49 protein-coding genes and 3 tRNA genes (2 of these 52 cut by a window edge) are annotated in these 57,671 nt (G+C 68.0%); 30 read left to right on the plus strand and 22 right to left on the minus strand.

Going from position 1 to position 57,671, the window contains the following annotated elements; genetic code table 11:
• A protein-coding gene (locus tag ACJEIK_RS07775) for a VOC family protein (protein ID WP_409431282.1) crosses the window boundary here: on the plus strand, positions 1-758 show its 3' portion. It extends 226 nt beyond the left edge of the window; the window shows 758 of its 984 coding nt (coding positions 227-984); the start codon falls outside the window, past its left edge; the stop codon is at positions 756-758.
• Positions 759-831: 73 nt separating this feature from the next.
• The gene (locus ACJEIK_RS07780; RefSeq protein ID WP_409431283.1) at positions 832-1,860 is read left to right on the plus strand and encodes an amidohydrolase family protein; all 1,029 of its coding nucleotides are present in this window, start codon (positions 832-834) and stop codon (positions 1,858-1,860) included.
• 6 nt (positions 1,861-1,866) lie between these two features.
• On the opposite strand, the gene ACJEIK_RS07785 is transcribed toward ACJEIK_RS07780, so the two are convergent.
• Positions 1,867-3,168, minus strand: a complete 1,302-nt coding sequence (locus tag ACJEIK_RS07785; protein WP_409431284.1) for an acyl-CoA dehydrogenase family protein — start codon at positions 3,166-3,168, stop codon at positions 1,867-1,869.
• Positions 3,169-3,259: 91 nt separating this feature from the next.
• On the minus strand, positions 3,260-3,877 hold the full coding sequence (locus ACJEIK_RS07790) for a hypothetical protein (RefSeq protein ID WP_409431285.1): 618 nt from the start codon (positions 3,875-3,877) through the stop codon (positions 3,260-3,262).
• Positions 3,878-4,071: 194 nt separating this feature from the next.
• On the opposite strand from ACJEIK_RS07790, the gene ACJEIK_RS07795 reads away from it, so the two are divergent.
• Positions 4,072-6,924 carry an RND family transporter gene (locus ACJEIK_RS07795; protein WP_409431286.1) on the plus strand — a complete coding sequence of 951 codons (2,853 nt, stop codon included), beginning with the start codon at positions 4,072-4,074 and terminating at the stop codon, positions 6,922-6,924.
• Positions 6,925-7,198: 274 nt separating this feature from the next.
• On the opposite strand, the gene ACJEIK_RS07800 is transcribed toward ACJEIK_RS07795, so the two are convergent.
• On the minus strand, positions 7,199-7,801 hold the full coding sequence (locus ACJEIK_RS07800) for a TetR/AcrR family transcriptional regulator (RefSeq protein WP_409431287.1): 603 nt from the start codon (positions 7,799-7,801) through the stop codon (positions 7,199-7,201).
• A 93-nt stretch (positions 7,802-7,894) separates the two neighbouring features.
• On the opposite strand from ACJEIK_RS07800, the gene ACJEIK_RS07805 reads away from it, so the two are divergent.
• Genes ACJEIK_RS07805 through ACJEIK_RS07830 form a run of 6 tightly spaced genes read left to right on the plus strand, consistent with a single transcriptional unit; the run spans position 7,895 to position 12,690 of the window.
• On the plus strand, positions 7,895-8,419 hold the full coding sequence (locus ACJEIK_RS07805; protein WP_133427348.1) for a DUF4242 domain-containing protein: 525 nt from the start codon (positions 7,895-7,897) through the stop codon (positions 8,417-8,419).
• Positions 8,416-9,438, plus strand: a complete 1,023-nt coding sequence (locus ACJEIK_RS07810) for an acyl-CoA dehydrogenase family protein (RefSeq protein ID WP_133427327.1) — start codon at positions 8,416-8,418, stop codon at positions 9,436-9,438. The genes ACJEIK_RS07805 and ACJEIK_RS07810 overlap by 4 nt, the downstream gene beginning before the upstream one ends.
• Positions 9,414-10,133: an ABC transporter ATP-binding protein gene (locus tag ACJEIK_RS07815; RefSeq protein ID WP_135356557.1), complete on the plus strand. Its 720-nt coding sequence runs from the start codon at positions 9,414-9,416 to the stop codon at positions 10,131-10,133. Before ACJEIK_RS07810 ends, ACJEIK_RS07815 begins: the two co-directional genes overlap by 25 nt.
• Positions 10,130-11,284: an ABC transporter substrate-binding protein gene (locus tag ACJEIK_RS07820; protein WP_133427325.1), complete on the plus strand. Its 1,155-nt coding sequence runs from the start codon at positions 10,130-10,132 to the stop codon at positions 11,282-11,284. Before ACJEIK_RS07815 ends, ACJEIK_RS07820 begins: the two co-directional genes overlap by 4 nt.
• Entirely contained in the window at positions 11,281-12,087 is an 807-nt protein-coding gene (locus ACJEIK_RS07825; RefSeq protein ID WP_409431288.1) for an ABC transporter permease, read from the plus strand. The genes ACJEIK_RS07820 and ACJEIK_RS07825 overlap by 4 nt, the downstream gene beginning before the upstream one ends.
• 9 nt (positions 12,088-12,096) lie before the next feature.
• Positions 12,097-12,690, plus strand: a complete 594-nt coding sequence (locus tag ACJEIK_RS07830; protein WP_409431289.1) for a 2-C-methyl-D-erythritol 4-phosphate cytidylyltransferase — start codon at positions 12,097-12,099, stop codon at positions 12,688-12,690.
• A gap of 137 nt (positions 12,691-12,827) precedes the next feature.
• On the opposite strand, the gene ACJEIK_RS07835 is transcribed toward ACJEIK_RS07830, so the two are convergent.
• A complete protein-coding gene (locus ACJEIK_RS07835) occupies positions 12,828-13,529 on the minus strand; it encodes a 2-C-methyl-D-erythritol 4-phosphate cytidylyltransferase (protein ID WP_082934566.1) in 702 nt (233 codons plus the stop codon).
• Positions 13,530-13,688: 159 nt separating this feature from the next.
• On the opposite strand from ACJEIK_RS07835, the gene ACJEIK_RS07840 reads away from it, so the two are divergent.
• From ACJEIK_RS07840 to ACJEIK_RS07855, 4 genes are all read left to right on the plus strand, one after another.
• Positions 13,689-14,891, plus strand: a complete 1,203-nt coding sequence (locus ACJEIK_RS07840) for a low temperature requirement protein A (RefSeq protein WP_133427347.1) — start codon at positions 13,689-13,691, stop codon at positions 14,889-14,891.
• A 101-nt stretch (positions 14,892-14,992) separates the two neighbouring features.
• Positions 14,993-15,718 carry a DUF1906 domain-containing protein gene (locus ACJEIK_RS07845; RefSeq protein ID WP_061003430.1) on the plus strand — a complete coding sequence of 242 codons (726 nt, stop codon included), beginning with the start codon at positions 14,993-14,995 and terminating at the stop codon, positions 15,716-15,718.
• Between the two features lie 536 nt (positions 15,719-16,254).
• Positions 16,255-25,476, plus strand: coding sequence for a fatty acid synthase subunit beta domain-containing protein (locus ACJEIK_RS07850; RefSeq protein ID WP_409431290.1), 9,222 nt, complete (start codon positions 16,255-16,257; stop codon positions 25,474-25,476).
• A gap of 43 nt (positions 25,477-25,519) precedes the next feature.
• Positions 25,520-25,912, plus strand: coding sequence for a holo-ACP synthase (locus ACJEIK_RS07855; protein ID WP_020102278.1), 393 nt, complete (start codon positions 25,520-25,522; stop codon positions 25,910-25,912).
• A 54-nt stretch (positions 25,913-25,966) separates the two neighbouring features.
• Here ACJEIK_RS07855 and ACJEIK_RS07860 read toward each other — a convergent pair whose 3' ends face one another.
• Positions 25,967-26,605 (minus strand): LysE family translocator, encoded by a 639-nt coding sequence (locus ACJEIK_RS07860; RefSeq protein ID WP_409431291.1) that lies wholly within the window; start codon positions 26,603-26,605, stop codon positions 25,967-25,969.
• A 48-nt stretch (positions 26,606-26,653) separates the two neighbouring features.
• On the opposite strand from ACJEIK_RS07860, the gene ACJEIK_RS07865 reads away from it, so the two are divergent.
• Positions 26,654-28,000, plus strand: coding sequence for a dipeptidase (locus ACJEIK_RS07865; protein ID WP_409431292.1), 1,347 nt, complete (start codon positions 26,654-26,656; stop codon positions 27,998-28,000).
• On the opposite strand, the gene ACJEIK_RS07870 is transcribed toward ACJEIK_RS07865, so the two are convergent.
• The 6 genes from ACJEIK_RS07870 to bcp form a co-directional block, all read right to left on the minus strand.
• The gene (locus tag ACJEIK_RS07870) at positions 27,976-29,244 is read right to left on the minus strand and encodes an amidohydrolase family protein (RefSeq protein ID WP_133427320.1); all 1,269 of its coding nucleotides are present in this window, start codon (positions 29,242-29,244) and stop codon (positions 27,976-27,978) included. The genes ACJEIK_RS07865 and ACJEIK_RS07870 overlap by 25 nt on opposite strands.
• Positions 29,245-29,259: 15 nt before the next feature.
• Positions 29,260-30,036, minus strand: coding sequence for a class II aldolase/adducin family protein (locus ACJEIK_RS07875; protein WP_409431293.1), 777 nt, complete (start codon positions 30,034-30,036; stop codon positions 29,260-29,262).
• Entirely contained in the window at positions 30,023-31,642 is a 1,620-nt protein-coding gene (locus tag ACJEIK_RS07880; RefSeq protein WP_204158259.1) for a class I adenylate-forming enzyme family protein, read from the minus strand. The genes ACJEIK_RS07875 and ACJEIK_RS07880 overlap by 14 nt, the downstream gene beginning before the upstream one ends.
• A gap of 41 nt (positions 31,643-31,683) precedes the next feature.
• A complete protein-coding gene (locus ACJEIK_RS07885) occupies positions 31,684-32,454 on the minus strand; it encodes a FadR/GntR family transcriptional regulator (RefSeq protein ID WP_060999542.1) in 771 nt (256 codons plus the stop codon).
• 104 nt (positions 32,455-32,558) lie between these two features.
• The gene (locus ACJEIK_RS07890) at positions 32,559-32,780 is read right to left on the minus strand and encodes a hypothetical protein (protein ID WP_133427318.1); all 222 of its coding nucleotides are present in this window, start codon (positions 32,778-32,780) and stop codon (positions 32,559-32,561) included.
• 164 nt (positions 32,781-32,944) lie between these two features.
• Positions 32,945-33,418, minus strand: a complete 474-nt coding sequence (gene bcp / locus ACJEIK_RS07895; RefSeq protein WP_029119327.1) for a thioredoxin-dependent thiol peroxidase — start codon at positions 33,416-33,418, stop codon at positions 32,945-32,947.
• Between the two features lie 91 nt (positions 33,419-33,509).
• On the opposite strand from bcp, the gene ACJEIK_RS07900 reads away from it, so the two are divergent.
• Positions 33,510-33,734: a DUF3618 domain-containing protein gene (locus ACJEIK_RS07900; RefSeq protein ID WP_020102269.1), complete on the plus strand. Its 225-nt coding sequence runs from the start codon at positions 33,510-33,512 to the stop codon at positions 33,732-33,734.
• Between the two features lie 9 nt (positions 33,735-33,743).
• On the opposite strand, the gene ACJEIK_RS07905 is transcribed toward ACJEIK_RS07900, so the two are convergent.
• Positions 33,744-33,908: a hypothetical protein gene (locus ACJEIK_RS07905; RefSeq protein WP_165605581.1), complete on the minus strand. Its 165-nt coding sequence runs from the start codon at positions 33,906-33,908 to the stop codon at positions 33,744-33,746.
• A gap of 396 nt (positions 33,909-34,304) precedes the next feature.
• Here ACJEIK_RS07905 and ACJEIK_RS07910 point away from each other — a divergent pair.
• Both ACJEIK_RS07910 and ACJEIK_RS07915 read left to right on the plus strand, forming a co-directional pair.
• Positions 34,305-34,377, plus strand: a tRNA-Lys gene (locus ACJEIK_RS07910).
• Positions 34,378-34,839: 462 nt separating this feature from the next.
• Positions 34,840-35,193, plus strand: a complete 354-nt coding sequence (locus ACJEIK_RS07915) for a nuclear transport factor 2 family protein (RefSeq protein WP_409431294.1) — start codon at positions 34,840-34,842, stop codon at positions 35,191-35,193.
• A gap of 2 nt (positions 35,194-35,195) precedes the next feature.
• Here ACJEIK_RS07915 and ACJEIK_RS07920 read toward each other — a convergent pair whose 3' ends face one another.
• From ACJEIK_RS07920 to orn, 3 genes are all read right to left on the minus strand, one after another.
• Positions 35,196-35,765, minus strand: a complete 570-nt coding sequence (locus tag ACJEIK_RS07920; protein WP_409431295.1) for a GNAT family N-acetyltransferase — start codon at positions 35,763-35,765, stop codon at positions 35,196-35,198.
• 88 nt (positions 35,766-35,853) lie between these two features.
• Positions 35,854-35,926: transfer RNA gene (locus ACJEIK_RS07925), tRNA-His, on the minus strand.
• Positions 35,927-35,976: 50 nt separating this feature from the next.
• Positions 35,977-36,606, minus strand: coding sequence for an oligoribonuclease (gene orn, locus ACJEIK_RS07930; protein ID WP_226521192.1), 630 nt, complete (start codon positions 36,604-36,606; stop codon positions 35,977-35,979).
• A gap of 80 nt (positions 36,607-36,686) precedes the next feature.
• Between orn and ACJEIK_RS07935 the strand changes: the two genes are divergently transcribed.
• Positions 36,687-38,270 carry a helicase HerA-like domain-containing protein gene (locus tag ACJEIK_RS07935; RefSeq protein WP_135356549.1) on the plus strand — a complete coding sequence of 528 codons (1,584 nt, stop codon included), beginning with the start codon at positions 36,687-36,689 and terminating at the stop codon, positions 38,268-38,270.
• A gap of 19 nt (positions 38,271-38,289) precedes the next feature.
• Here the strand turns inward: ACJEIK_RS07935 and cmrA are convergent, their stop codons facing one another.
• Positions 38,290-39,096, minus strand: a complete 807-nt coding sequence (gene cmrA, locus ACJEIK_RS07940) for a mycolate reductase (protein WP_409431296.1) — start codon at positions 39,094-39,096, stop codon at positions 38,290-38,292.
• A gap of 33 nt (positions 39,097-39,129) precedes the next feature.
• Here cmrA and ACJEIK_RS07945 point away from each other — a divergent pair, with 33 nt between their 5' ends.
• The gene (locus ACJEIK_RS07945) at positions 39,130-40,431 is read left to right on the plus strand and encodes an MFS transporter (RefSeq protein WP_409431297.1); all 1,302 of its coding nucleotides are present in this window, start codon (positions 39,130-39,132) and stop codon (positions 40,429-40,431) included.
• Here the strand turns inward: ACJEIK_RS07945 and ACJEIK_RS07950 are convergent.
• Together ACJEIK_RS07950 and ACJEIK_RS07955 are read right to left on the minus strand one after the other, a co-directional pair.
• Positions 40,428-41,090 (minus strand): MmpS family transport accessory protein, encoded by a 663-nt coding sequence (locus tag ACJEIK_RS07950; RefSeq protein WP_064860260.1) that lies wholly within the window; start codon positions 41,088-41,090, stop codon positions 40,428-40,430. The genes ACJEIK_RS07945 and ACJEIK_RS07950 overlap by 4 nt on opposite strands.
• Before the next feature lie 66 nt (positions 41,091-41,156).
• A complete protein-coding gene (locus tag ACJEIK_RS07955; protein WP_073696763.1) occupies positions 41,157-41,771 on the minus strand; it encodes a TetR/AcrR family transcriptional regulator in 615 nt (204 codons plus the stop codon).
• Between the two features lie 92 nt (positions 41,772-41,863).
• On the opposite strand from ACJEIK_RS07955, the gene ACJEIK_RS07960 reads away from it, so the two are divergent.
• The 5 genes from ACJEIK_RS07960 to ACJEIK_RS07980 are packed head-to-tail and all read left to right on the plus strand — an operon-like array spanning position 41,864 to position 47,858.
• Positions 41,864-43,426: a carboxyl transferase domain-containing protein gene (locus tag ACJEIK_RS07960; protein WP_064860258.1), complete on the plus strand. Its 1,563-nt coding sequence runs from the start codon at positions 41,864-41,866 to the stop codon at positions 43,424-43,426.
• A 1-nt stretch (position 43,427) separates the two neighbouring features.
• Positions 43,428-45,407: an acetyl/propionyl/methylcrotonyl-CoA carboxylase subunit alpha gene (locus ACJEIK_RS07965; protein ID WP_138248353.1), complete on the plus strand. Its 1,980-nt coding sequence runs from the start codon at positions 43,428-43,430 to the stop codon at positions 45,405-45,407.
• Entirely contained in the window at positions 45,404-46,567 is a 1,164-nt protein-coding gene (locus ACJEIK_RS07970) for an acyl-CoA dehydrogenase family protein (protein ID WP_409431298.1), read from the plus strand. The genes ACJEIK_RS07965 and ACJEIK_RS07970 overlap by 4 nt, the downstream gene beginning before the upstream one ends.
• A complete protein-coding gene (locus ACJEIK_RS07975; RefSeq protein ID WP_061006775.1) occupies positions 46,564-47,052 on the plus strand; it encodes a MaoC family dehydratase in 489 nt (162 codons plus the stop codon). Before ACJEIK_RS07970 ends, ACJEIK_RS07975 begins: the two co-directional genes overlap by 4 nt.
• Entirely contained in the window at positions 47,052-47,858 is an 807-nt protein-coding gene (locus ACJEIK_RS07980) for an HpcH/HpaI aldolase/citrate lyase family protein (RefSeq protein ID WP_138248355.1), read from the plus strand. Before ACJEIK_RS07975 ends, ACJEIK_RS07980 begins: the two co-directional genes overlap by 1 nt.
• 6 nt (positions 47,859-47,864) lie before the next feature.
• Here ACJEIK_RS07980 and ACJEIK_RS07985 read toward each other — a convergent pair whose 3' ends face one another.
• Together ACJEIK_RS07985 and ACJEIK_RS07990 are read right to left on the minus strand one after the other, a co-directional pair.
• Positions 47,865-48,542, minus strand: a complete 678-nt coding sequence (locus ACJEIK_RS07985; RefSeq protein ID WP_409431299.1) for a LuxR C-terminal-related transcriptional regulator — start codon at positions 48,540-48,542, stop codon at positions 47,865-47,867.
• Positions 48,517-50,763, minus strand: coding sequence for a sensor histidine kinase (locus ACJEIK_RS07990; protein ID WP_409431300.1), 2,247 nt, complete (start codon positions 50,761-50,763; stop codon positions 48,517-48,519). Before ACJEIK_RS07990 ends, ACJEIK_RS07985 begins: the two co-directional genes overlap by 26 nt.
• Before the next feature lie 475 nt (positions 50,764-51,238).
• Here ACJEIK_RS07990 and pdhA point away from each other — a divergent pair, with 475 nt between their 5' ends.
• Genes pdhA through ACJEIK_RS08005 form a run of 3 tightly spaced genes read left to right on the plus strand, consistent with a single transcriptional unit; the run spans position 51,239 to position 54,589 of the window.
• A complete protein-coding gene (gene pdhA / locus ACJEIK_RS07995; RefSeq protein ID WP_409431301.1) occupies positions 51,239-52,336 on the plus strand; it encodes a pyruvate dehydrogenase (acetyl-transferring) E1 component subunit alpha in 1,098 nt (365 codons plus the stop codon).
• A 1-nt stretch (position 52,337) separates the two neighbouring features.
• Positions 52,338-53,393, plus strand: coding sequence for an alpha-ketoacid dehydrogenase subunit beta (locus tag ACJEIK_RS08000; RefSeq protein ID WP_409431302.1), 1,056 nt, complete (start codon positions 52,338-52,340; stop codon positions 53,391-53,393).
• A complete protein-coding gene (locus ACJEIK_RS08005; RefSeq protein ID WP_409431303.1) occupies positions 53,390-54,589 on the plus strand; it encodes a dihydrolipoamide acetyltransferase family protein in 1,200 nt (399 codons plus the stop codon). The genes ACJEIK_RS08000 and ACJEIK_RS08005 overlap by 4 nt, the downstream gene beginning before the upstream one ends.
• Here the strand turns inward: ACJEIK_RS08005 and ACJEIK_RS08010 are convergent, their stop codons facing one another.
• The gene (locus ACJEIK_RS08010; RefSeq protein ID WP_409431304.1) at positions 54,590-55,342 is read right to left on the minus strand and encodes an enoyl-CoA hydratase; all 753 of its coding nucleotides are present in this window, start codon (positions 55,340-55,342) and stop codon (positions 54,590-54,592) included.
• A gap of 150 nt (positions 55,343-55,492) precedes the next feature.
• Between ACJEIK_RS08010 and ACJEIK_RS08015 the strand changes: the two genes are divergently transcribed.
• Both ACJEIK_RS08015 and ACJEIK_RS08020 read left to right on the plus strand, forming a co-directional pair.
• Positions 55,493-56,143: an MspA family porin gene (locus ACJEIK_RS08015; RefSeq protein ID WP_409431669.1), complete on the plus strand. Its 651-nt coding sequence runs from the start codon at positions 55,493-55,495 to the stop codon at positions 56,141-56,143.
• A 75-nt stretch (positions 56,144-56,218) separates the two neighbouring features.
• Positions 56,219-56,671: a hypothetical protein gene (locus tag ACJEIK_RS08020; protein ID WP_409431305.1), complete on the plus strand. Its 453-nt coding sequence runs from the start codon at positions 56,219-56,221 to the stop codon at positions 56,669-56,671.
• Positions 56,672-57,090: 419 nt separating this feature from the next.
• Here ACJEIK_RS08020 and ACJEIK_RS08025 read toward each other — a convergent pair.
• Positions 57,091-57,163 (minus strand) — tRNA-Arg (locus tag ACJEIK_RS08025).
• A gap of 130 nt (positions 57,164-57,293) precedes the next feature.
• Between ACJEIK_RS08025 and ACJEIK_RS08030 the strand changes: the two genes are divergently transcribed.
• Positions 57,294-57,671, plus strand: the beginning of a protein-coding gene (locus tag ACJEIK_RS08030) for a wax ester/triacylglycerol synthase family O-acyltransferase (protein WP_409431306.1). 1,104 nt of this gene lie beyond the right edge of the window; only the first 378 of its 1,482 coding nucleotides appear in the window; it begins with the start codon at positions 57,294-57,296; its stop codon lies beyond the right edge, outside the window.

The following is a 57,671-nucleotide window of genomic DNA, read 5'->3' on the forward strand; positions in this document are numbered from 1 at the left end:
TTGAGGAAATCCTCGCCCGCGTGCACCGGTGCGGCGTGCCCGTCACCATCGGCACCGACGATGAGGCCGCGCTGCGCGGCGTCGAACGCCTGGTGCGGATTCCCGGCCCCAACGGGCTGGCGCAGGAGCTGTACACCCGGGCACACATCGACGGACAATTGTCTGTGGCTGGAAAGGGCTTTGTCACCGGCGAGTTCGGACTGGGACACGTCGCCGTCACCAGCACCCGGCCACACCAGATGCGCGGTTACTACAACACCTTGCTCGACGCCCGGCTCAGCGACTTCATCGACGAGAACATGAGCGGCGTCAAGGTCAAGATCCGGTTCCTGCGAGTCAATCGGCGCCACCACTCCGTGGCGATCGCCGCGGTGAATCGGTTGCCGATCAACCCGATTCGGACCCGCGTGCAGCACCTCAACATTCAGGTCGCCGAGTTGGACGATCTGACGGACAGCTACCAACGCGTGCGAGCACTGGGGTTCGACATGGCCCTGGGAGTCGGCCAGCACACCAACGACCGCGAGCTGTCGTACTACGCCGTCACACCGTCGGGTTTCGAGTGGGAGGTCGGATGGAACCCGCTGGTGGTCGACGAATCGACCTGGAAACCGACGACCCACCAGGGCATCAGTATCTGGGGCCACGAGATGCAGGCCAGCGTCGACAAGCTCGGGCAGTTCAGGACTGCGGCCAGGTCATTGCTGCACCGCGAAGACACCGTCCCCGCGCTCGCCGGGGCGGGAATCCCCGACTAATACCGCGATTTGTGCACGATATTCCGCGGTGCGCGCGGAATATCGTGCACAAATCACCGGAGGAGGAAACATCATGAACCGTATTGACACACATCACCACATGGTCCCGCCGGACTATCGAAAAGCGTTGGACAAGGCGGGCATTGCCGACGCCGGCGGGAGAGCGATGCCGGACTGGACTCCGGAAGCGTCCTTGGACGCGATGGGCCGACTGGGCGTCGCCACCGCCATCTTGTCGGTGTCCGCGCCGGGAACGACGATGCTTCCGGCCGCCGCCGACGCGGCCGCGCTGGCTCGCGATGTGAACGACTACAGCGCCGATCTGGTTGCTGCCCAACCGGATCGGTTCGGGTTCTTCGCCACACTGCCGATGCCGCACCTGGATGCCTCCGTCAACGAAGCCGTGCGCGCACTCGACGAATTGAATGCAGACGGTGTGTTCCTGCTCGCCAACAGCGTTGGGACCTATGTCGGTGCGCAGGGTCAGGACGCGTTGTTCGCGGAGCTCGACAGGCGATCGGCCGTGGTGTTCATCCACCCGGCCGAGTTGCCCGGCCCCGTCATCGACGGCGTACTGCCGTTCGCAGCCGACTTCCTGCTCGACACCAGCCGTGCGGCGTATCTACTGGTACGCAACGGCATTCGCCGCCGCTATCCCAACATCCGGTTCATCCTGAGCCATGCCGGCGGCTTCGTCCCATACGCGTCCTACCGGATGGCCATGGGCATCACGAGTGACGTCGGCGGCAGCCCGGCCGATCATCTCGACGACCTCGCGAGCTTCTACTTCGACACCGCGCTGTCGTCCACGGCGGCCGCGCTGCCGTCGCTGCTGGCCTTCGCCAAGCCGGGGCACGTGACGTTCGGTTCGGACTTCCCGTTCGCGCCGGTCGAGGTGAGCCAGCTGTACGCGGCCGGGCTCGAGACATACGGGGGACTGGACGACGCCGGGCGTCGCGAGATCGACCGCACCAATGCGCTGGCGCTGTTCCCGCGGCTGGGTTCTGTTGTCCCGCCGGCAGCCCCGTCGGTGGTCGAGCAGGCGCAGCATGCCGCGAGCCGCGCGGTGATGCGGGGCGTGACCCGGTTGCTGGCGCGGTAGAGCCGCCTACAGGTTCCCCAATTCCATCTCCAAGTACTCCGCGTATTTCGCCTGTGCCGCTTCGCGTTTGCCGGGCAGCCACTCGGTCGGCCACAGTTCGTCGGTGCCGGTGTAATCCCGCAGCACCTGCTTGGCGACGGTGACCTTGTGCACCTCGGTCGGTCCGTCGGCCAGCCCCATCACGGCGGCGCCGGCGACCATCCCGAGGAACGGAACTTCGTTGGTCACGCCGAGTGCACCGTGCACTTGCATTGCGCGCCAGGCGATGTCGTGCAGTACCGTCGGCATGACGACCTTGACGGCCGCGATGTCCTTGCGGACCTTCTTGTAATCGTTGTACTTGTCGATCTTCCACGCGGTGTGCAGCACGAGCAGCCGGAACTGCTGCAGCTGCGCCCACGAGTCGGCGATGAAGCCCTGGACGGCCTGCTTGTCGGCCAGCAGGCTGCCGGCGGTGTGCCGCGACAGCGCGCGCTCGCACATCATGTCCAACGCCCTCTGCGCGAGCCCGATGGTGCGCATCGCGTGGTGGATCCGGCCACCGCCGAGACGCGTCTGCGCGATGACGAACGCCTGGCCTTCACCGCCGAGAACCGCCGAATTCGGTACGCGCACATTGTCGTAATGGATCAGGGCGTGCGAGCCGTGGCCGTCGGATTCCCCGTAGATCGCCGAGTTGCGGATGATGTTGACGCCCGGCGTGTTGGTCGGTACCAGGAACATCGACATGCCCTGGTAGGGACTGACGTCGGGGTTGGTCACCACCATGACGATCAGGAACGTGGACGTGGAGGCGTTGGACGAGAAGAACTTGTAGCCGTTGATCACCCAGTCGTCGCCGTCACGAACCGCGGACGTCGTGAACTGCGTGGGGTCGGCGCCACCCTGGGGCTCGGTCATCGAGTAGCAGGAGAAGACCTCGCCGTTCAGCAGCGGCCGCAGGTACTGCTCCTTCTGTTCCGGGGTGCCGTAGTGCGCGATGATCTCGGCGTTGCCGGTGTCGGGCGCCTGACAGCCGAAGATGATGGGCGCCCACTGCGACCGGCCCAGGATTTCGTTGAGCAGCGCCAGCTTCAGTTGTCCATAGCCCTGACCGCCGAGCTCGGGGCCAAGATGCGTGGCCCACAAACCTTTTCGTCGCACCTGTTCCTTGAGCGGGTCGACGACCCGGCGCCGGGTCTCGTCGAGCGCGGTGTACTGCAGGTGCGGCCAGATGAGGTCGAGCGGCTCGACTTCGTCGCGCACGAAGGCGTCGGCCCAGTCGAGGAGTTCCTGGAACTCCGGATCGGTTTCGAAATCCCAAGCCATGCGGCCTCCTTCAGTTCAGCGCCGCCGCGACAGAAACGCACCCGCTTCTTGTTGTAACGCACCAGCGTCGGTTTGGGAATGCCTAGCGGGGCTAATCGACGGCGAGAGAGTAGGTGTTGCCGAGGTTGTCCTGCGTGACGTGAGCGTCCGCGGTGGTGGTGTCGATGCGCAGTGGGCTGGTCAGCGTCGACGTCCGGTAGCTCCAGCCGTCCGGCAGCTGCAGCCGCGCGCCGAGCCCCGGCAGGTCCGCCAGCGACAGTGCCGGGTCGACCGTCTGGCTCCACGACTGCATGACCCACCGCTGCCCCTGCGGGTCGAGAAGCTCGAAGACCGGCCGCCCGGCGCCGAACACGAACACCGTGCGGCGGCTGACCTTGTTCACGCTGTAGGGCGCCGGCTTCATCGACGACAATTCGACGGTCGCCTGCTGCCGCATGTCGATGCCGCCGAACGTCTTCATCTCTCCGACGTCCTCGCGGGTTTTCACGATCTCGCTCATCAGCCAGTAGCGCGGGCCGTTGAGCAAAGCGGCCGCCACGCCGTTCTCCGAGGCGAGGGCCTGCGGGTTGAGCGCGGACCAGGCGTCGGGTGGGCAGTCGTTCAGCGGGAAGGTGTTGAACACCGCAACCTGCGGCCCCGTCGGCGTCTGGGAGACCAGCAGAACTTCGCCGTAGCGCTTGCCGAAGGTGTCGGCCGGGGAATTTTCCACAGCGTCAACGCTAAGGTCCGAAGCGGGCGAAAAGATGCCGATTCATCCCATTTCGCGGGAGGTAGAGGGCTTTTTGTGTGGTTGGTATGGCTAAAAGTTTGGTGGGCTAGGTATATTTCGCGCGACAGTGAATGTGTAACGCCGCCGAGCTCCATCTCCATGGACCTACCGGGCCTGATGGAAGGGTGCCCCGAGTGAGTGCCACCAACACCGAGCGATCCAAGATCGGTCACCTGATCTGGGTCCTCGCGGTGCCCATCGTGATCGGCTGGTTTGCCGTCAACGTCGCCACGAACACGCTGGTCCCTCCGCTGGAGAAGGTCGGTGAGGCGCACACCGTCGGGCTGAGCGCCAAGGACGGCCCGGCGATGGTCTCGATGAAGCAGATCGGTGCGAACTTCCAGGAGTTCGACTCGGACAGCAACGCGATGATCGTTCTCGAGAGCGACCAACCGCTCGGCGCCGAGGCACACCACTACTACGACGGTCTCGTCGCCAAGCTGACGGCCAACACCGCGCACGTCGAGCATGTCGCGGACTTCTGGAGTGACCCGCTCACGGCCGTGGGCTCACAGAGCGCCGACGGCAAGGCCGCGTACGTCCAGGTCTACCTCCGCGGCAACCAGGGGGAGACCAAGGCCAACGACTCGGTCGCCTCGGTCCGGCAGATCGTCGCCGACTCCAAGCCGCCGGCCGGCCTCCACGTATACGTCACGGGTGGCGCCCCGCTGGTGTCAGATCAGCACCACGCCGGCGACAAGAGCGTCACCAAGGTCACGATCATCACCCTGGTGGTGATCGCCGTGATGCTGCTGTTCGTCTACCGGTCGATCATGACGATGATCCTGACCCTGCTGATGGTGTTCCTCGAACTCGGCGCCGCCCGCGGCGTCGTCGCGTTTCTGGCCGACACCAACGTCATCGGGCTCTCGACGTTCGCGGTGAACCTGCTGACCCTGATGGTCATCGCGGCGGGTACCGACTACGCCATCTTCGCCATCGGGCGCTATCAGGAAGCGCGCGGCGACGGAGAAGACCGCGTGCTGGCCTACGACACGATGTTCCGCGGGACGGCGCACGTCGTGCTGGGATCGGGTTTGACGATCGCCGGCGCCATGCTCTGCCTGAGCTTCACGCGGCTGCCGTACTTCCAGACCATGGGCGTGCCCTGCGCGATCGGCACCCTCGTCGCCGTCCTCGCGGCGCTCACGCTCGGGCCCGCCGTCATCAAGATCGGCAGCCGCTTCGGGCGCTTCGAACCCAAGCGCGCCATCCACTCCCGCGGGTGGCGCCGGGTCGGCGTCCTGGTGGTGCGTTGGCCGGGACCTGTGCTCGTCGCGACGCTGGCGCTCGCCCTCGTCGGACTGGTGACGCTGCCCGGCTACAAGACGAACTACGACGCCCGCCGCTACGTGCCGGCCGAGCTGACCGCCAACGTCGGATATGCCGCTGCCGAACGGCATTTCAGCGCATCGCGGATGAACCCCGAGCTGCTGATGGTGCAGAGCGACCACGACCTGCGGAACTCGGCCGACTTCCTGGTGATCAACAAGATCGCCCGGGCCATCGTGCACACCCCAGGGGTCGCGCGGGTGCAGACGATCACGCGGCCCGACGGAAAACCCATCAAGCACACGACAATTCCGTTCATCATGGGCATGCAGGCCGTCACGTCGAAGATGACCGAGAAGTACCAGATGGACACGATGGCCAACATGCTGCAGCAGGCCAACGACATGCAGGTCAGCATCGACACGATGACCAAGATGCAGTCCATCACCACGCAGATGGCCGCCACCACGCATGACATGTCGATGAAGACCGCCAACATGGCGCTCGATGTCGCCGACCTGCGGGACCACATCTCCGATTTCGACGACTTCCTGCGGCCCATCCGCAATTACCTGTACTGGGAACCGCACTGCTACGACATCCCGATGTGCTGGTCCACGCGGGCGCTGTTCGACACCCTCGACGGCATCGACGTCATGACCGACGACATCCAGACTCTGGTCCCGGATCTGATGAAGATGGACAAGCTGACGGCCGAGATGGTCACGGTGATGCCGCCTCAGATCGAGGTCATGAAGAACATGAAGCAGTACATGCTGTCCATGTATCAGACCCAGAAGGGTCAGGTGGATCAGCGTGCGGCGTCGTCGGACAACGCGGCGGCGATGGGCGAGGCGTTCGACAACTCGCTGAATGACGATTCCTTCTACCTGCCACCGGAAGCCTTCGACAACAAGGACTTCAAGCGCGGCATGAAGAACTTCATCTCGCCGGACGGCAAGTCGGTCCGCTTCATCATTCAGCACGAAGGCGACCCGGCGACGCCCGACGGCATCGCGCACGTCGACCCGATCAAGCAGGCCGCCAAGGAAGCCATCAAGGGCACCCCGCTGGAGGGCTCCAAGATCTATCTGGCCGGCACCGCCGCCACCTACAAGGACATGCACGACGGCGCGCAGTACGACCTGATGATCGCCGGAATCGCCGCGGTGTCACTGATTTTCGTCATCATGCTGCTCATCACGCGAAGCATGGTCGCGGCGGGCGTGATCGTCGGCACGGTGCTGCTGTCGCTCGGCGCGTCGTTCGGCATGTCAGTTCTGTTGTGGCAGCACCTCCTTGGCCTCGAGCTGCACTGGATGGTGCTGCCCATGTCGGTCATCCTGCTGCTCGCCGTGGGCTCCGACTACAACCTGCTGCTGGTGTCCCGGTTCAAGGAAGAGCTGCCGGGCGGCCTGAAGACGGGCATCATCCGTTCGATGGCGGGCACCGGATCGGTGGTCACCTCAGCGGGTCTGGTGTTCGCGGCCACCATGGCGTCCTTCGCCTTCAGTGACTTGAAGGTCATGGCGCAGGTCGGCACAACCATCGCGCTGGGCCTGCTGTTCGACACCCTGATCGTCCGGTCGTTCATGACACCGGCCATCGCGGCCATCCTGGGTAAGTGGTTCTGGTGGCCCAAGCGCGTTCGCCAGGAGGCCTCCGAGCGCCGACTGGCGGCCATCGGGATTCAGCCGGCGGCGGCCCGTAAGTAGCAGTTCTCTCGCTGACGGGCGGCGGCGCGACTGTTTGAGTGGAGCCTGGACAGCCAGGGAAGTACGTGGTTTCAATCGGAACGTCGTTGCGGCCAACGTGACTGAAGCCAGGTACGTCTTCAGGCCCTCAGAAGTCCCTGAGTTCTACAACCATTGGCAGATCACCGCCGTGATTGAACTCAGGTACTTATCTGTCTCGCCGGCCGCTGGCGCATGGTGACGAGCGGACGGCTCGGACATTCAGCTCGGTGTTCTCGCGCGTGCGGCAGATACCTCAGGCTCGGGAGCAGCCTGCGATCAGCTCGACGGCCATCTGACGGGCCAGGGTGATGGGCGCGGCTGATCGTTCGAGTTTGGACGCGGTGAGGGCGCCGTCGTAGATCAGCTGGATGCGCTGGGCGACCGCGGCGGCGTCGGGCACCTCGGCGTCGCGCAGCAGCTCGGTCAGCAGCCGGCGCATCCATAGTCGGTGTGCGCGCACCGGCTCGAGCGTGTCACCCGGGAACTCGGTGGCCGCGTTGGCGTAGAGGCAACCACGGAACTGGCGCTTGCGTGCCGCGGCGGCCGCGAGGTCGAAGAACGACAGCAGCTTGTCCACCGGGTCGACGATGCCGGAAGTCTTCGATTCCCAGCGGTTGCGATCAGCCTGATCCAATCGGTTCAGGTACGCGATCACCAACGCGTCCTTCGACCCGTACGAGCTGTAGAGGCTGGCCTTGGCGACGCCCGCCTCGCGCAGGATGGTGTCGATGCCGACGGCGCGAATTCCCTGTGCGGCAAAGAGATTCGATGCGGCGTCGAGCAGTCGCTGGGCCGGCCCGGCGGGGTCGGTGCGGGGCGCCGGTCGGTCCGGGCGGCGGGTGCGGGTCGCGCTCATAGCTGCACCATAGCCGAGAAACCTCAATAGACAGACCGGTCTGTTCATGCGAGCGTCGTGATGTCATCGACGCCCGACGAACAGGAACACACCGTGACGCTGTACCTCTACGAAATCGCAGGACTGCCCGGCCGGGCCGAGGTCGACCAGGCCATCAAGACGGTCGACGCGGAAGTGCACCGGGCCGGCGGCGAACTCATCGAGGCTCAGGTGACCGGCCAGCACCGGTTGTTCGTGGTGGCCGAGCTCACCGGCGATCCGCTGCAGCTCGACGCCGCTGCCGTCGGGGCCACCGAAGTCACCGGTCCGCACGAGGTGCGACTGGTCGGTGCGGACCTGGACGAGCTGAAAGCGGTCCGCCCCACGGCCGGCTATCTGGTCGAGTGGGACCTGCCTGCCGACCTGGACATGGACAGCTACCTGAGCCGGAAGAAGGCCAACGCGCCCAAATACGCCGAGGTGCCCGAGGTCAGCTTCCTGCGCACCTACGTGCGGGTCGACATGGACAAGTGCCTCTGTTTCTACGACGCGCCGGATGAGGACGCGGTACGGCGGGCGCGCGTGGCCGTGCAGACCCCGATCGATCGGTTGTACGGACTGGAAAGCGGTGGACAATGACGACTTTGGTATCCGACGACGTCGCAACCCGACTGGCGCACGTCACGGCCGGCGTGGACGCCCGGGCCGGTGACCTGGACGCGGGGCAGACCGACGTCCGTGACGATCTGCGCGCTCTCGGCGCCGCCGGATTGTTCGGCCTGCCGGACCTGCCCGATACCGTGCGGGTGATCGAGCAGGTGTCGGCGGTGAGCCTTGCCGCCGGATTCTCGGCCTGGGCGCACCAGATGGCGATTCACTACCTCGCCGACCGGCCGGACCTGTCGGAGGCGCTGCTCAGCGCCCGCCGTCCCGGTGTGACCGCCATGGCTGCCGGACTCAAGCATGTGGCGGGGCTCGGGCAGCTCCCGATCTTCGCGGGGGAGACGCGCCGCGGTCTGCGGCTCAACGGTCCGATCCGCTGGGCGTCCAACGTCTTCGACGACGCGTTGATCGTGCTACCGGCACGTACGGCCGCGGGCCGGCTGTATGTCGTCGCGGTCGACGTGAGCGCCGTCGGCGTGGTGATCGATCCGGCGCCCGCGCTGATGGCCCTGGGCAGCACCGGTTCGACGTCGCTGCGGCTGGAAGAGGTCGAGGTGCACGCCGACCGCATCATCAGTGCCGACCTCACCGGCTTCGTCCGCGGGATCAAGCCGACGTTCCTGCTGTTGCAGACGGCGTTCTGCGTCGGCGTCACCGGGGCGGCGCTGACGGCGGCCGGCCGGGCGACCGACGGGCTGGCCGCCCAGTTCGATGGCGACCTCGCCGACCTGGTGTCGCAGGCCGAACGCAACCGTCGACGGCTGTACGAGTTCGCGACGGCGCCAGGGGAAGCCGATGTGGCCCAGGTGATCCGGCTGCGCCTGGACGCCGCCAACGCCGCGGTGGGGGCGACCCGACTGGAGTCGGCCCTGGCTGGTGGCCAGGGCTACCGTGCGGGCACCGCGGCCAACCGCCGGTTCCGCGAAGCAGCTTTTCTGCCCGTGCAATCACCGTCGGAAGGACAACTGAGGTGGGAACTGAAGCAGTACGGATAGCCGCGGGCACCAAGCGATTTGGCGACAGCGTCGTGCTCGACGGCATCGATCTTGCCGTCGAATCGGGGGAATTCGTCGCGGTGCTCGGACGCAGCGGCAGCGGGAAATCGACCCTGCTCCGGGTGCTGGCCGGCCTGGAATCGCTGAGCTCGGGAACCGTCAGCTGGCCCGCCGGCGGCAAGCGTCCGCACATTGGCGTGGTTTTCCAGGACGCGCTCCTGCTGCCGTGGTTGACGGTGCAGGGCAACGTCTCCTACGCGAAGCGATTCGCGCACCGGCGCAAGGGATTCGACGCGGACTATGCGGCCGAACTGATGCGGCGCTTCGGCGTCGACGGCCTGGCCGACCGCTATCCCGACCAGCTGTCCGGCGGGCAGGCCCAGCGGGTGGCCATCCTGCGCGCCGTCGCGACCCGGCCCCAGGTGCTTCTGCTCGACGAACCGTTCAGCGCGCTGGACCCCGCGACGCGTGCCGACCTGCAACAGTGGTTGACCACGCTCACCACCGAATTGGGCGTGACGGTGCTGCTGGTCACCCATGACGTCGAGGAGGCGCTGGCCCTGGCGCAGCGTGTCGTACTGCTGGCGGATGGCGGCCGCATTCAGCGTCAATGGCGCCTGAGCGAGGCGGACCGTTCGGGTCTGCGTGACGAAATCCTCAGTCATTACCGGGTTTCCGAACTGTGGGTGGCATGAGCAGACTGCTGATCTCGCGACGGCAGGCCCTGATCGCGGCAGCAGCGGCCGCTGGTGGCGCCTTCGGCCTGGCCGACCTGGCGCACAGTGCCACAACCGATTCGACCGCCGGCGGGCCGCTGCGCGTGGGTTATCTGCCGATCACCGACGCCGCACCGTTGTTGCTGGCGCACTCCGCCGGGTTGTATCCGGCCGGTGTCGGCAAGCCGGTGCTGTTCCGGAGTTGGGCAGCGCTGGGCGAAGCATTCCTCAACCGTCAACTCGACGTCGTGCACCTGCTGATGCCGATGGCGGTGCAGCTGCGCTACGCGCTCGGTGGCGGTGTCCGCGTACTCGGGTGGAACCACACCAACGGCTCGGCACTGACAGTCGCCCCGCATATCCGGGAGTTATCGGACCTGGCCGGCTCGCAGTTGGCGATTCCGTTCTGGTGGTCGATCCACAACATCGTGCTGCAGAAGATGTTGCGGGCCAACGGATTGCAACCGGTGATCCGGAGGTCGGCGTCGCGGACCGACCGCACGGTCGAGCTCGTCGTGATGAGTCCGTCGGACATGGTGCCGGCGCTGGCCACCGGCACCATCGGCGGCTACGTGGTGGCCGACCCCTTCAACGCGATGGCGCAGACCAAGAAGATCGGGCGCATCCACACCTTCCTGGGCGATGTGTGGCGCGACCATGCCTGCTGCGCCCTGGTCACTCGCGACGACGTCATCAGCAGTCGACCGGCGGCAGTGCAGCAGCTCACCGATGCCGTTGTGACGGCGCAACTCGCGCTGTCGAACGACCGGAAGGCGGCGGCGGCGAAACTCGGCGGCGGGCGGTACCTGCCTCAGCCGGTGCCGGCCATCACGCTGGCGCTGACGTATCCCACCGCGCCCTACCCGCTGCATCACCCGGAGTGGCAGCCGCAGCGGCTCGGCTTTCAGCCGTTCCCGTTCCCGAGCTTCACCAGTGAACTGGTGTCGGCCATGCACGACACCGTCATCGACGGCGACCGGCGATTCCTCGACCGGCTGGACCCCACCACCGTGCACGGCGACCTCGTCGACGACACCTTCGTCCGCAATTCCATTCAGGCACATGGCGGTCCGGCCGCCTTCGGCCTCAGCGGTGGCTACACCCGAACCGAGCAATTGGAGCTGACATGACCACGACACCCGTCCGCGCGGTGATCGACCCGCCGGTGGCGATCCGCCGCTGGGCCCCGCCGGCCGGCGCCGTCGTCGTCGCGGTCGGTCTCTGGTGGTTGACGACGACCGTACTGTCCGCCCCGCATTCGCTGCTGCGCCAGGCCGCCCCGCAGCGCGTGGCGCCCGCGGTCGTGGACCTGTTCTCCCGGGGCGTGCTGCTCCCGGATATCGGGATCAGCCTGTGGCGCTTGCTGATTGGCCTCGCGGTGGCTGTCGTCATCGGGATTCCGGCCGGCCTGCTGCTCGGGCTCAGCACCACGGCCGAGCGGGCGGCAGCGCCGCTCGTCCAGTTCGTGCGGATGATCTCGCCGCTGTCCTGGGCGCCCATCGCCGTGGCGGTGTTCGGCATCGGCAATGAACCGGTGATCTTCCTGATCGCGGTGGCCGCCGTGTGGCCCGTGTTGATCAACACCGTCGCCGGCGTGCGCGCTGTCGACCCGGGCTACCTGGATGTGGCGCGGTCGTTCCACGCCACGCGGCGGGAGCTCGTGACCGCCGTCGTGCTGCCGGCCATCCGGGGACAGCTGCAGACCGGTGTGCGCGTGGCACTGGGCATCGCCTGGGTGGTGCTGGTCCCGGCGGAAATGCTCGGTGTGCGTTCGGGACTGGGTTACCAGGTGCTCAATGCCCGTGACCAGCTGGCCTATGACCAGGTGGTGGCCGTGATCGTGGTGATCGGAGCGCTGGGATTCCTGCTGGACGTGATCGCACGTCGGCTGATTTCTCCGGAGCGGCCAGGGGTAGCGCCCAACCGGCGATAGGGTGGCGCGGTGACTCTTTCGGCGATCGTGACGGTGCCCGCAGTGCTCGCGCCGGCAGACTTCACCGCGCCGATCGCCGGTGAGCCGGCCCTGGTGCGGGCCGTGCGTGCGGTCCGCGCCGTGGCGCCGGTGACGGTGGTGGCCGCCAAGGAGTTGGCCGACGCGGCAGCGGAATGCCTTGCCGCGCATGGCCTGAGCGATGTGCGCGTGCACACCGCGCCGGCTCTGCCCTCCGAGGGGGACACGATCCTGGTGCACGACGTCCGCTACCCGCTGGCTCCCGCTGACCTGGCGACACGCGTGGCGGCGGCAGTGCCGAACCACGACGTCGTCATCCCGGTCCTGGCGATGACCGACAGCGTGAAAAGCGTTGCCGCGGGGGGCATCGTGCTGGGCAACGTGGACCGGTCGGAACTCGTCACCGCGCAGTACCCGCGCGGCTACACCGCGGCGGTACTGGCCGGCTTCGTACCTGACGACCTCGCCGCGCTGACCTCGGCAGGCCTGAACGTCGGCACCGTCGACGGCGACCCCAACGCCTTCGCCGTCGACCTCGCCCGCGACCGGCAACTGTTGGACGCGATCGTCACTGATGGAGGCTGAGACCTGGTCAAGGTTCCTCCTGCGTCGAGTGTGACGGTTGCCGTGGAATTCGCACGCGTGTCGCCACCGTCAGTCGTCACGTTCGCCGTAGGGCGCCGGATCGACTGGGACACCTGGTCTGGTTCGGGACTCCCGGGTCAGCGCCGACTGAGCAGGCGCTCGGCAACCTGCACGTCGTGTGCGAACGTCACCTTGAAATTCTGGGCCGAGCCGGCGATCGCGTGGACCTCGACATCGGTGAAGCGCTCCACACACGACGACGTGTCGGTGCCTTCGAAACCGGCGGCGGCCGCGGCGACGTAGGCCTGCCACAAGGGCGCGGCCCGGAATGCCTGCGGCGTCTGCACCCGAACCAGCGCCTGGTCGATGGCGCTGAGGCCGTCCTCCGTCAGGCGCAACACGTCGCCCGACGGCAGCACCGGAATGGCACCGCCCCGCTCCCGCGCCGTGGTGACGGCGGTGTCCATCAAATCGGCACCGGCCAGTGGGCGGGCGGCGTCGTGGATCAGCACCACGTCGACTGCGCCGGCTTCGATGTCCGCCGCGAGGTAGCTCAGCACGTTGTGTTCGGAGCCGTGCCGGGAGTCGCCGCCCTCGACGAATTCGACTGTGGTTCCTGGGAGCTCGTCGGCCATGAGCTTCACGACCTGGTCGCGCTCACCGCGCCGGAACACCAGGATGGTGCGGGCGATCTGGGGACCGGCGGCCACGGCCGCCACCGACCACGCCACCATGCTGCGGCCGGCCAACTGCAGATAGGCCTTGTTGCCGTCGGCCCCGACGCGCGATCCGATACCGGCGGCGAGAACGACGCCGACGGCGATCGGGGGAGCGGACACGTCTTCACGGTAGTGGGACGGGAGCGGGGATCTGCGGCAGGCTTACCGTGACGCGGCCCGGCTGGGGCCCGGATTCGCTGAAGGGACCACGGCATGGATGGGGCCGAACAGAACGCTCCTGACCCACACAGTTCGGTGCGCGCACATCGGTTGACGCCGATGCGGGGTCGCGATCCGCACGAAAGGCACCGCGTCGCGACGCCACTGGAGCTGCTGTTCGACCTGACCTTCGTCGTGGCGTTCGGGGTGGCGGCGTCGGAGCTGTCGCACATGCTGGCGGCAGGCCACGTCGGCGCCGGCATCACGGGCTTCGTGTTCTCCACTTTCGCGATCTGCCTGGCGTGGATCAACTTCACCTGGTTCGCCTCGGCGTATGACACCGATGACTGGGTGTTCCGGTTGATGACGATGGTCGAGATGGTCGGCGTCCTGGTCCTGGCACTCGGCCTGCCCGCGTTCTACGCCTCGATCGAGCACGGCCACCATGTCGACAACGCGGTGCTTGTCGCCGGCTACGTGGTGATGCGAATTGCCTTGGTGGGCCAGTGGTTACGCGCCGCGAAGCAAGATCCGTCACGGCGCGCGGCAGCGATGACGTACGTCTGGATCGTCGCGGTGGTCCAGGTGGGCTGGGTCGGGACCGTGTTCCTGCCGACGAGTGTGCCGGTGACCCTGGGCGCGTGGGTGCTGCTGGCATGTATCGAACTGGGCGGCCCGATGATCGCCGAGACCAAGTGCGGCGGAACCCCGTGGCATGCCCATCACATCGCCGAGCGCTACGGACTGCTGGCCATCATCGCGCTCGGCGAGGGTGTGGTCGGGACGGTGGCCTCGCTGTCTGCGGTCGTCGGCGAGCACGGTTGGTCGTGGGACGCGGTACTGCTGGCCATCGCGGGCACGGCCCTGACCTTCGGCATGTGGTGGGTGTACTTCATGGTGCCGTCGGCCGATGCGCTGCACTTGCACCGCGAGCGGGGATTCTGGTTCGGGTATTCGCACATGCCGGTGTACGGCGCCATCGTCGCGACCGGCGCGGGCCTGCACACCGCCGCGTACTTCATCCAGCACAAATCAGTGTTGGGTTCGGTGGCCACTGTCCTGAGCGTGGTCATCCCGGTCGGCATCTACATCGCGTTGGTCTACGTGCTGTACGCGCTGATGCTGCGCTCGGTGGACGCCCTGCACGTGCTGCTGGTGGTGCTGACCGCCGTCGTCCTGATCGCGACGGTGGTGCTGGCCGGCGTCGGGGTGCCGATGGCGCTCTGCCTGTTGGTGGCCAGCCTGGCGCCGATGGTGAGCGTGGCCGGATTCGAGATCATCGGGCACCGGCACGTCGCCGCGGCGGTTGCGCGCCAGACGTGACGGCGATGCGATCGTCTCGACACCGAGCGGATGCTACTGGGACACGAGCTCACTGGTGTGGCTAACGGGCCGGAAGAGGTAGCTGTCATATCCTGAGACGCGTGGCAATTTCGCGTCGTGACCTGCTGAAATACGCTGCAGCCGCGCCGGCGGCGCTCGGCCTCGGAGCTGGGTTGCAATCGGTGCTCGGCGCGACGACCGCTTCGGCGGCCCCGTACGGAGTGTTGCTGGACTATGCGGCGGGGGTGCTCAGCGCCGCCGATATCCGGTCGGCCGGGGCGCTCGGCGCCATCCGGTATGTCTCGGACCGGCGGCCCGGCGGGGCGTGGATGCTGGGCAAGCCCATCGAGCTGCCGGAAGCGCGCGACCTCTACAAGGGCGGCCTGAAGATCGTCTCCTGTTACCAGTACGGGAAGGAATCCACGGCCGACTGGCTGGGCGGCCACGCCGCCGGCGTGCAGCATGCGCAGCGCGGGTTCGCGTTGCACACCGCGGCGGGTGGTCCGGTCGGGGCGCCGATCTACGCGTCCATCGACGACGATCCGACTCCGGCCCAGTACAAGGCGCAGGTTGCCCCTTATCTGCGCGGCTGGGAATCGGTGCTGGGCCACCAGCGGGTCGGGGTGTACGCCAACTCCAAGACCATCGAGTGGGCGGTGCAGGACGGCTTGGGTTCGTACTTCTGGCAGCACAACTGGGGCTCGCCCGGTGGGGCCGCGCATCCGGCGGCGGCACTGCATCAGGTGGAGATCGACAAGCGGCACGTCGGGGGAGTCGGCGTCGACATCAACCACATCCTCAAGCCGCGCTTCGGGCAGTGGGACTGACGGCCGCGCATATTACTGCTCAGTAGTTAGCTGGCGGCCGGCTCTAAGAAAACGAGATGAAACCGCAGCAAATGGCGGCGCGGTAACTTACCGCCCGTATAGACACACAGACCGTCATTGTCGAGTGTTTTCTGGAACGGGTCTTTTCCTACTCATTAGTAAGGTTCGGCACCGTCACAAGCATGGTCACGATTTGATAACAATACCGCTTTGATCAGCGATGTTGTTACTACTCGACCGTAACCAGCCGCCAACAGGACGTTTGTCCTGTTGGGTACGGGCAGTCCCACGACGCGGTGTTACCCGCGTAGGTGGTTACCGATCCGTAGAACTCGTTGGTAACCATTTCCGGCCGAAAAACGCCGCGAATCTTATGACACTCTTAGTGCAGTCGGCCCGGCTCTCAGGCACCCGAAAAATCGGGAGCCAGACGTAGCACGGGCCTCACGTGATCCGACGTCGCATCGCGTTGCCCCAGGGCCGACTACCAAGACCAAGCACCTGACCGGTTCGCGCGGCAACGACGAGAGGGACGCATGACGATCAACGAGCACCGCAATGTGACCAGTGGCAACACCGAGGCGGTGGCGGCGAGCGCGCATGCTCTCGTAGACCTGCTCAATGCCGGCGAACCCTATGCCGTCGCGTTCGGTGGCCAGGGTGCCTCCTGGCTGGAGAACCTCGAGGAGCTCGTCAGCTCGGCCGGCATCGAATCCGAGCTCAGCGAGATCGTCGGCGAAGCGGCCCTGCTGCTCGAGCCCGTCGCGCGCGAGCTCGTCGTCGTGCGGCCCATCGGCTTCGAGCCCATGCAGTGGGTGCGCGCCCTCGCCGCCGACGAGCCGCTGCCCTCGGCCAAGCAGCTGACCACCGCCGCCATCTCCGGCCCCGGCATCCTGCTGGCCCAGATGGCCGCCATCCGCGCCGTGCAGCGTCAGGGCCTGGACCTGGCCGGCACCCCGCCGGTCGCGGTCGCCGGACACTCGCAGGGCATCATCGCCGCCGAGGCCCTCAAGGCCAACGGCACCCGCGACGCCGAACTCCTCGCCCTCCTGCAGCTCATCGGCGCCGCCGGCTCGCTCGTGTCGCGCCGCCGCGGCATGGTCGGCCGTGGCGACAAGTCGCCGATGGTGTCGGTCACCAACGTCGACCCCGAGCGCATCGCCGAACTGCTCGAAGACTTCTCCAAGGACGTCCGCACCGTCCTGCCGCCGGTCCTGTCGATCCGCAACGGCCGTCGCAGCGTCGTCATCACCGGAACCCCGGAGCAGCTGGCCCGCTTCGAGCTGTACTGCAGCAAGATCACCGAGAAGGACGAGGCCGAGCGCAAGAACAAGCTGCGCGGCGGCGCCGTCTTCAGCCCCGTCTTCCAGGGCGTGCAGGTCGAGGTCGGCTTCCACACCCCGCGCCTGGCCGACGGCATCGAGGTCGTCGACCGCTGGGCCGCCAAGTGCGGTATCGACACCGAGCTGGCCCACGCCATGACCGAAGCCATCTTCGTCAAGCCCATCGACTGGGTCGCCGAGGTCGAGCGCATGCACGACGCCGGTGCCCGCTGGATCATCGACCTCGGCCCGAGTGACACCGTCACCCGCCTGACCTCGCCGATCATCCGCGGCCTCGGCATCGGCATCGTGCCCGCCGCGACCCGCGCCGGCCAGCGTTCGCTGTTCACCGTCGGTGCCGCACCGGTCGTGCAGCCCGCGTGGTCCAGCTTCGCGCCGACCGCTGTCGAGCTGCCCAACGGCGATGTCAAGCTGTCCACCAAGTTCACCCGCCTGACCGGCCGTTCGCCGATCCTGCTGGCCGGTATGACCCCGACGACCGTCGACGCCAAGATCGTCGCCGCGGCCGCCAACGCCGGCCACTGGGCCGAGCTGGCCGGTGGCGGTCAGGTCACCGAGGAGATCTTCGAGAACCGCGTCGCCGAGCTGACGCAGCTGCTCGAGCCGGGCCGCGCCATCCAGTTCAACTCGCTGTTCCTGGACCCGTACCTGTGGAAGCTGCAGCTGGGCGGCAAGCGCATCGTGCAGAAGGCGCGCCAGTCGGGCGCCCCGATCGACGGTGTCATCGTCACCGCTGGTATCCCCGAGCTCGACGAGGCCGTCGCGCTGATCGAGGAACTGCACGAGATCGGCATCACCAACGTGGTGTTCAAGCCGGGCACCGTCGACCAGATCAAGTCGGTCATCAAGATCGCCGAAGAGGTCCCGGACCGCGAGATCATCGTTCACGTCGAGGGCGGCCGCGCCGGTGGCCACCACTCGTGGGAGGACCTCGACGACCTGCTCGTCAGCACCTACTCGGACCTGCGCAAGCAGGCCAACCTGACCATCTGCGTCGGTGGTGGCATCGGCACGCCCGAGCGCGCCGCCGAGTACCTGTCCGGCCGCTGGGCCGAGACCTACGGCTTCCCGCTGATGCCGGTCGACGGCATCCTGGTCGGCACCGCCGCCATGGCCACCCTCGAGGCCACCACCTCGCCTCAGGTCAAGCAGCTCCTGGTCGACACCAAGGGCACCGATCACTGGGTCGGCGCCGGTAAGGCCCAGGGCGGCATGGCTTCCGGCCGTAGCCAGCTGGGCGCGGACATCCACGAGATCGACAACACCGCGTCGCGTTGCGGCCGCCTGCTCGACGAGGTCGCCGGTGACGCCGACGCCGTCGCCGAGCGCCGCGACGAGATCATCGCCGCCATGGCCAACACCGCCAAGCCGTACTTCGGTGACGTCGCGGACATGACCTACCAGCAGTGGCTGCAGCGCTACGTCGAGCTCGCGATCGGCGACGGCAGCAGCACCGCCGACACCAAGCGCGACAACTCGCCGTGGCTCGACGTCACCTGGCGCGACCGCTTCGAAGAGATGCTGCAGCGCGCCGAGGCCCGCCTGAACCCGGCCGACGCCGGCCGCATCGACACGCTGTTCCCGGCCACCGCGGAAGGCGAAGCGCTGCTTGAAGATCCGCAGCGCGCCATCGCCGAGCTGCTGGCCCGGTACCCCGAGGCCGAGACCCTGCGCCTGCACCCGGCGGACGTCCCGTTCTTCATCACCCTGTGCAAGACGCTGGGCAAGCCCGTCAACTTCGTCCCGGTCATCGACAAGGACGTGCGCCGCTGGTGGCGCAGCGACTCGCTGTGGCAGGCCCATGACGCCCGCTATGACGCCGACCAGGTCTGCGTCATCCCCGGCACCGCTGCCGTCGCCGGCATCACCCGCGTCGACGAGCCCGTCGGCGAGCTGCTGGACCGCTTCGAGCAGGCCGCCATCGACGAGGTGCTGGCCGCCGGCGTCAAGCCGGTTCCGGTCGTGTCCCGCCGCCAGGCCCGCGCCGACATCACCGGCCCGCTGGCCGTCGTCCTCGACTCGCCCGACGTGCTGTGGGCCGGCCGCACCGCCATCAACCCGGTGCACCGCATCGGCGCCCCGAGCGAGTGGCAGGTCAACGAAAACCGTTCGGCCACACACCCGTCCACCGGTTCCCGGCTGGAGCTCGACGGTGACGGCGTGGTCCTGAACGTCCCGCTTTCGGACATCTGGATCGCGATCCGCTTCACGCTGCCGACCGCCACCGTCAACGGCGGCATGCCCGTCGTCACCACCGAGGACGCCTCGGCCGCCATGCGCGCCGTGCTCGCCATCGCCGCCGGCGCCGACGGCGTCGACGCCCTGCCGGTCGTCACCGACAACGTCGCCACCGTCACCGCCGACTGGGACCCCGAAGAGGTCGCCGACCACACCGGCGTCACCGCCACCTTCGGCGCCCCGCTGGCGCCGGGCCTGACCCTGGTGCCCGACGCGCTCGTCGGCCGCTGCTGGCCGGCCGTGTTCTCGGTCATCGGCGCGGCCGTCACCGACGACGGCATCCCGGTCGTCGAAGGCCTGCTGAGCCTGGTCCACCTGGACCACGCCGCGCACCTGCTCGCCCCGATGCCGGCCGAGCGTGCCGAATTGACCGTCACCGCAACGGCTTCCGCCGCTGTCGACACCGAGGTCGGCCGTGTCGTCCCGGTTTCGGTGAGCATCACCGACGCCGAGGGCACCGAGCTGGCCCGCCTCGAAGAGCGCTTCGCGATCCGTGGCCGCAGCGGTGCCGCCGAGCTGACCGACCCGGTCCGCGCCGGCGGTGCCATCACCGACAACGCCACCGAGACCCCGCGCCGTCGTCGTCGCGACGTCACCGTCACCGCGCCGGTCGACATGAGCGCCTTCGCCGTGGTGTCGGGTGACCACAACCCGATCCACACCGACCGCGCCGCCGCGCTGCTGGCCGGCCTGAAATCGCCCATCGTGCACGGCATGTGGCTGTCCGCCGCCGCGCAGCACGTGGTCACCGCCACCGACGGCCGCGCCACCCCGCCGGCCCGCCTGGTCGGCTGGACCTCGCGCTTCCTGGGCATGGTGCTGCCGGGCGACGAGATCGAGTTCCGCGTCGACCGCGTCGGCATCGACCGCGGCGCCGAGATCATCGAGGTCACCGCGAAGGTCGGCGGCGACCTGGTGATGGCCGCGACGGCTCAACTGGCCGCGCCCAAGACGGTCTACGCCTTCCCGGGTCAGGGCATCCAGCACAAGGGCATGGGCATGGAGGTCCGGGCCCGCTCCAAGGCCGCCCGCAAGATCTGGGACTCCGCGGACAAGTTCACCCGCGAGACCCTGGGCTTCTCGGTGTTGCACGTGGTCCGGGACAACCCGACCAGCATCATCGCCAGCGGCGTGCACTACCACCACCCGGACGGCGTGCTGTTCCTGACGCAGTTCACCCAGGTGGCCATGGCCACCGTCGCGGCCGCCCAGGTGGCCGAGATGCGCGAGCAGGGTGCGTTCGTCGAGGGCGCCATCGCCTGCGGCCACTCCGTCGGTGAGTACACCGCGCTGGCCTGCGTGTCCGGCGTCTACGAGCTCGAGGCACTGCTCGAGGTCGTGTTCCACCGCGGCAGCAAGATGCACGACATCGTCCCGCGTGACGCCAAGGGCCGGTCCGATTACCGCCTGGCCGCCATCCGGCCGTCGCAGATCGACCTGGACGACAACGACGTCACCGACTTCGTCGCGGGTATCGCCGAGGAGACCGGCGAGTTCCTGCAGATCGTGAACTTCAACCTGCGTGGCTCGCAGTACGCCATCGCCGGCACCGTCCGCGGCCTCGAGGCCCTGGAGGCCGAGATCGAGCGTCGCCGCGAAATCACCGGTGGCAAGCGGTCGTTCATCCTCGTGCCCGGTATCGACGTGCCGTTCCACTCCGAGGTGCTGCGGGTCGGCGTCGCCGACTTCCGCCGCGCGCTGGACCGCGTCATGCCGCACGGGCAGGACCCGGAGCTGCTGGTCGGCAAGTACATCCCGAACCTGGTGCCGCGGCCCTTCACGCTGGACAAGGACTTCATCCAGGAGATCCGCGACCTGGTGCCGGCCGAGCCGCTCGACGAAATCCTCGCCGACTACGACACCTGGCGCCGGGACAACCCGTCCGAGCTGATGCGCAAGACCGTCATCGAGCTGCTGGCCTGGCAGTTCGCCAGCCCGGTCCGCTGGATCGAGACGCAGGACCTGCTGTTCATCGAGGAAGCCGCCGGCGGCCTCGGGGTCGAGCGGTTCGTCGAGGTCGGTGTGAAGACCATGCCGACGGTTGCCGGCCTCGCCACCAACACGTTGAAGCTCCCGGAGTACTCGCACAACACCACTGAGGTGCTCAACGTCGAGCGCGACGCCGCGGTGCTGTTCGCGACCGACACCGACCCGGAGCCCGAGGACGACGCCCCGGCCGCGCCGGCCGCCGCTGCCGAAGCCCCGGCGGAAGCCGTTGCGGCAGCACCGGTTCCGGCCGCCGCTCCCGCGGCGCCCGCCGGTGGTCCGCGTCCGGACGACATCACCTACGACGCCGCTGACGCCACCATGGCGCTCATCGCGCTGTCGGCGAAGATGCGCATCGACCAGATCGAGCCGCTGGACTCCATCGAGTCCATCACCGACGGTGCGTCGTCGCGACGCAACCAGCTGCTCGTCGACCTGGGTTCGGAGCTGAACCTCGGCGCCATCGACGGTGCCGCGGAAGCCGACCTGGCCGGTCTGAAGGGACAGGTCACGAAGCTGGCCCGTACCTACAAGCCGTTCGGTCCCGTCCTCTCCGACGCGATCAACGACCAGCTGCGCACGGTGCTCGGCCCCTCGGGCAAGCGTCCGGCGTACATCGCCGAGCGCGTCAGCAAGGCCTGGGAACTGGGCCCCGGCTGGGCCAAGCACGTCACCGCCGAGGTCGCGCTGGGCACCCGTGAGGGCAGCAGCGTCCGTGGCGGCGAGATGGGCGGCCTGCACTCGGGTGCATTGGCCGACGCCAACGCCGTCGACAAGGTCATCGACGCCGCGGTCACCGCGGTGGGCGCCCGTAAGGGCATCGCGGTGTCGCTGCCGTCCGCCGGCGGTGCCGGTGGCGGTGTGGTCGACTCCGCCGCGCTCAACGAGTTCGCCGAGAAGGTCACCGGCCCCAACGGTGTGCTGGCCGGCGCCGCCCGGTTGATCCTGGGTGAGCTGGGTCTGCAGGCCCCGGTCTCGGTGCCGGACGCCACCGACTCCGAGCTGATCGACCTCGTGACCGCCGAATTGGGTTCGGACTGGCCGCGTTTGGTGGCTCCGTCGTTCGACGGCCGCAAGGCCGTGCTGTTCGACGACCGCTGGGCCAGCGCCCGTGAGGACCTGGCGCGCATCTGGCTGCTCGACGAGGACGACGTCAACGCCGACTGGGCCAAGCTCTCCGAGAGCTTCGAAGGCGCCGGACATGTCGTGGCCACGCAGGCCAGCTGGTGGCAGGGCAAGGCGCTCGCCTCCGGCCGCACCCTCCACGCCGCGCTGTACGGCCGCGCCGCCGCCGGTGCGGAGAACCCGGAGAAGGGCCGCTACGCCAACGAGGTCGCGGTCGTCACGGGTGCCTCCAAGGGCTCGATCGCGTCGGCCGTGGTGGGCCAGCTGCTCGCCGGTGGCGCGTCGGTCATCGCGACCACGTCCAAGCTGGACGACGACCGGTTGGCGTTCTACCGGACGCTGTACCGGGACAACGCCCGCTTCGGCGCCCAGCTGTGGGTCGTGCCCGCAAACATGGCCTCCTACAGCGACATTGACGCGCTGGTCGAGTGGGTCGGCAACGAGCAGGTCGAGAACCTGGGCCCCAAGGCCATTCACCTCAAGGACGCGCAGACCCCGACGCTGCTGTTCCCGTTCGCCGCACCGCGCGTCGCCGGGGACCTGTCCGAGGCCGGCGCCCGCGCCGAGATGGAGATGAAGGTCCTGCTGTGGGCCGTGCAGCGGCTCATCGGTGGGCTCTCGCACATCGGCTCCGAGCGTGACATCGCGTCGCGACTGCACGTCGTGCTGCCCGGTTCCCCGAACCGCGGCATGTTCGGTGGCGACGGCGCCTACGGCGAGTCGAAGGCCGCGCTCGACGCGGTCGTCGCCCGCTGGAAGGCGGAAACCTCGTGGTCGCAACGAGTTTCGCTGGCGCACGCGCTGATCGGCTGGACCAAGGGCACCGGCCTGATGGGTCACAACGACGCCATCGTGGGTGCCGTCGAGGAAGCCGGTGTCATCACGTACACCACCGACGAGATGGCCGCCATGCTGCTGAACCTGTGCAGCATCGACGCCAAGGTGTCGGCCGCCCGTGAGCCCATCCAGGTCGACCTGACCGGTGGCCTCGGCGACATCGAGCTCGACATGGCCGAGCTGGCCGCCAAGGCCCGCGAGGAGATGGTGGCCGAGGCTGCTGTCGACGAGGAAGACCTCGAAGGCACCATCTCGGCGCTGCCGTCGCCGCCGCGGGGCTACCAGGCCGCGCCGGCTCCGGAGTGGGCCGACCTGGACATCGACCCGGCCGACATGGTCGTGCTGGTATCCGGTGCCGAACTCGGCCCGTACGGCTCGTCGCGCACCCGCTTCGAGATGGAGGTTTCCGGCGAGCTGTCGGCCGCGGGCGTCCTCGAGCTGGCCTGGACCACCGGTCTGGTCAAGTGGGAAGACGACCCGAAGCCGGGCTGGTACGACACCAACACCGGTGAACTGGTCGACGAGTCCGAGCTGGTCGAGCGCTACCACGAGACGGTGCTCGAGCGCGTCGGCATCCGCGAGTGGGTGGACGACGGCGCGATCGACCCCGATCACGCTGCGCCGCTGCTGGTTTCGGTGTTCCTCGACAAGGACTTCTCCTTCGTCGTGTCCGCCGAGGCCGACGCCCGGGCGTTCCTCCAGTTCGATCCGGAACACACCGTCATCGCGCCGGTGCCGGACAGCAGCGACTGGCAGGTCACCCGCAAGGCCGGTACCGAGATTCGCGTGCCGCGCAAGGTCAAGCTGTCGCGGACCGTCGGCGCCCAGGTGCCGACCGGCTTCGACCCGCAGGTCTACGGCGTCACGCCGGACATGGCCAGCTCGATCGACCGCCTGGCGCTGTGGAACCTGGTCACCACGGTGGACGCGTTCCTGTCGGCCGGCTTCTCGCCGGAAGAGCTGATGCGCTGGGTGCACCCGAGCCTCGTGGCCTCCACGCAGGGCACCGGTATGGGTGGCATGACCTCGATGCAGACCATGTACCACGGCAACCTGCTGGGCCGGAACAAGCCGAACGACATCCTGCAGGAAGTCCTGCCGAACGTCTTCGCCGGTCACGTCGTGCAGTCGTACATCGGTAGCTACGGCGCGATGATCCACCCGGTCGGTGCGTGCGCCACCGCGGCGGTGTCGGTCGAAGAAGGTGTCGACAAGATCCGTTTGGGCAAGGCCGAATTCGTGGTCGCCGGTGGTTACGACGACCTGACGCTGGAAGCCATCATCGGCTTCGGCGACATGTCGGCCACCGCCGAGACCGCGATGATGCGGGCCCGCGGCATCAGCGACTCGAAGTTCTCGCGCGCCAACGACCGTCGTCGTCTCGGCTTCGTCGAAGGCCAGGGCGGTGGCACCGTCCTGCTGGCCCGCGGTGACCTCGCGGTGAAGATGGGCCTGCCCATCCAGGCCGTCGTCGCCTACGTGTCGTCGTTCGCCGACGGTGTGCACACCTCGATCCCGGCCCCGGGCCTGGGTGCCCTCGGTGCCGGCCGCGGTGGACGTCAGTCGCAGCTGGTGCGCGACCTGGCCAAGCTCGGCGTCACCCCGGACGACATCGCGGTGATCTCCAAGCACGACACCTCGACGCTGGCCAACGACCCCAACGAGACCGAGCTGCACGAGCGGCTCGCCGCCTCGATGGGCCGGTCCCCGGGCAACCCGCTGTTCATCGTCAGCCAGAAGAGCCTGACCGGACACAGCAAGGGTGGCGCCGCGGCGTTCCAGATGCTGGGTCTGTGCCAGATTCTGCGCGACGGCGTCATCCCGCCGAACCGCAGCCTGGACTGCGTCGACGACGAGCTGTCCAACGCACAGCACTTCGTGTGGGTCCGCGAGACGCTGAAGTTCGGCGACCGCCTGCCGATCAAGGCCGGTCTGGTGACCAGCCTCGGCTTCGGTCACGTGTCGGGCCTCATCGCTCTGGTCCACCCGCAGGCGCTGGTGGCGGCCCTCGATCCGGCCGAGCGTGAGGACTACCTGCGCCGTGCCGGTGAGCGGGTCCTGGCCGGTCAGCACCGGTTGGCGTCGGCCATCGCCGGTGGGCGTGCACTGTACGAGAAGCCGGCCGACCGTCGCTTCAGCAACGATGCGCCGGAGAAGCGTCAGGAAGCCGACATGCTGCTCGACGCCGATGCGCGCCTCGGTGAAGACGGTTGGTACGCCCGGTCGTGAGGCCTTCTGAGGTATCGGGATTGGGTCCGCTAGGTTGTTGCCCATGAGCATCCTGGGTGTGGGCATCGACCTGGTCTCGATTCCGGATTTCGCCGAACAGGTCGACCAGCCGGGCACCGTCTTCGCGGAGACGTTCACCCCAGGTGAGCGCCGTGACGCCGCCGACAAGAGTTCGTCGGCGGCACGGCACCTGGCGGCCCGCTGGGCGGCCAAGGAGGCCGTGATCAAGGCGTGGTCGGGCTCGCGGTTCTCGAAGCGTCCGGTGCTGCCCGAGGGCATCCACCGCGACATCGAGGTCGTCACCGACATGTGGGGCCGGCCCAAGGTTCGGCTGTCCGGCGAGATCGCCGAACACCTCAAGGGCGTGGCCATCCACGTGTCGCTGACCCACGAAGGCGACACCGCGGCCGCGGTCGCGGTCCTCGAGCAGGACTAGTTTTTCAGACGTTGATGCCCCCGACACTTCGGTGTCGGGGGCACTGACGTCTGTTCAGTCTTTGCGGCCGGTGACGGCAAGGCTGACACCCAGGCCGACCATGGCCAGCCCGCCGGCGCCACCGATGGCGGCGAAGCGGCGCGGGGACTGCGCGAACCAGTCCCGGGCAAGTCCGGCCGCCAGCGCCCACACGCTGTCCGAGACCACGGCAATGGCCAGGAACACGACACCCAACATGAGCATCTGGGCCGCCACGTTGCCCGCGGCGGTGTCGACCACCTGCGGCAGCGCCGCGACGAAGAACACGATGGTCTTGGGATTGGTCATCCCGACGATGAAACCGTCGGCCAGAACCCGGCTCGGCCGCTTGGCGGACGCGTCGCCGGTGAGCACCTCGCCGAGGCCATGTCGATGCCGGATGGCTTGGACGCCAAGGTAGATCAGGTACGCCGCGCCGACGAACTTGATGACGCTGAACGCGAGCGACGAGGCCAGGATGAGGGCACCGGCACCCAGGGCCACCGCAAGGATCTGGACGTAGGCGCCCATCGCGTTACCCGCCACGGTCAACAACGCCTGGCGACGGCCGACGGTCAGCGCCCGGCCGACGGTGAACAGAACACTCGGCCCGGGGATCACGATGACCAGCAGCGAGATCAACCCGAACGCCAGCAGATGTCCCATCGACGGCATGCGGTGACGATACGCCGGGCAGACGGCCGGCGCACTACGCTCGACGGCATGGCTGATCTTGTCGAACGTGTGCGGGACGTCCTGCCGTCGGTGCGTGCCGACCTGGAGGACCTGGTCCGTATCCAGTCCGTCTGGGCCGATCCGGCCCGGCACGCCGAGGTGCACCGCAGCGCCGCGCTGACCGCAAAGCTGTTGTCCGACGCGGGCTTCGGCGAGGTGCACATCGTCCAGGAGGGCGGGGCGCCGGCCATCATCGCCCGTCATCCCGCACCTGAAGGCGCTCCGACCGTGCTGCTGTACGCGCACCACGACGTGCAGCCCGAGGGCGACGCCGCGCAGTGGGACTCGGAACCCTTCGAACCGACCGAGCGCGACGGACGGCTCTACGGCCGGGGCAGCGCCGACGACAAGGCCGGCATCGCTGTGCACCTGGCCGCCATGCGGGCCCATGGCGGCAACCCGCCCGTCGGCGTGACGGTTTTCGTTGAGGGCGAAGAGGAATCGGGCTCGCCTTCTCTTGGCGCCCTGCTGAGCGCGCACAAGGAGCTGCTGGCCGCCGACGTCATCGTCATCGCCGATTCGGACAACTGGAGCACCGAGATGCCGGCGCTGACGGTGTCATTGCGCGGCCTGGTCGACTGCGTCGTCGAGGTGGCGACTCTGGACCACGGGCTGCACTCCGGCATCTGGGGCGGCGTGGTGCCCGACGCGCTGAGCGCTTTGGTGCGATTGCTGGCCACATTGCACGACGACGACGGCAACGTCGCGGTCGAGGGTCTCTACGAGGGCACCGCCGCCGACGTCGACCGCGGGCCCGAGTGGGTCGCGGCCGAGACCGGCATGCTCGACGGAGTGCAGCAGATCGGCTCCGGCTCTGTGGTGCAACGACTTTGGGCCAAGCCGGCCATCACCGTCATCGGCATCGACACCACATCGATCGCCAAGGCGTCGAACACGCTGATTCCGCGGGCGCGGGCCAAGGTCAGCATGCGTGTCGCCCCGGGCGGGGACGCGTTGGCGCATCTGGCCGCCCTGACCCGCCACCTCGAGAGCCACGCGCCGTGGGGTGCCAAGGTCACCGTGACGCCGGGCGACGTCGGCCAGCCGTATGCCATCGACGCCAGCGGACCGGTGTACGACGCGGCCCGGTCGGCGTTCACTACAGCCTGGGGTGTCGCGCCGGTCGACATGGGGATGGGCGGGTCCATCCCGTTCATTGCCGAGTTCGCCGAGACCTTCCCCGAGGCAACGATTCTGGTGACCGGCGTGGAAGATCCCGGCACGCAGGCGCACAGCATCAACGAGAGCCTGCACCTGGGCGTACTGGAGAAGGCCGCGATCTCAGAGGCGCTGCTGCTCGGCGCGCTGGGTCAGAACGACTCGGGATCGGCCTGAACCGACTCCGGCACCGGGTGCTGGTAGAGCCGAGAGGCGTTCTCCCAGGTGATCTTTCGAATGGCGTCGGCGGGCAGGTCGCCGATCTCCTCGTGGATGGTCGCCTGCGTGTGCGGCCACGTCGAATCGCAGTGCGGGTAGTCGGCCTCGAGCATGATGTTGTCGACACCGATGCGGTCCCGCTGCACGAATGATGACTGATCCTCGACCGCACAGAACCAGAAGTTGCGGGTGAAAACCTCCGCCGGAGTGAGCTTTTCGCCCAGCCGCTCCCACGTGCCGTACATCGAGTGGTAGCTGAGCATGTGGTCCAGCCGGTCCAGCAGTCCGGCGACCCAGCCGATGCCGCCCTCGGACAGGCAGATCTTGAGCTCCGGGAACCGGCTGGGCAGACCGGAATACAGCCAGTCGACGGCCGCTGAGATGGCGTAGGCGAAGAACAGCACGCCCTGCACGTCCGGCGGCGCGTCCGGGGTGGTGGAGGGCGAGGAGCCCGACGACCCGATGTGCAGGTTGACGACCGTGCCGGTCTCGGCGCACGCCGCCATCATGGGATCCCAGTAGCCCGAGTGGATGGTCGGCAGGCCCAGCATCGCCGGGTTCTCACTGAAAGTCATGGCGTGGAAACCACGTTCAGCGTTCTCGTAGATCATCTTGGCGCCGACTTCGGGGTCCAGCAGCCACGGCAGCTGGCACGGGATGATCCGGTCCGGGTACGAGCCGGCCCACACATCGAAGTGCCAGTCGTTCCAGGCCCGTACCGAGGCCATCGCCAGGTCGCGGTCGGTGGTGACCTGCTGCAGGCGCTGGCCGGCGAAACCGGGCAGGAACGACGGGAAGTTCAGCGACGCGTACACCCCGTTGAGGTCCATGTCGCGCACACGTTCGTGGATGTCCCAAGCGCCGCGGCGCATCTCGTCGAAGCGGACCGGTTCGAAGCCGTACTCGGACACCGGGCGGCCGACGACGGCGTTGAACCCGACGTTGGGCAGCTCTTTGCCGTCGTAAATCCAGGTCTGGCCACCGTTGTCGGTGTCGACGACGCGTGGCGCCCGGTCGGCGAACTTGCTGGGCAGCCGCCCGGTGAAGGTGTCGGGCGGCTCGACGATGTGGTCGTCGACCGAGATCACGGTGTACCGGCGCGGGGCACGCGGCGGGTCGGGCAGCAGCGTGACGGTGCGGTCCGCGCCCGTCTTGGCGACCGTGAAGTCCAGGTTGGTGGCCAGATCGTCAATGGATTCCATGTCGTACCAACGCCTTTACTGCAGAACGGACGGATCGGATTTGATGGTCATGCGGGCAGCGCCGGCCCAGTACACTTCGGCCGCGCGCTCGATCAAGGAGGACTTCATGCCGACCATGTCGGACCACTTCATCTCGCTCGGCTTCAGGCCCGTCAGCAAGACGTCGTAGGCCAGCTTGCAGACCCGCTCGATCGAGGCGGCACGGTACACCGCCTCGGCCAGGTTGCGGCCGGTGGCGATGACGCCGTGGTTGGCCAGGATGGTCGTGTTCGCCGCGCCAATCCGGGCCGCCAATTCGGCTGCGCGGGAAGGACTGTCGACCTCGCCGTCGTATTCCTCGACGAGGCAGAGGTCGTCCAGGAACAGTGATCCGGTCTGATGCACCAACTCCGGCAGCCGGCCCAACGCCGCCAGCACGCACACGTAGTAGGGGTGGTTGTGGATCACCACGCGCGCGTCGGGGCGGGCGCGATGCAGCTCGGTGTGGATGTGGATGGCCGGCGTGACGTCCCAGCGGCCTCGCTGCACGCGGGCGTCCTCGTCGACGACGCAGATGTCGGAGGCGGTGACCTCCTGCCACCACAGGCCCCACGGGTTGACGTACATGTCGGTCTGGCCATCGGGCTGAAAGGTGATGTGCCCGGCCAGATTCTCGGCGAAGCCGATGGTCGCGAGGTGCCGGAACGCGATGGCCATGGCCTGCTCGTCGGTGAGGTCGACGCCGATCGGCGGCGTCACCGACGGCGCCCAGACTTCAAGGCCGCCGCGGCGGGGCTTTTCAGCTGCGGTCATGTCCGTCTCCCGTCCGGGCTCGAATATCCTCGCGCAGTTGGCCTTTGGCGACCTTGCCGCCCGAGGATCGGGGTAGCTCGTCGACCACGATGAGCCGCTCGGGCAGTAGTTCCTTCGAAACGTTCTGGGCGAGCAGGTGTGTGCACAGTTCGTCGAGCGCCAGCGTCGCCGAGCCGATCAGTTCGACGTAGACGCAGACCTTCTCGCCGAAGACCGGGTCAGGCATGGCCACCGCCGCGGCCAGGCCGACCGCCGGGTGCGTCATGACGATGTCCTCGACCTGGGCCGCGCTGATGTTCTTGCCGCCGCGCACGATGAAGTCGGACGTCCGGCCCGTCACTCTCAGATAGCCGTCGGTGTCGATTTCGCAGATGTCGCCCATCCGCATCCAGCCGTCGGCGGTGAACAGCTTGTCGTGGTCGGTGCCACCGAGGTAGCCGAGGCTGGTGGCCGGCCCGCGACAGGCGGGCTGACCCCGGCCGGTGTCGGTGACGTCGGTGTCACCGTCGAAGAGGCGGACGGCCATGTCGGCGACGATCCGGCCGCCGGTACGCAGCCGGTGCTCCAGCGAGTCGTGCACCGTCGTGCCACTGAGCAGGCCCGTCTCGTTGGAGCCGTAGAACTGCAGGATCGTTGCACCGGTCAGCTTTTCGAACTCGTACGCGGGTCGGTAGGGCAGGGCCTCGCCGCCGGTGAACACCACCCGCAGTGAGCTCAGGTCGTAGTCGCGGGCCACCGGGTCGGCCATGATCATGGTCAATTGAGTACTGACGCAACACAACACGGTGACCTTGTGCTGTTCGATGGCCGCGCACGCCGCGGCGACGGTGAACCGGTCCAGCAGGACGGTGGTGGTGCCCAACAGGATCGGCGTGATGTGGGTGGTCCACAGTCCGAAGCCGAACGGGGTGGGGATGACCGGCAGGAACACGTCGTCGGATGTCAGCAGGCCGTTGGCGACCGCCTGCTGATGGAAGTAGTGCCAACGGTTCTGGGTGTGTACGACGCATTTCGGTAGCCCGGTGGTGCCCGACGTCGAGTTGATGAGGAAGACGTCGTCGGGACCCAGTTGAACTTTGGGACTCAGGTCCGCGGTGTCGGTGCCCACGGACAGTTCGTCCAAGGTCAGTAGCGGACAGCCGATGCTGGCGGCCACGGTCTGGGCCTGAGTCTCGCGCGGGGGATCGGTGATCAGCAGTCGGGGTTCGGCGCTCCGCAGAATGGTCGTCACTTCGCGAGCGCCGGCGCGTGCGCCGACACCCACCACCACCGCGCCACATCGCTCGATCGCGACGAACAGCACGTGGATGGCCGTGGTGTCGCCATGCCAGACGGCGATGCGATCCCCGGGGCGGACGCCCGCACCGGTCAGCTGGCCGGCCAAAGCGGTTGCTGCGGTATCGAATTCATTCCATGTCAGGACCCGGTCCGGGTGATCCACGTACGCGGTACGGTCCGGGGTGCGAGCGGCGTTGGCGCGCACGGCATCCGAGATCGTGGAGTCAATCCACCAGCCCTTGGCGTGGAAGCGCGCAACGTCCTCGGCGGTGAACGCGGGCGAACTTGTGACCGCCATGTCCATCGTGGTCGCCTCCGCAGCCCGCATATTCAAATCGTATGAAAATAAGCGCGCACGTTGTCAAGGGTTCACGAAGATCGCGTGCGGGTGCGAACCATCGCCGGGTCGACAACCCCGGCCGAACCCGGGTAGTGCTGAGCGTCGAGCAGATGCGTCGCGGCCAATTCCCGCGCCCGTGCGGCGTCACCGGCCTCGATGGCGTCGATCAGCGTGCGGTGGTCCTCCAGCGCGGCCCGGCGCTCGTCGACCGGAATGCTGGCATGGTCGGTGAACTGACGCGACCAGCTCAGCTCGTGCGACGACCACAGCTTCTCCAGGGCGCCGGCGAGGATGATCATCGTCTCGTTGCCGCAGTGCTGCACCAGCGCTTCGTGGAAGCGCCGGCTCGCAGAAGTCACCGCCACCAGATCGTCGACCGATTCGACCGCCTCGGCATGGATTTGACGAAGGACCGGCACCACGGCGGTCTTGCGGTCGCTGCGCTGTGCGCACAACGCCGCGCAGGCCGGCTCGACCTGCTGCAGCGCGGAGCCGACGTCGCCTAGGCTCACCTGGTTCGCGCCGAGTACCAGACCCATGGTGTAGGCCACGTTGCTCGCACTGGGCCGGTGCACCACCGAGCCGCCGAGCTTGCCGCGGCGCACACTGAGCAGGCCCTCGGCGTCCAGGATTCGGATCGCTTCGCGTAGTGAGGGCTTGCTGATCGGAAACTCGACCAGGAGCTCGTCCTCCGTCGGCAGCACGCTGCCGTCGGCGAGCTCGCCGCTGAGGATGCGGCGGCGCAACTCGTCGGCCACCTGCTCGGCGAGGCGGCGGAAACGGACGTCGGGCGCGGCCACGGGTCGAGTGTGCCAGAGAGGGGCGGTCGGGTGACCGAAGCCGGCACCCGTTCTATCCGGTGCGCCCGGGGGTACGAAACGTCGTGCCCCCGGGTGCCGGATTTCTACTCGTCCTCGTCTTCGTCGAATTCCAGATCGAGCGGGTCTTCACTGTGGGGGTCCACGGTGTACTGCTGCCAGTAGGAGGGGCTGAAGTAGATGGTGTCGGAGCTGTCGGCGTGATCGCCGATCTGGACCCAGAGAATCTGGTCCTTCTCGCCATAGCTCAGCGCGTTGGGGTACTGGATGCTGCTGTCGACAGTGCGAATGTGAATGTTGTGCGTCACGCCAAAAGTCTTGCACCTGAACGCATCTGCGGCTGTTGACGGAACACCGGTGACGACAACGATTGCCCGAATGGCCACGCGGATGTCACACGTGGTTGGGCGGGACGCCACCCGGTTCCCGGAGCGGGCTCGCCGCGCCAGGAACCGGCGGTGACGCGAAAGACTCAGACCGACAAATCCCGCCGCAACTTGGCGACGTGGCCCGTGGCCTTGACGTTGTACTGCGCGACCTCGATGTTGCCCTTCTCGTCCACGAGGAACGTCGACCGGATGACGCCCTGCACGGTCTTGCCGTACATCGTCTTCTCGCCGAAGGCGCCGTAGGCGGTGAGCACCTTGCGGTCGGGGTCCGACAGCAGTGGGAAGGTCAGGCCCTCGTTGTCACGGAACTTGGCGAGCTTCTCGGGCTTGTCCGGGGAGATGCCGATGACGTCGAGGCCGGCCTCATTGAGTTCGGCCAGGCTGTCGCGGAAATCGCAGGCCTGCTTGGTGCAACCCGGCGTCGAGGCTGCCGGGTAGAAGTAGACGATGACCTTGCGGCCCTTGTAGTCCGACAGCTTCACGGTGTTGCCGTCGGCGTCGGGCAGGCTGAATGCGGGGGCTTTGTCGCCCACTTCGAGTCGCGGGGTCGGTGCCACCGGGAGGTCCCTTCTGTCGGCCAGGCGTTGCTGTTACAGCAAGCTGCTCTAGGGTAGAGCGCCAAGGAGCAACCCGAGCTGGAGGGCTGAAGTGGCTGACCGGAATCCTGACGAGATCAAGCAGGAAATCGATCGTGCACGCGATCAGTTGGCGTTGACGGTTGACGCCCTCGCGGAGCGGGCAAACCCGCAGCGCCTGGCCGATGACGCGAAGGCCAAGGCCATCGCGATCGCGTCCAAGCCGGCGGTGATCGCAACGTTCGCCGGACTCGGCGTCGTGGTGCTGGTGGTGGTTATCCGCAAGATCCGCGGATAACCCGACTTTCTAGTTCCCGCGACGCGGTGTCAGCCAGCCTGGCAGCCAGCTGCGCGGGGGATTCGCCACCCGGCCCAGTCGGGTGCAGTTATGGACGATGACCAGGGCGTCGTCAGCTGCTGTCGCAACGTCGGCGCTCGGCGCTGCGTAGGTCGCACCGGCGATCGGTGTCATCAGCTAACTCCCCTCAGTTATCGTCACCTACATTTCTACACCATCATACGCGGTTTCAGCTAACTTTGTTTTCGGGCTGCTTGTTGCAAAATTGCAGGTCCATCAGATTTTTGTCGATCTGTCGACGTCAGCCGCTATTGACGATCATGTCGCTATACACCACTGTGGCAGGTGTGTAGTGGCAACGGTGACGTGGCGAATCGGCCGACACTCGTGGCGATTTCGGGCCGGTGCGGCCGAGCGGGCCGTCGGGGTGTGATGTTGGTGACAGCGCGGGCCGGTTTCGGGCAGCCCGGCTTCTCGGCAGGGGGTTCATACCCCGGGTCGAGGTGTCGTAAACGGCGCTGACCATACGATTTCACCCTGCAGCCATCGGGCTGTTAATGTCTCTCTCGCGCGCCGTTAGCTCAGTTGGTAGAGCAGCTGACTCTTAATCAGCGGGTCCGGGGTTCGAAACCCTGACGGCGCACAGCTGCGAAAGCCCTCTCCTTCGGGAGGGGGCTTTCGTCGTTTCGGGTTGACGCTGCGCTGTGGGTCTCGGTTACTCGGCCTTTTGTGCCCTGGTTGCAGGGTGAACGCCGGTCTTGGGTTGACGCTGCGGTGAGGGTCTTGGCTACTCGGTTTTTTGCGCCCTGGTTGCAGGGTGAGCGCCGGTCTTGGGTTGACGCTGCGGTGTGGGTCTCGGTTACTCGGCCTTCTGCGCCGTGGCTGCAGGGTCAACGGTGGCCTTGGCTTGAGCCTGCGCTGTGGGCCTCCGCTACCCGGCCTTTTACGCCCGACCCGCAGGCTCAACGCCGGCCTGCGGACGCCCACGGTGGCCGCCATCGACGAAAACCCAAGCAGCAGAACATCATTACCTGCCACGTAATCGACTTGCCGCGCTACGGCCGCCAAGCTTTGAGCTGACCACCCCGACACGAAAGAGGTCAGCATGAACGACATCGTCACCGCGTACCTGAAGACCTGGAACGCCACCGACCCGATTGAGCGGAAGGCGCTGCTCGACGACCACTGGACGCCCGAGGCGTCCTACACCGATCCGATGGCCGACGTCACGGGTCACGACGCCATTTCCGGCGTGATCGGTGCCGTACACACCCAATTCCCCGGATTCGTCTTCTCGCTCGTCAGTGGCCCCGACAGGCACCACAACCAGGCCCGCTTCCAGTGGGGCCTGGGGCCGGAGGGGGAGCAGCCGCCCATCGTCGGGTTCGACGTGCTGGCCACGGACGCCGACGGCCGCATCCGGTCGGTGCACGGCTTCCTGGACCAGGTGCCGGGCTGAACCTAGACCTCGGTGTGTAGGAACGCGGCCAGCTGAGCGGTCGCCAGCGCTTGTTCGGCGTCGTACTGCTCGAACGTCGCCACCACACTGAACCCGAGGCGCTCAGCCAGTCGCAGCGAGGGGCGGTTGGCGGTCTGGGTGATGATCACGACAGGTTGATCGTCCAGCTCGCCGGCCGCGTATCGCAGCAACAGCCGCGCGGCTTCGCTCGCATACCCCTGACCCCAGGCGTGCGGACGGAAGACGTAGCTCAGCTCGAGTTCGTCGCCGTCGGGGTGCAGATGGCCGGGAACGTCGTTGCGACGGCGGCTCAGCGTCACCGTCCCCAGCATCTCGTCGGAATCCGCAGCCGTCGCGATGTAGCAGCCGGGGGCTTCCAATAGCGTTGCGGCACCGACCCCTTCGAGCACGGCGCGCACTTCGTTGACGGGCCGCGGGCCACCGAGATACCGGCGCACCCGTTCGTCGGTCTGTGTTTCGATCAGGCCCTTGGCGTCGCTGTCGCGCGCCTTGCGAAGGCGGACTCGCGGTCCTTCGAGACTGGACGCTCGCAGCTTGATCGCATCATCCACGCGCACCACTGTGCCAGCCGGGTGAGAAAGACCTGGAAAACAAACATCGCCCCACCCGCTGTGCGGGTGAGGCGATGTTCTACCTCGGGGTGGCTGACGGGACTCGAACCCGCGACACCCAGGATCACAACCTGGTGCTCTACCAGCTGAACTACAGCCACCATCGCCGCTCTGTAGGAGCAGCGTCGTAGATACTAACCGCTTGGGCCCGCTAAGCCGAATCGGTCTCCACCGCGTCGTTCGTCGGCGGCCCCAACTCGCCGGCGACGGCCGCGATTTCGCTGGTAGACGGGCCGGGCGCGGGCACGAACGCGGTGCCGCGGTAGTACTTCAACTCGCGGATGGATTCGTGGATGTCGGCAAGTGCGCGGTGCGCGAGCCCCTTGTCCGGCTGCCCGTAATAGATGCGCGGGTACCAGCGGCGGCACAGCTCCTTGATCGAGCTGACGTCGATCATCCGGTAGTGCAGGAAGTCGTCGAGGCGGGGCATGTCACGGGCGATGAAGCCGCGATCGGTGGCGATCGAATTACCGGCCAGGGGAGCGGTTTTCGCTTGCCCGATGTGGCTGCGAATGTAGTCCAGCACCATCTGCTCGGCCTCTTCGAGGGTGACCGTAGAGGTCCGCACCTCATTGATCAGGCCCGAGCGGGTGTGCATTTTCATCACCACATCGGCCATGCCGTCGAGAGCGGCGTCGTCGGTGTGGATCACCACGTCGACGCCCTCGCCGAGCACGTTCAGGTCGCTGTCGGTGACCAATGCCGCGATCTCGATGAGCCGGTCGGACTTGAGATCCAGCCCCGTCATCTCGCAGTCGATCCATACCAGTTCGTCACGCACGGTGTTCCAGACTATTCCCAGGCGCTCAACCGGGTGTCCATACCCGGCTACCAGCGACCCGACGAAGTAGGGTCAGGCGCATGACGACTGACTCGAGTGCATCCCCCGCGCAGCAGATCGCCGCTGGTTACAACGTCACCGGCCAGGCCCTGAACCTCGGCGCCGTGGTCGTCGACGGGGCCGTCGATCCCGCCGCGCAGGTCAAGATTCCGCTCGCCACCATCAACCGTCACGGCCTGATCGCCGGCGCGACCGGTACCGGCAAGACCAAGACGCTGCAGGTCATCGCCGAGCAGCTGTCGACGGCCGGGGTGCCGGTCGTGATGGCCGACGTCAAGGGCGACCTGTCCGGGCTCGCGCAGCCCGGCGCGGCCAGCGACAAGACCGCCCAGCGGGCGAAAGACACCGGCGACGACTGGACACCGACCGCGTTCCCCGTCGAGTTCCTGTCGCTGGGGACGACGGGTGCGGGCGTCCCGGTGCGCGCGACAGTCACCAGCTTCGGGCCCATTCTGCTGTCGAAGGTGTTGGGGCTGAACCAGACTCAGGAGTCGACGCTCGGGCTGATCTTTCACTGGGCAGACCAGAAGGGGTTGCTCCTCGATGACCTGAAGGACCTGCGCGGCGTCATCCAGTTCCTGACCAGTGATGAGGGCAAAGAGGAGCTCAAGGCGCTGGGTGCGGTGTCTCCGGCCACCGCGGGCGTGATCTTGCGTGCGCTGATCAACCTCGAGGCCGAGGGTGGAGACACGTTCTTCGGATTGCCCGAACTCAAGCCCGAGGACCTGATGCGTCTGGACCCGCAGGGCCGCGGCATCATCACGCTGCTGGAGCTGGGTAGCCAGGCCGCCCGTCCGGTGTTGTTCTCGACGTTCCTCATGTGGGTGCTGGCGGACCTGTTCACCACGCTGCCCGAGATCGGCGACGCGGACAAGCCGAAGCTGGTCTTCTTCTTCGACGAGGCGCACCTGCTGTTCGCCGACGCGTCCAAGGCGTTCCTGGACCAGGTCGAGCAGACCGTCAAGCTGATCCGCTCCAAGGGCGTCGGCGTGTTCTTCTGCACCCAGCTGCCGACCGACATTCCCAACGACGTGCTCAGCCAGCTGGGTGCGCGCGTCCAGCACGCGATTCGCGCCTTCACTCCAGATGACCAGAAGGCCCTGACCAAGACGGTGCGGACGTACCCGAAGTCGACGGTCTACGACCTGGAGTCGGCGCTGACGTCGCTCGGGATCGGCGAGGCCGTCGTCACGGTGTTGTCCGAGGTGGGTGCGCCGACCCCGGTGGCGTGGACCCGGCTGCGCGCGCCGCGGTCGCTCATGGGCACCATCGGACCCGACGCCATTGCCGCCGCTGCCAAGGCCAGCCCGTTGCAGGCGACCTATGGGCCGACGGTCGACCGCGACTCGGCCTTCGAGCGGCTTTCTGCGCAGCCGGCGCCGGCCGATGCGCCGCCCGCGGCCCCGGACGCGGTTCCCGCTCCCGTACCGGCCGAAGAGCCCGATCTCACCGCATCCGGACGCGTCGAGGTGGAGGCCGAAGGACCCGGCATGGTGTCGGAGGTGCTGCAGAGCTCGGCGTTCAAGAGCTTCCTGCGGTCGGCGGCGACCGTGGCAGGCCGCGAGATCACTCGCAGCCTGTTCGGCACGACCCGCCGGAGGTAGGTCGGCGCGGCGGCCGGCTTTACGACCCGCCGAGCTTCTTGTAGACGGCGCCGACGATGGGCGCGACGATCGCGCGCGGGGCGTAGCCGCTCGCGGCCGACATGGCCTTCGAGGTCAGACCGGGCACGACGCGCATCTTGTTCTTGTCCAGACCGTCCAGCGAAATCCGGGCGGTGTACTCGGTGTCGATCCACAGGAAGTCGGGGATCAGACGCTCGACGAGTGACTGCTCGGACGGGTCGGGCAGCTCGGTGCGCACGGGTCCGGGCGCCAGCAGCGTGACGTTGATGCCGTGCGGCTTGAGCTCGCCGCGCAGCGACTCGCTGAAGGTGTTGGCGAAGGCCTTGGACGCGGCGTAGGTCGCGTTGTTCGGGATGGGCGAGTTGCCCGCGGCCGAACCGGAGATCAGGATGCCGCCGCCGTTGCGCGCGATCATGCCGGGCAGCACGGCGAGCACCAGGTCGTGCACGCCCTGCACGTTGAGCTGCACCTGGGCCTTCTCACCCTCGGCAGGCAGGTCGGCGACGGCGCCGAACGTCGCGGTGCCGGCATTGGCGCACAGGATCGAGATGTTGCGCTCGGCCAGTTCCGCGCAGAGCTTGTCGCGGTCGGCCGGGTCGGTCAGGTCGCAGGCCCGGACCTCGACGGTGACGCCGTACTTGTCGGTGATGCGCTGGGCGACCTCGGCCAGCACGTCGCCGCGGCGGGCCGTGATGATCAGGTGGTGGCCGCGGGCGGCGAGTTCGGTGGCCAGCGCTTCACCGATGTTCTGAGAGGCGCCGGTGACGACGGCGCGGGCGTCGGGACTGGGAGCGGGTACAGGCATGGGTGCAATCGTAGGGACCAATAGAGTGGGCGCATGAGTAGCCCCGGGGCGGGTATCCCGCCCGTCGGCCGGGGTCGCGTCGCCGCCTGGGCACTGTGGGACTCCGGTGCCACGGGCGTGAACGCGATCGTGACGACCTTCGGTTTCAACATCTACCTCATTTCCGAGGTCGGCAAAGGGCTGCCCGGGTCGACGACGCCGGAGAGCTGGCTGGGGCGCGCGGTGCTGGTGGCGGGCTTCGCGGTGGCACTGCTGGCGCCGGTGACGGGCGTGATGGTCGACGCCGCGTACCGGCGGCGGCGCGCGCTCGCGGCGCTGACGGGCGCCGTCGTGGTGCTGACGGCGTCGATGACGTTCATCAAACCCGACTACCACTACCTGTGGATCGGCCTGGCGTTGTTGGCCGCCACGGCGGCGTGCATGGATCTGGCGACCGTCCCGTACAACGCGATGCTGCGCCAGTTGTCGACGCCGGTGACGTCGGGCCGGGTCTCTGGATTCGGCTTGGCGGCAGGGTTTTTCGGCAGTGTCGTGCTGCTGCTCCTGGTCTTCGTGGGGCTCAAGTCCGGCAGCGGCGACACCCTCGGGCTCCTGAATGTGCCGAACTCGGACGGCAAACCGGACCGGTACGCGGTCCTGGCGGCCGCGGCGTGGTTCGTCATCTTCGCGCTGCCGTTGCTGCTGACGGTGAAGTCGCCGCCGCACGACGGCACCCCGGCCGTCGGATTCTTCGGCGCCTACCGCAGGTTGTGGACGGAGGTCGTCGGGGAGTGGCGACGTGACCGCAACGTCGTCTACTACCTGCTCTCGAGTGCCATCTTCCGTGACGGCCTGACGGGTATCTCGATCTTCGGCCCGGTGGTGGGCGTCAGCGTCTACGGGCTGGCGCCGACGAGCGTGCCGTTGTTCGGGGCCGGTGCGTTCACCATCGCGGCACTGGGCGCGGCGCTCGGTGGCATGCTCGACGACCGGATCGGTTCCAAGCGCGTCATCGTGGGCTCGTTGACCGCGATGGTCGCGGTGGGCATCACGCTGATGTTCCTGTCCGGGCCGCTGGCCTTCTGGATCTGCGGCCTGACGCTGTGCCTGTTCGTGGGCCCAACCCAGTCGGCGTCGCGGAACCTGATGCTCCGCATCGCGGCGGACGGCAAGGAGGGTGTGGCCTTCGGGCTCTACACGACCACGGGCCGGGCGGCGCACGTGCTGTCGCCGTGGTTGTTCTCGATGTTCATCGACATCTTCGCGACGACGCGCGCGGGACTGGGCGGCCTGTGCACGGTCCTGGGGATCGGGCTCGTCGGAATGCTGTTGGTGAAGGTGCCGGCGCGGCGTTAGGCCCCGTGGCCGCGGCCGCGTTTGCCGGCCTGCCGGCACACCGTGAGGCCGGCGCCTTCCCGCTGCTGAATCTGGGTGCCGTCGACCGAGATGGTGCAGGCGATGCCGCGTCCGGCGTTGACGATGCTGACGCTCGCCGAGCGTGCCGCCGGGCGGTTCAGCTGCACCTCCTTGGTCCACGGCAGCGGCACGTTGAACTCGGTCTGCAGTACCCCACCGGTGTCGACGTACGTGATGCTCACGGCACGACCCTTGCCGATCACGGCGTACAGCACGGCTTCGGTGTCACCGCTTTCGGCGTCCGGCGGCGCGGCCGCGGCAGGGGGACTGACGGCTTCGCTGGGCTCACTGCTCTCGGGCGTCGTGGTGGTGGTCACAGTCGTCGACGATGACATCGGATCCTGCGTCGGGACCGGCAGTGGCGGCGGGGCGACGAGGGTCTGTTGTTCGGAACTGTTGACGATCACCAGCGCGATCACCGAGCAGAGGGCGAGGATCAGCACCGCGCCGGCCAGCGGGAACAGCCACTTGTGGCGGCGGACCTTCGGCGGTGCGGTGACACCGTACGGATCGGTGAAGGCGTCGGTCTGGTAGCCGGCCGTCGGCATGGCCGGGAGTTTCTTGGTGGCGTCCAGCCCGTCGTCGCGCGATCCGGTCATGCCCACCTCATGTTTGCAGGGTACCTGCGGCGCGCGGTGGACCGTGGAGACGTTCCAGCGGCCGGGTCAGCGGTGCGGAGCCAGCGCGGCGACGGTCATGGCACGCAGCACCGCGCGCGAGGATTCCTCCTGCTTGCGGGCACCACCCGCGGTGACGCTGTGCGGCGTCGAGTTCAGGAGCCCGAATGCGGCGTGCGCCATGGTGCGGGCGTCCGTTTCGCTGCGTGACGGGTCGAGCCGGCGCAGGACGTCGACCCAGATCTCGACGTACTGGCGCTGCGAGCGGCGCACCTGCCGCTTGGCGGCGTCGGGGAGGTTGTTGAGGTCGCGGTCCTGGATCCGGATCAGGTCGGATTCGTTGAGCGCGAAGTCGAGGTGGAACTCGATGAGGCCGTCGAGCGCGTCGGCGGGGTCGTCGGTGCCGGCGACCACCGCGCGTCCCCCCTCGTGCAGGCGGGCGCTGACGCTCACCAGCAACTCGACCAGGAGCGCTTCCTTGTTGGGGAAGTGGCGGTAGATCGCGGGCCCGCTGATTCCGGCCGCGGAGCCGATGTCCTCGAGGCGGACGGCGAGGAAGCCACGCTCGGCGATGAGCCGTTCGGCGGCGGCGACGAGTTGGCCGCGCCGGTCGGATTTGGCTCGGCTGCGCGGTGTTTCGGCGTCTGACGCTGATGCCGTCATGGACACCTCCAACCCGGTCTGGACAACTCAGTTAATGAAGACTAACATCGCGTTCGGTTATTCGCCATTAACTCAAGTGAAATGGAGCGACGATGTCGCCGAGCGTTTCCCAACGGGTATCGCATCGCGAGCAGCACCTGGCGCTGGTGGCCGATCTGAAGGACAGGCTGGCCGTCGCTGCCCTGGGCGGATCCGAGCGCTCCCGCGAGCGCCACGTCGGTCGCGGCAAGCTGCTGCCGCGCGACCGGGTCAACGGGCTCCTCGACCCCGGCAGTCCGTTCCTGGAGATCGCGCCGCTGGCCGCGGGTGGCATGTACGACGACGAATGCCCGGGCGCCGGCATGATCGCCGGCATCGGCCGGGTGTCGGGCCGCGAATGCATGATCGTCGCCAACGACGCGACGGTGAAAGGCGGCACGTACTACCCGATCACGGTCAAGAAGCACCTGCGGGCACAGGAGATCGCCAGCCAGAACCAGCTGCCGTGCGTGTATCTCGTCGACTCCGGCGGCGCGTTCCTGCCCCGCCAGGACGAGGTGTTCCCCGACCGTGAACACTTCGGCCGCATCTTCTTCAACCAGGCCAACATGTCGGCGCGGGGCATCCCGCAGATCGCCGCGGTCCTCGGCTCCTGCACCGCCGGTGGCGCGTACGTCCCCGCGATGAGCGACGAGGCCGTCATCGTCCGCAACCAGGGCACCATCTTCCTGGGCGGCCCGCCCCTGGTGAAAGCCGCTACCGGAGAAGTGGTTTCGGCCGAGGACCTCGGCGGTGGCGACCTGCACTCCAAGATCTCCGGCGTCACCGACCACCTCGCGCACGACGACCGCGACGCGCTGCGCATCGTGCGCCGCATCGCTTCGACGTTCGGGCCGCGCGCGCAGGCGCCGTGGGACGTCGCCCCGACGGTGGACGCGGTGTGCGACCAGACCGAGCTCTACGACGTCGTACCGATCGACTCCAAGGTGCCGTACGACGTGCACGAGGTGATCACCCGCATCGTCGACGGTGGCGAGTTCACCGAATTCAAGGCCGAATACGGCACCACGCTGGTGACGGGCTTCGCCCGCATCCACGGCCACCCCGTGGGCATCATCGCGAACAACGGTGTGCTGTTCGGCGAATCCGCCCAGAAGGGCGCACATTTCATCGAGCTGTGCGACAAGCGGTCGGTGCCGCTGCTGTTCCTGCAGAACATCTCCGGCTTCATGGTGGGCCGCGACTACGAGGCCGGCGGCATCGCCAAGCACGGCGCCAAGATGGTCACCGCGGTGGCGTGCGCGCGGGTGCCGAAGCTGACCGTCGTCATCGGTGGCTCCTACGGCGCCGGCAACTACTCGATGTGCGGCCGCGCGTACTCGCCGCGCTTCCTGTGGATGTGGCCCAACGCCCGCATCTCGGTGATGGGCGGCGAGCAGGCCGCCTCGGTCCTGGCCACCGTGCGCGGTGACCTGACGCCGGAGGAGGAAGAGGCCATCAAGGCGCCGATCCGCCAGCAATACGAGGATCAGGGCAACCCCTACTACTCGACGGCCCGGCTCTGGGACGACGGTGTCATCGACCCTGCGGACACCAGAACCGTGGTGGGGCTGGCTCTTTCAGTTGTCGCGCAGGCTCCGCTCGAGCCTGTGTCCTACGGCGTGTTCAGGATGTGAGATGAAGACCTTCGATACTGTCCTGGTCGCCAATCGTGGCGAGATCGCAGTCCGCGTCATCCGGACGTTGCGGGCCATGGGGATTCGTTCGGTCGCGGTGTTCAGCGACGCCGACGCCGGTGCCCGGCACGTGCTCGAGGCCGACGTCGCGGTGAACATCGGCCCGGCCCCGGCCCGGCAGAGCTACCTGAGCATCCCGGCCATCGTGGACGCGGCCCGGCGCACCGGCGCCCAGGCCGTGCACCCGGGCTACGGATTCCTTTCGGAGAACGCCGAATTCGCCGCAGCCCTGCACGACGCGGGCATCGTCTTCATCGGGCCGCCGGCCAAGGCCATCGGCACCATGGGCGACAAGATCACCGCCAAGGCGGCGGTGTCGGCGTTCGGCGTGCCGGTGGTTCCCGGTATTTCGCGCCCCAACCTGACCGACGACGAGCTCATCACCGGCGCTCCCGAAGTGGGCTTCCCGGTCCTGGTGAAGCCGTCCGCCGGTGGTGGCGGCAAGGGTATGCGCGTGGTGCATTCGGCCGCCGAGCTGCCCGCCGCGCTGGCCTCGGCCCGCCGCGAGGCGGCGTCGGCGTTCGGTGACGACACCTTGTTCCTGGAACGATTCGTGTTGAACCCCAGGCATATCGAGGTCCAGGTCGTCGCGGACAGCCACGGCAACGTCGTGCATCTGGGCGAGCGTGAGTGCAGCCTGCAGCGCCGGCACCAGAAGGTCATCGAAGAGGCCCCCTCGCCGGTGCTGGACGAGGCGACGCGGGCACGGATCGGTGCGGCCGCCTGCGACACGGCGCGCAGCGTCGACTACCGCGGCGCGGGCACCGTCGAGTTCATCGTCTCCGCCGACCGGCCGGACGAGTTCTTCTTCATGGAGATGAACACCCGCCTGCAGGTGGAGCACCCCGTCACCGAGCTGGTCACGGGCATCGACCTGGTCGAGTTGCAGGTGCGGGTGGCGGCCGGCGAGGCGCTGCCGGTGGCCCAGGACGACATCACCATGACCGGCCACGCCATCGAGGCCCGTGTGTACGCCGAAGACCCGGCGCACGACTTCCTGCCCACGGGCGGCACCGTGCTGGCGCTGGCCGAACCCGCCGATGCCCGGGTCGATTCCGGTATCCGGGCCGGCTCGGTGATCGGCAGCGACTACGACCCGATGCTGTCGAAAATCATTGCGTACGGGCCGGATCGGGAGTCTGCGCGGCGTGGCCTGGACCGGGCGCTGGCAGACACCGCCGTGCTGGGTGTCGGGACCAACATCGACTTCCTGCGGTTCCTGCTGGCCGACGAGGACGTCATCGCCGGGCGTCTCGACACCGGTCTGCTGGACCGCCGCACCGGTGACTATGTCGCCGCCCAGGCCGGCGACGACGAGTTCATCGCCGCGGCCGCGTACCGCTGGCTGCACAGCTGGTTGGACGCCGGTGAGCTGTGGGCCACCCCGACCGGCTGGCGGGTGGGCGAGCATGCACCGACCACCATCCGGCTGCGGGCCGGCGACCGCACCGACCACGTGCACCTCACCGGAACGCCCGCCGGCGCCACGGCGCGCATCGAGGATGGCGAATCACGCAGCGTGGCAGCGTCGTTGGCCGGTGACCGGCTGATCGTCACGGTCGACGGGCTGCGCACCGAATATCTGACCGCCGTCGAGGACCACCGGTTGTGGCTGGCCGGCGCCGGCCGCACGACCGTCATCGAGGACGTGCGCGAGGCCCCGGTCCGCGCCGACGACGAACACAGCGGTGACGCCGAGATCGTCAGCCCGATGCCGGGATCTGTTGTGGCCGTGGGCGTCGAGGACGGCGCGACGGTGAGTAGTGGTGACGTCGTCGTCACCGTCGAGGCCATGAAGATGGAACACGCGTTGTCGTCGCCGGTCGACGGCACCGTGGAATTGCTTGTCGCCGTGGGCGATCAGGTCAAAGTAGGCCAGCCGCTGGCCCGGATTATCGCAGCAACCGAGGAGACCAAATGAGCGACTTCATTTCGACCGGCACCCTGCCGGACCACTACGCCGAGCTGACCAAGACGGTTCGGGAATTCGCGCAGACGGTCGTCGCGCCGGTGGCCGCCCAGCACGACAAGGACCACACGTTCCCGTACAAGGTCATCGACGGCATGGCCGAGATGGGTCTGTTCGGCCTGCCGTTCCCCGAGGAGTACGGCGGCATGGGTGGCGACTACTTCGCGCTGTGCCTGGCCCTGGAAGAACTCGGCAAGGTGGACCAGAGCGTCGCCATCACGCTCGAGGCCGGTGTCGGCCTGGGCGCCATGCCGGTGTACCGCTTCGGCACCGAGGCGCAGAAGCAGGAATGGCTGCCGCAACTGGCCAGCGGAAAGGCCTTGGGCGCCTTCGGCTTGACCGAGGCCGGCGGTGGCAGCGATGCCGGCGCCACCAAGACCACCGCCAAGCTGGACGGCGACAGCTGGGTGATCAACGGCTCCAAGCAGTTCATCACCAACTCCGGGACCGACATCACCAAACTGGTGACCGTGACGGCCGTGACCGGCGAACTGCCCGGCGGGCACAAGGAGATTTCGGCGATCCTGGTTCCGGTGCCGACGCCGGGCTTCACCGCCGAACCCGCTTACGACAAGGTCGGCTGGAACGCCTCGGACACCCACCCGCTGAGCTTCGACGACGTCCGCGTGCCGGCCGAGAACCTGCTCGGTGACCGTGGCCGCGGCTACGCCAACTTCCTGCGCATCCTCGACGAGGGCCGCATCGCCATCGCCGCGCTGTCGGTCGGTGTCGCGCAGGGCTGCGTCGACGAGTGCGTGAAGTACTCGAAGGAACGGGAAGCGTTCGGCCGCAAGATCGGTGGCTACCAGGCCATCGCCTTCAAGATCGCCCGCATGGAAGCCCGCGCACACGTCGCCCGCACCGCGTACTACGACGCCGCCGCGCTGATGCTGGCGGGCAAGCCGTTCAAGAAGGCAGCCTGCATCGCCAAGATGATCGCCAGTGAGGCCGCGATGGACAACGCCCGCGACGCCACCCAGGTGTTCGGCGGCTACGGCTTCATGAACGAGTACCCGGTGGCCCGGCACTACCGCGATTCGAAGATCCTCGAAATCGGTGAGGGCACAACGGAAGTTCAGCTGATGCTGATCGCGCGTGAGGCCGGGCTGTGACCGAGAAGCGGATCATCGAGCAGCGCGGGCTCTGGTACGAGGAGTTCCAGCCGGGCGTCATCTACCAACACCGGCCCGGCCGCACCATCACCGAAGCTGACAACGTCCTGTTCACCACGCTGACCATGAACACGCAGGCGCTGCACCTGGACGCCGCGTTCTCCGACGCATTGCCGCCGTTCCATGCGCGGCTGGTGAATTCGATGTTCACGCTGTCCACGCTCGTCGGCCTTTCGGTGGCCCAGCTGACGCAGGGCACGATCGTCGGGAACCTCGGTTTCTCCGACATCGCCTTCCCCAGGCCGCTTTTCCACGGCGACACGCTTTACGCGGAGTCCGAGGTCATCGAGAAGCGCGAGTCCAAGAGCCGGCCGGGGGAGGGCATCGTTACCTTCGCCCACACCGGTCGCAACCAGCACGGCGACATCGTCGCCACGGCGACACGCAAGACCATGGTGCGTAAGCGTCCGGCGGACGCGGTCTGATGGCGCTCGAGTCTCCGGGACCCGGCTGGCTGTTCTGCCCGGCGGACCGGCCCGAGCGGTTCGAAAAGGCCGCCGCCGCAGCCGATGTGGTGATCCTCGACCTGGAGGACGGCTGCGCCGCGAAGGACCGGCCGGCCGCGCGTCAGGCACTGATCGACACCCCGCTGGACCCGGCGCACACGGTCGTGCGGCTGAACCCGTCGGACACCGCCGATCACCCGCTGGATCTGGCGGCGCTGGCCAAGACGCCGTACACGACGGTGATGCTCGCCAAAACCGAATCAGCCGAACAGGTTCGGGCCCTGGCGCCGCTGGACGTGGTGGTGCTGGTCGAGACCCCGCTCGGCGCGCTCGCCGTCACCGAGACCGCCCGGGTCGACAACACCTATGCCGTCATGTGGGGTGCCGAGGACCTGTTCGCCGTGCTCGGCGGCACCGCGAACCGCTGGCCCGACGGCAGCTACCGCGACGTCGCCAAGCATGTCCGGTCGCAGTCGTTGTTGGCGGCCAAGGCCTTTGGCAAGCTCGCGCTGGACTCGGTCTACCTGGACATCAAGAACCTCGACGGCCTGCGGGCCGAGGTCGACGATGCCGTGGCCGTCGGATTCGACGCCAAGGTGGCCATCCACCCGACGCAGGTCGCGGTCATCCGGGACGGCTACGCGCCGACCGAGAAGGAGATCGCCTGGGCGCGTGCGGTACTCGATGCCGCGACCCGCGAGCGCGGCGTGTTCCAGTACGACGGTCTCATGGTCGACATGCCGGTGCTGCGCCGCGCCGAGCGGATCGTCGCACTGGCGCCGTAGCGGGAGCTACAGGTCTTCGACGCTGAGGATGCCGTCTTGCACGGCGCGGGCGACGAGTTGGGCCTTGGTGGCTGCCGGCCGCCCCGCGGCGGCGTACTTGGCGCGGACGCGTTGCAGGTGGGTCCGGACGGTCGTCGGCGCGAGGTGCAGGCGCTTGGCGACGATGTCCTTGCTCTCGGTCTGAAACCACGCTTTGAGCACTTCGCGTTCGCGCCGCGTGAGGCCAGGCCGGCCGGAGTCGGTGTCCGAGCAGATGGCCGCGGCCATCCGCGGACCGACGTACGGCTCGTGGGTGCTGGCCGCGCGGATGGCCTCGATGAGGTGGCCCTGCCCTTCGCTCTTGGCGAGATAGGTGACCACGCCGATGGCAAGGCACCGCAGGATCACCTCGGCGTTCTCCAGGTGCGAGTAGACGATCACCGCGTGTCCCGCGTCCACGATGGCGGCGACGGCGTCGAAATCGGGCTGGCGGCTGCGCAATTCGAGGTCCAGGATGACCGCCGCCAACTGGCCGTCGGCCTTGGGGTAGACGTCCCGGAACGACTCGGCGTCGAGGTGGTCGGACGCGACGCGGATGGGTGGGTCGGCCTGGGCACACCACGCCGAGACGCCGGTGTGGATGACGTCGTGGTCATCGACAACGGCGATGGCCAGGGGCTCAGGTGGATTGGCCGGCGCGGACATGTTCGGTGGGTCTTCCTGGGAGTGGGTGGCGCACGGTGATCCACACCGTGTCATCGAGGGTGGTCAGGTCGAATTCATCTTCGTCGCCGACACTGGATTTCGTCGGCAATTCGGCGTGGCGCGCGCGGTGACACATGACGCTGAGTTCGACGGCAGCCGTTTCGGCGGTCACGGTGATGCGGGCCGGTGCGGCGGCGGCGTGCAGAACCTGGTCGACGAGCCGGGCCAGCCGCCGCGCGGTGGGCACATCCATGGCCGGCAGCGTGCCCTGGACGTCGACGGAAACGGCGATGCCGCGATTCTGGGCCGCGTCGACGCGGGGGCGCAGCTCGCGCAGCAGTACGTGCTCGAAGCTGGATGACTGGTCGAAAAGGGTACGCAGCCGCTGATATTCGAGTTGCGCGCGACTCCGGGTCTCGGCGTCGACCGGTGCACCGTCGGCGAGGCCGGACAGCAGGGGCTGAATGGTGGCGGCGAGGTCCGCGTAGCGGCGGTCGTATTCCTCCTGTACTGCGTCGGCGATGTGCGCCGCGGCGATCAGGCGCATGTGGCTCTCGGTCTCGGCAGACGCAGCGGCCGCGGACCGCCGGATCATGTCGGCCACAACCAGAGCGCAGAGTTGGGCGACGAGGACGCTCGCCGTGTCGTATCCGAGGACGACGATGGTGTGGACCGACGGATCCCGAATGATCGCGTAGACGCCGGGCACCACCCAGCACCACACCAGGACGCCCACCGCATACCTCAGCCGCACGCTGAGCAGCAGCGGCAGCACGCACCAGCCGATCGCACCTTGGGCCCACTGCAACTGCGGGTCGAGGTCATAGATCGGCATCGAGAGCGACTGCACCAGAGCAACGATCACCAGGGCTGCGATGCCGAACCGGGCCCGCGGATTGGTCCGGCCCATCACCCGGGGGATCGCCGCCAGTGTCGCGACCGTGATGACGACGATGAGGGACCGTTGCAGCTGGGGATACGCCGCGAAGCTCACGGACGCGGGGGCGGTCACCAGCAGGTTCACCAGCCCGTAGGCGACCAACCCCAGCCCATATCCCATATGGGCGCGCTCGATGAGCCGCTCTGGGTCGGGTGCCGGCGTGGCGCTGGCCGATGCTGCAGTGGGCCAACACAATTCGACCGTGGTGCCCTGCCCGGGCAGCGTGCTGATCTCGGCGACGCCGCCGAGCTGTTGCATACGGGCGACGATGGAGTCGGCGATGCCGTGTCCCCGCGTCGGCCGGGTGAGATCGAATCCACACCCGTCGTCGGTGATCTGGATCCGTCCGGGATGCACGGTGATGGTGACGGCGGTGGCGCCGGAATGCCGGTCGACATTGGTGAGGGCTTCGCGCGCGGCGGCTGCGATGGTCGCCGCTGTCGCACCGTCCACCCACATCGCGGTGACACCGGCATAGCTCACGGGCGTCGTGGTGTGGGTGGCGTGATCACGCAGGGCGGCAACGAGATCGGCCGGGGGTACGGGAGCCTGGGTGGTCTCGGTGAAGACGCGAAGATCGCGGCGCGCCTGGGCGGCGACGCGCGCAGGCGACAAGGCGGTGCCGGTGCCCACCATCAGCAGGGTGGAGGCGACGGTGTCGTGGAGCAGCCGCATCTGCTCGCGGTCGTAATCGCGCACGGCGGCATTGACTTTCTGGCGGAGCTCGACGGCGAGGCGCTCGGCGCGGGCCACATCGACTTTTTCGGCGACGCGCACCGTCAGGACGCGGATCAGTGTCGCCGCCACCCACAGCAGTGCGAAGTAGTAGACGTTGACCCATTGACCGGGGTCGTGCACCCCATCGACCGATGCCGCGCCCGCCGCGAGCGCCGCCACGACACCGGCGGTCATCGCGATGTTGAGCAGGGGTTCGAACACCGTGAAGCTCGCGATGGCCGTACCGGCAATGGTGATCGGCGCGCAGGTCGACGGGCACACCTGATCGTCGGCTGCCGCGACGGGCAGGACCAGGCACGCGGCCAGCGTGACGGCGTAGTCGATCGCGATGATGCGCGGCGTCGCGGAGCGGGTCAGCAGCCGGTACAGCGACCAGGCGCCGGCCAGCCCGGCGAAGACGACGCCGGCCACGCTGATCCGGGGCGCCGAGACCAGCACGACGGCGTACACCACCAGCGCCCCGCCGTGCCGCAGGAACACACTGACGTGCATCGTGTGCTCGAGGAAGTTGCGGCGTGCGGCGCCTGTACCGGTGTCAAACATGATGTGGCTGACGTACGGGTGCGGTCAGGGGCCTGGTACGGCTGAGGCCCGGGCGACGTAGGGGCCGGCGCGGTTCGGACGTCTCATCGTTTCTCGCTTCTGGCGCTGCCACGTTGATGATGCGACGGTTTTAGCACGCGGCAACGACAGACTTCGGGCCGATGAGCGTGTCACCAGCACAAATAACAATGAATTCATACGTTCGGGCTACAAGTCGGCCGTATTGCCGCCGACCGGCGCCGGCCGGTCCGACACGTCGCCAGTCTGTTACCTGCGATAACCGCGGCCAGATGGCCTCCGGGCGCATAATGGCGGTGATGCCCCAGCACTGCGGCGAGCAGAGCGGATCATCCGACTGATGCCACACCCCGGCATCGGCCGGCGACCCTCACCACCTGAGGGTTGCCCTGGTCGCCACCGCGCTGAGCTTCTCGCGGACTGACGGCCGAACATGCCGTCACCGGAAGGAGGCGGTATGGCTGACGTGTCGGTCCCTGGCCTGGACAACCGGGTGGACCTTGAGCCCGTGCAACTCATCGCGCCCGACGGCGCGCCCACCTCCGACGAGCGATATCGCCGCGACCTGCCGCCCGAAACACTGGGCTGGCTGTACGAGGAGATGGTCCTCACCCGCGACCTCGACGTCGAATTCGTCAATCTGCAGAGGCAGGGTGAACTTGCGTTGTTCGCCTCGTGCCGCGGTCAGGAAGCCGCACAGGTGGGCGCGGCAGCATGTCTGCGCAAGACCGACTGGCTGTTCCCGCAGTACCGGGAGCTCGGCGCCCTGCTGGTCCGCGGCATCACGCCGGCCCAGATCAGCGCGGTGTGGCGGGGCCGCTGGCACGGCGGTCTGGGCTTCACCGAGAAACATTGTGCGCCAATCTCGATCGACATCGGGTCGCACGGTCTGCACGCCGTCGGCGCCGCGATGGCCGCACAACGGCTCGGCGAAGACTCGGTGACCGTGGCGTTCGTCGGCGACGGCGGCACCTCCGAAGGCGACATGCACGAAGCGCTCAACTTCGCGGCCGTCACGTCCGCGCCGTGTGTGTTCTTCGTGCAGAACAATCAGTGGGCCATCTCCGTGCCGGTGCGTCATCAGCAGGCGGGACCGTCGATCGCGCATCGCGCCATCGGCTACGGCATGCCCGGCGTCCGAGTCGACGGCAACGATGTGCTGGCCTGCTACGCGGTGATGTCCGAGGCGGCGCAACGCGCCCGCGGTGGCGACGGGCCGACGTTGATCGAGGCCGTCACCTATCGGATGGGTCCACACACCACGTCCGATGACCCGACCCGCTACCGCGACCCCGACGAGCTGAAGTACTGGGAGGCACGCGATCCCATCGCGCGCTACCGGGCGTACCTGGAGCAGGTCGGAGTGTGGACGCCCCGCTTGCATGAGCACGTCGAGAACCGCTCCCGCCGGCTCCGCGCCGACCTGCGCGAGGCGGTTCTGACCGCGCCGGACTTCGACGTCGCGGACATGTTCGACAACGTCTACGCCGACATCACACCCGAGCTGGCCCGGCAGCGCGACGCGTTGCTGGCCGAATTGGATTGGGAGGGTTGACATGACGCAGCTCATCGAGCGACCGTCGTGGTCCGGTGACGCGGAGCCCGACGAGCCGAGACGGCCCGCGGGGGAAATCGCCACGGTGACCACAGTGTCGATGGTGCAGGCCATCAACCGCGCGTTACGCGACGCCATGACCGCCGATGACCGGGTGCTGGTGTTCGGCGAGGACGTCGCGAAACTCGGCGGGGTTTTCCGCGTCACCGATGGTCTGCACGAAACCTTCGGGGAAGCCCGCTGTTTCGACACGCCGCTGGCGGAGTCGGCGATCGTCGGCATCGCCATCGGCATGGCGATCCGTGGCATGGTGCCGGTACCCGAGATCCAGTTCGACGGATTCGCGGCCCCGGCGTTCGACCAGATCGTCAGCCACCTCGCGAAGTACCGGATGCGTACCCATGGCGATGTCGACATGCCGGTGACCATCCGCATCCCGTCGTTCGGCGGTATCGGTGCGGTGGAACACCATTCGGAGTCGACCGAGTCGTACTGGCTGCACACCGCCGGGTTGAAGGTCGTCATCCCGTCCACGCCCTCGGACGCGTACTGGCTGCTGCGCGAGGCCATCTCGTCCCGTGACCCGGTGATCTTCCTGGAGCCCAAACGCCGTTACTGGACGAAAGGTGAACTCGACACCAGCGTGCCCGCGCCACCCATCGGGCAGGCTGCGGTACGGCGCACGGGCCGCGACTTCACCGTCATCACCTACGGCTCGCTCGTCGACACCGCCTTGGCGGCAGCCGATCTGGCGGACGACCATGATCTGGAGGTCATCGACCTGCGGTCGCTGAACCCGCTCGACTTCGACACCATCGCGGCCTCGATCCGGAAGACCGGACGCGCGGTGGTCATGCACGAGGGGCCGCGCACCCTGGGGTTCGGCGCCGAACTGGCCGCCAGGATCTCCGAAGAACTCTTCTATGACCTGGAGGCACCCGTGTTGCGCGCCACCGGATTTGACACGCCCTATCCGCCGGCCCGGCTGGAGAAACTGTGGCTGCCCGGTGTCGACCGGCTGCTGGATTGCGTGCACAAGGCGATGAGTCAGCCATGACCGCAACACACGATTTCCTGGTCCCCGACCTGGGTGAAGGGCTGGAAGACGCGACCATCACGTCCTGGGCGGTGGCGGTGGGGGACACCGTCGAACTCAATCAGGTGTTGTGCACCGTCGAGACCAACAAGGCGGCCGTGGAGATACCCAGTCCGTATGCCGGTGTGGTGACCGAACTCGGTGGGGCAGAGGGGCAGACGCTCGCGGTGGGCGCCGTGCTGGTCCGCATCGCCACCGACGCGTCGGCGGCGGCTGCATCCGAGCCGACCGTCGACGAGCCGGCGACCGATGACCCGAAAGAGCAGGCGCCGCAACGCAAACCCGTGCTGGTCGGGTACGGCGCGGATGCTGATCTCGACACCACCCGCCGCCGGCCCCGGGCCAAACCGCGGGTGCGCAAGCTGGCGGCAGACCTGCACGTTGACCTGACCGGAGTGGCGCCGTCGGGCCCGAACGGCATCGTCACGCGCCAGGACGTGCTGGCCTCGGCGCACCAGACCGCCGACGCCGACCTGATTCCCGTCGGCGGCGTGCAGGCCGAGATGGCGCGCCGGATGGCGGTGTCACGCAAGGAGATACCGGATGCACATGCATCGGTTCAGGTGGACTGCGCCGAGTTGCTCCGGGTTCGCGACACCCTCGCCGGTGCCGATGCCACCGTCACACCGTTCGTGCTGACGCTGCGGCTGCTGACCATCGCGTTGCGGCACCACCGTGAGTTCAACGCCACCTGGGTGCCGGCCGAACACGGCGCGAGCGTTCATCTCCACGAATCGGTGCACCTGGGCATCGGCGTCGCGACATCACGTGGACTGCTGGTGCCGGTGGTCCGGGACGCCGAACGCCTCTCGACGCGGGAACTGGCCTGGGCAGTGGACGGGCTGATCCGCTCCGCGCGCGACGGCACGCTGAAACCCGTTGAACTGCATGGCTCGACGTTCACCGTGTCGAACTTCGGGGCGCTGGGCCTGGACGAGGGCGTACCCGTCATCAACTATCCGGAGGCGGCGATCCTCGGCATGGGCACGCTCAAACCCCGTGCCGTCGTGCGCGACGGTGCGGTGGTGGCGCGGCCGACCATGCCACTCACCTGTGCCTTCGACCACCGGATCGCCGACGGAGCCGGGGCGGCCGCGTTCCTCGGTGAACTGCGGGCCCTCATCGAGGCGCCCGAACTGGCGCTCCTCGACGCCTGATCACCGCTGCTTGGCAGCAGCCAATCGGGCGGCGAATTCCGGCGACTCGATCGACGCCGCCTGCGGGACGATCTCGATGTCGACGGCCTTCGCGTGCTGCTCGTGGTCCAGCACGCCGGGGTGGTCCGTCGCGCGCATCGACGCCTTGGTCGCCAACACCACTTCGCGAGGCGCCGAGGCCGGACCGGCGGCCAGCGCCAATGCCGCGGCGACGGGATCGTCGGCGACCTCCAGCGCCAGGCCGTGCCGTACGGAGGCGTCGGCGTCGAACTTCATGCCGAAGAGCAGCGCCGCCCGCGCGGCCTGGGGGCCGATGGCCCGCTGCAGCATCCAGGTCGCGCCGCCGCCCGGGTGAATGCCGAGTTTCTGGAACCGTGGGTCGAAGACCGCCCCGGGTCCGGCGATCCGGACGTCGGCGGCCAGAGCGAGGTTGAGCCCGGCTCCGACGGCCGGGCCGTTCACCGCGGCGATCGTCGGCAGCGTGCAGTCGGCGACCGCGAGGAAGCCGTCGTAGATGACCCGCAGGCCGTTGACAGTGGCGGCGCCCAACGCGGTCAGGTCGGCGCCGGCGCAGAACGCCTTGCCGGCGCCCGTCACCACCACGGCGTGCACGCCGTGATCGGCCTCGGCGGCAGTGATGGCGGCGCGCAGGCCGGCGGACATCTCCGCGGTCACCGCGTTGCGGCGGTTGGGATCGTTGACCGTGATGAGGGCGACGCGGTCGATGACCTGCGTCAGTACGAGATCGGACACCGCCTCAGCCTATGGCCTGTGTTTCGACTCACGTGAGTCAAAACCTTTACCCGGGGTCGTATCTGCGAAACAACGGTGTGATTCCTTTGGCTAGGCATGTTGAGAGGCGTTCGGAGTTCATGTTGAAGCAGTCCAAATGGAGACGTGGCGCTGTGGTTGCTGCTGTGGGCATGTTGCTCCCGTTCGGGGCAGCGACCGCTGCGTTCGCCGACCCCGCGCCCGCCGGTGACGAGGGAACCGCCGCCGGACACCGGTCTCGTGGCGTCGGAAGAGCCGGCGACCGTTACGACCCCCGACGGCTGGGTCCTCACCGTGGTGGCCAAGAACGAGACCGAGCTCCCGGTCGCACCGCTCACGACCGCGGTCAGCTCGCGTGAATACCTGGTGGGCGGCACGTTCACCGGGACCGTGACCGGCAAGGGCAAGACCACCCTCAACGGCGGCACGCTGGAGGCCGGCTACCAGATCGGCTGCGGTATCGAGCTGGGCCAGGTGCGTCTGGTCGGCTCCATCGGTATCGCCACCTCGGGTTCGACGCTGGCCGGTCTCCTGCCCACGGGCGTCAGCGTGCCGATATCGGGCACCGTGGAAATCCACCCGAAGCCGGGCACCGTGACCCAGGTCCCCGTCGACAAGAAGTCGTTCAAGGCCGCGCCGGTGCGCATCACGCTCAAGGACACGCACGTCAAGGTCGACGGCTGCGTCGGCCAATCGTTCCTGAGGTCGTACGCGGTGCTGACGAGCTCCACCTCCGATACCGACGACATCGTCGCCTACTACGGCGTCACGAAGTCCGTCTGATCGCACCTCGCGCCGTTTCGGCGCGCAGAGCACCCCCGACCGGGCACAATGCCCGGGGCCCGTAGAAGGGGGAGCATGAGCGACGACGCCGAATCGCCGGCGATGCGGCAGCGCGTCGAGGACCGCTACCGGCAGTTGGCCGAGATGCGTCAGCTGCGGCCCATCGTCGCCGTCGTGAATCGCTTCAACGAGATCGACGGCGGCACGCTGGGCACCGTGGTGTCGGTCCAGCTGTTCACCACGGTGATCCCGCTGGCGATCATCGGGTTCAGCTATCTCACCGGCTTCGCCGACAGCGCCAGCCCCGGCGTCGTGGTGAGCCGGCAGCTCGGTCTGGCGTCGCCGCTGACCGACCATGTCCGAGCCGCCTTCGGCCGCGCCTCTGGTCTGCGGTCCAACTGGACGTTCTTCGGCGTCGCCAGCTTCCTGGTGTGGGGCATCCCGATGTCGATGACCATCGCCGGCATCTTTGCCAGGCCTGGCGCCGCGAACCGTTCGGCTGGGGCGGCAAGCTGTGGCGCGGCGTGACGTGGTTCGTCCTGTACCTGACGATGATCGGGGTGCGCGAACGGATCGCGTTCGGTGCCGAGCACCACGGGTGGAGCCAGGTCCTGCTCTTCGCGGTGTCGCTGATCCCGGTCTGGATCTTCTGGACGATCACACCCGCGCTCCTGGTGCGCGACGGCGGTCGGGCCTGGCGCGCGCTGCTGCTCGCAGGGTTGGCGGGCGTCGTCATCGAGGGCACGATCCTGCCGCTGGCGGCCCGGATGATCTTCCCGCCGCTGCTGCGCGGGTGGGACGACTTCGGGCCCATCGGTGTGGCGATGGCGCTGCTCACGTGGTGCGGAATCAGCGGCGCCGGCTGGGTCGTCACGGCGTGCGTGGGTGCGGTGCTGTGGGAGCGGACGGCGCCGTCGCGGACGGTCATCGAGGCCGAGTCGGATGAGCGCCCCCGACAGGATTCGAACCTGCAACCTACGGAGTAGAAATCCGCTGCGCTATCCGTTGCGCCACGGGGGCAATGCGGAGGAAGTCTATCCCGACGCCTCCGCGCAGTGGCCATGGCAACAGCCGGATTGCCCGCGCTGTGTCCGGCGGCGGACTAGCGTTAGGGTCCAGCGCTGGGCAACGACGGAGGAGAGCGACAGCCATGAGCGACGTGCCGGACTTTGACACGGCCGGGTTGCCCGAAGAGTTGAGTGCGGTTGATCAGTTGATGCATCGCGGGGAGGCCAATCCCCGCACGCGGTCCGGCATCATGGGCGTCGAACTGCTGGACGTCACGCCGGACTGGGAGCGGTACCGCGCGCGGTTCGAGCAGGCGTCCCGCAAGGCCATCCGCCTGCGGCAGAAGGTCGTGATGCCGAGCCTGCCGACGGCGGCGGCGCGCTGGGTCGTCGATCCCGACTTCAATCTGGATTTTCACGTGCGCCGCGTGCGTGCCCCGGGCGCGGGCACGCTGCGTGAGGTCTTCGATTTCGCCGAGCTGGCGTTGCAGTCGCCGCTCGACATCTCCCGTCCGCTCTGG

Source organism: Mycobacterium sp. SMC-16 (genome assembly GCF_046250085.1).
GTDB lineage: Bacteria > Actinomycetota > Actinomycetes > Mycobacteriales > Mycobacteriaceae > Mycobacterium > Mycobacterium phocaicum.

Bases quoted from the DNA above. Each gene is read 5' to 3' on its own strand.
- ACJEIK_RS07820 (WP_133427325.1), top strand. From the start codon at position 10,130: ATGAGCAGACTGCTGATCTCGCGACGGCAGGCCCTGATCGCGGCAGCA.
- ACJEIK_RS07935 (WP_135356549.1), top strand. From the start codon at position 36,687: ATGACGACTGACTCGAGTGCATCCCCCGCGCAGCAGATCGCCGCTGGT.
- ACJEIK_RS07785 (WP_409431284.1), bottom strand. From the start codon at position 3,168: ATGGCTTGGGATTTCGAAACCGATCCGGAGTTCCAGGAACTCCTCGAC.
- cmrA (WP_409431296.1), bottom strand. From the start codon at position 39,096: ATGCCTGTACCCGCTCCCAGTCCCGACGCCCGCGCCGTCGTCACCGGC.
- ACJEIK_RS07990 (WP_409431300.1), bottom strand. From the start codon at position 50,763: ATGTTTGACACCGGTACAGGCGCCGCACGCCGCAACTTCCTCGAGCAC.
- ACJEIK_RS07865 (WP_409431292.1), top strand. From the start codon at position 26,654: ATGGCTGATCTTGTCGAACGTGTGCGGGACGTCCTGCCGTCGGTGCGT.
- ACJEIK_RS07870 (WP_133427320.1), bottom strand. From the start codon at position 29,244: ATGGAATCCATTGACGATCTGGCCACCAACCTGGACTTCACGGTCGCC.
- ACJEIK_RS07800 (WP_409431287.1), bottom strand. From the start codon at position 7,801: ATGAGCGCGACCCGCACCCGCCGCCCGGACCGACCGGCGCCCCGCACC.
- ACJEIK_RS07980 (WP_138248355.1), top strand. From the start codon at position 47,052: ATGGCGCTCGAGTCTCCGGGACCCGGCTGGCTGTTCTGCCCGGCGGAC.
- ACJEIK_RS07810 (WP_133427327.1), top strand. From the start codon at position 8,416: ATGACGACTTTGGTATCCGACGACGTCGCAACCCGACTGGCGCACGTC.
- ACJEIK_RS07955 (WP_073696763.1), bottom strand. From the start codon at position 41,771: ATGACGGCATCAGCGTCAGACGCCGAAACACCGCGCAGCCGAGCCAAA.
- ACJEIK_RS07855 (WP_020102278.1), top strand. From the start codon at position 25,520: ATGAGCATCCTGGGTGTGGGCATCGACCTGGTCTCGATTCCGGATTTC.
- ACJEIK_RS07860 (WP_409431291.1), bottom strand. From the start codon at position 26,605: ATGCCGTCGATGGGACATCTGCTGGCGTTCGGGTTGATCTCGCTGCTG.
- ACJEIK_RS07905 (WP_165605581.1), bottom strand. From the start codon at position 33,908: ATGACACCGATCGCCGGTGCGACCTACGCAGCGCCGAGCGCCGACGTT.
- ACJEIK_RS07950 (WP_064860260.1), bottom strand. From the start codon at position 41,090: ATGACCGGATCGCGCGACGACGGGCTGGACGCCACCAAGAAACTCCCG.
- ACJEIK_RS07945 (WP_409431297.1), top strand. From the start codon at position 39,130: ATGAGTAGCCCCGGGGCGGGTATCCCGCCCGTCGGCCGGGGTCGCGTC.
- ACJEIK_RS07915 (WP_409431294.1), top strand. From the start codon at position 34,840: ATGAACGACATCGTCACCGCGTACCTGAAGACCTGGAACGCCACCGAC.
- ACJEIK_RS07965 (WP_138248353.1), top strand. From the start codon at position 43,428: ATGAAGACCTTCGATACTGTCCTGGTCGCCAATCGTGGCGAGATCGCA.
- ACJEIK_RS07825 (WP_409431288.1), top strand. From the start codon at position 11,281: ATGACCACGACACCCGTCCGCGCGGTGATCGACCCGCCGGTGGCGATC.
- ACJEIK_RS07780 (WP_409431283.1), top strand. From the start codon at position 832: ATGAACCGTATTGACACACATCACCACATGGTCCCGCCGGACTATCGA.
- ACJEIK_RS07840 (WP_133427347.1), top strand. From the start codon at position 13,689: ATGCGGGGTCGCGATCCGCACGAAAGGCACCGCGTCGCGACGCCACTG.
- ACJEIK_RS07850 (WP_409431290.1), top strand. From the start codon at position 16,255: ATGACGATCAACGAGCACCGCAATGTGACCAGTGGCAACACCGAGGCG.
- ACJEIK_RS07875 (WP_409431293.1), bottom strand. From the start codon at position 30,036: ATGACCGCAGCTGAAAAGCCCCGCCGCGGCGGCCTTGAAGTCTGGGCG.
- pdhA (WP_409431301.1), top strand. From the start codon at position 51,239: ATGGCTGACGTGTCGGTCCCTGGCCTGGACAACCGGGTGGACCTTGAG.
- ACJEIK_RS07880 (WP_204158259.1), bottom strand. From the start codon at position 31,642: ATGCGGGCTGCGGAGGCGACCACGATGGACATGGCGGTCACAAGTTCG.
- ACJEIK_RS08000 (WP_409431302.1), top strand. From the start codon at position 52,338: ATGACGCAGCTCATCGAGCGACCGTCGTGGTCCGGTGACGCGGAGCCC.
- ACJEIK_RS07960 (WP_064860258.1), top strand. From the start codon at position 41,864: ATGTCGCCGAGCGTTTCCCAACGGGTATCGCATCGCGAGCAGCACCTG.
- ACJEIK_RS07985 (WP_409431299.1), bottom strand. From the start codon at position 48,542: ATGTCCGCGCCGGCCAATCCACCTGAGCCCCTGGCCATCGCCGTTGTC.
- ACJEIK_RS07970 (WP_409431298.1), top strand. From the start codon at position 45,404: ATGAGCGACTTCATTTCGACCGGCACCCTGCCGGACCACTACGCCGAG.
- ACJEIK_RS08005 (WP_409431303.1), top strand. From the start codon at position 53,390: ATGACCGCAACACACGATTTCCTGGTCCCCGACCTGGGTGAAGGGCTG.
- ACJEIK_RS08020 (WP_409431305.1), top strand. From the start codon at position 56,219: ATGAGCGACGACGCCGAATCGCCGGCGATGCGGCAGCGCGTCGAGGAC.